Origin of the sequence: Planktothrix tepida PCC 9214 (assembly GCF_900009145.1) — a bacterium.
GTDB lineage: Bacteria > Cyanobacteriota > Cyanobacteriia > Cyanobacteriales > Microcoleaceae > Planktothrix > Planktothrix tepida.
On sequence record NZ_LN889800.1, the window covers coordinates 1 to 57,671 of the forward strand.

General features: G+C 38.4%; 43 protein-coding genes and 1 riboswitch (1 of these 44 running past the window's edge). Of the genes, 24 read left to right on the plus strand and 19 right to left on the minus strand.

Features of this window, described 5'->3' with window-relative positions; translation table 11 throughout:
• Window positions 1–250: 250 nt before the first annotated feature.
• Entirely contained in the window at window positions 251–682 is a 432-nt protein-coding gene (gene ccmS, locus PL9214_RS12475) for a beta-carboxysome assembly chaperone CcmS (protein WP_072719145.1), read from the minus strand.
• Between the two features lie 419 nt (window positions 683–1,101).
• Here ccmS and PL9214_RS30080 point away from each other — a divergent pair, with 419 nt between their 5' ends.
• The 5 genes from PL9214_RS30080 (at window position 1,102) to PL9214_RS12520 (ending at window position 10,083) form a co-directional block, all read left to right on the plus strand.
• Window positions 1,102–4,476, plus strand: coding sequence for a Calx-beta domain-containing protein (locus PL9214_RS30080; protein ID WP_083579992.1), 3,375 nt, complete (start codon window positions 1,102–1,104; stop codon window positions 4,474–4,476).
• Between the two features lie 148 nt (window positions 4,477–4,624).
• Entirely contained in the window at window positions 4,625–5,473 is an 849-nt protein-coding gene (locus PL9214_RS12505) for a M48 family metallopeptidase (protein ID WP_072719146.1), read from the plus strand.
• Between the two features lie 109 nt (window positions 5,474–5,582).
• Window positions 5,583–5,732, plus strand: a riboswitch (cyclic di-AMP (ydaO/yuaA leader).
• A 265-nt stretch (window positions 5,733–5,997) separates the two neighbouring features.
• Window positions 5,998–8,139, plus strand: a complete 2,142-nt coding sequence (locus tag PL9214_RS12510; protein ID WP_072719147.1) for a cation:proton antiporter — start codon at window positions 5,998–6,000, stop codon at window positions 8,137–8,139.
• A 26-nt stretch (window positions 8,140–8,165) separates the two neighbouring features.
• Window positions 8,166–8,657 (plus strand): hypothetical protein, encoded by a 492-nt coding sequence (locus tag PL9214_RS12515; protein WP_072719148.1) that lies wholly within the window; start codon window positions 8,166–8,168, stop codon window positions 8,655–8,657.
• 73 nt (window positions 8,658–8,730) lie between these two features.
• Window positions 8,731–10,083: an ArsB/NhaD family transporter gene (locus PL9214_RS12520; protein WP_072719149.1), complete on the plus strand. Its 1,353-nt coding sequence runs from the start codon at window positions 8,731–8,733 to the stop codon at window positions 10,081–10,083.
• On the opposite strand, the gene PL9214_RS12525 is transcribed toward PL9214_RS12520, so the two are convergent.
• Complete coding sequence (locus PL9214_RS12525) at window positions 10,080–12,104, minus strand: adenylate/guanylate cyclase domain-containing protein (RefSeq protein WP_072719150.1); 2,025 nt, start codon at window positions 12,102–12,104, stop codon at window positions 10,080–10,082. The genes PL9214_RS12520 and PL9214_RS12525 overlap by 4 nt on opposite strands.
• A gap of 341 nt (window positions 12,105–12,445) precedes the next feature.
• Here PL9214_RS12525 and PL9214_RS12530 point away from each other — a divergent pair, with 341 nt between their 5' ends.
• Window positions 12,446–13,663 carry a transporter substrate-binding domain-containing protein gene (locus tag PL9214_RS12530; protein WP_083579993.1) on the plus strand — a complete coding sequence of 406 codons (1,218 nt, stop codon included), beginning with the start codon at window positions 12,446–12,448 and terminating at the stop codon, window positions 13,661–13,663.
• A 39-nt stretch (window positions 13,664–13,702) separates the two neighbouring features.
• Complete coding sequence (locus PL9214_RS12535) at window positions 13,703–15,043, plus strand: dicarboxylate/amino acid:cation symporter (protein WP_072719151.1); 1,341 nt, start codon at window positions 13,703–13,705, stop codon at window positions 15,041–15,043.
• Here the strand turns inward: PL9214_RS12535 and PL9214_RS12540 are convergent.
• Window positions 15,033–16,253 (minus strand): threonine synthase, encoded by a 1,221-nt coding sequence (locus tag PL9214_RS12540; protein ID WP_222425234.1) that lies wholly within the window; start codon window positions 16,251–16,253, stop codon window positions 15,033–15,035. The genes PL9214_RS12535 and PL9214_RS12540 overlap by 11 nt on opposite strands.
• 557 nt (window positions 16,254–16,810) lie before the next feature.
• Between PL9214_RS12540 and PL9214_RS12545 the strand changes: the two genes are divergently transcribed.
• The gene (locus PL9214_RS12545) at window positions 16,811–17,689 is read left to right on the plus strand and encodes a choice-of-anchor L family PEP-CTERM protein (RefSeq protein WP_083579994.1); all 879 of its coding nucleotides are present in this window, start codon (window positions 16,811–16,813) and stop codon (window positions 17,687–17,689) included.
• A 344-nt stretch (window positions 17,690–18,033) separates the two neighbouring features.
• Here the strand turns inward: PL9214_RS12545 and pckA are convergent, their stop codons facing one another.
• Window positions 18,034–19,761 (minus strand): phosphoenolpyruvate carboxykinase (ATP), encoded by a 1,728-nt coding sequence (gene pckA / locus PL9214_RS12550; protein ID WP_072719153.1) that lies wholly within the window; start codon window positions 19,759–19,761, stop codon window positions 18,034–18,036.
• Window positions 19,762–20,377: 616 nt separating this feature from the next.
• Here pckA and PL9214_RS12555 point away from each other — a divergent pair.
• A complete protein-coding gene (locus tag PL9214_RS12555) occupies window positions 20,378–21,802 on the plus strand; it encodes an NADP-dependent isocitrate dehydrogenase (protein WP_072719154.1) in 1,425 nt (474 codons plus the stop codon).
• A 113-nt stretch (window positions 21,803–21,915) separates the two neighbouring features.
• Here PL9214_RS12555 and PL9214_RS12560 read toward each other — a convergent pair whose 3' ends face one another.
• The 5 genes from PL9214_RS12560 to rnhA form a co-directional block, all read right to left on the minus strand.
• Window positions 21,916–22,500, minus strand: coding sequence for a hypothetical protein (locus PL9214_RS12560; RefSeq protein WP_139295049.1), 585 nt, complete (start codon window positions 22,498–22,500; stop codon window positions 21,916–21,918).
• Complete coding sequence (locus tag PL9214_RS12565) at window positions 22,469–23,338, minus strand: hypothetical protein (RefSeq protein ID WP_072719156.1); 870 nt, start codon at window positions 23,336–23,338, stop codon at window positions 22,469–22,471. The genes PL9214_RS12560 and PL9214_RS12565 overlap by 32 nt, the downstream gene beginning before the upstream one ends.
• Before the next feature lie 7 nt (window positions 23,339–23,345).
• Window positions 23,346–23,966: a nucleotide-binding protein gene (locus tag PL9214_RS12570; RefSeq protein ID WP_072719157.1), complete on the minus strand. Its 621-nt coding sequence runs from the start codon at window positions 23,964–23,966 to the stop codon at window positions 23,346–23,348.
• Between the two features lie 93 nt (window positions 23,967–24,059).
• Complete coding sequence (locus tag PL9214_RS12575) at window positions 24,060–24,602, minus strand: Uma2 family endonuclease (RefSeq protein WP_072719196.1); 543 nt, start codon at window positions 24,600–24,602, stop codon at window positions 24,060–24,062.
• 99 nt (window positions 24,603–24,701) lie between these two features.
• The gene (gene rnhA, locus PL9214_RS12580) at window positions 24,702–25,184 is read right to left on the minus strand and encodes a ribonuclease HI (RefSeq protein WP_072719158.1); all 483 of its coding nucleotides are present in this window, start codon (window positions 25,182–25,184) and stop codon (window positions 24,702–24,704) included.
• Between the two features lie 90 nt (window positions 25,185–25,274).
• Between rnhA and PL9214_RS12585 the strand changes: the two genes are divergently transcribed.
• Window positions 25,275–25,874 (plus strand): chorismate lyase, encoded by a 600-nt coding sequence (locus tag PL9214_RS12585; protein ID WP_245824241.1) that lies wholly within the window; start codon window positions 25,275–25,277, stop codon window positions 25,872–25,874.
• A 122-nt stretch (window positions 25,875–25,996) separates the two neighbouring features.
• Here PL9214_RS12585 and PL9214_RS12590 read toward each other — a convergent pair whose 3' ends face one another.
• Window positions 25,997–27,712: an EAL domain-containing protein gene (locus tag PL9214_RS12590; protein WP_083579996.1), complete on the minus strand. Its 1,716-nt coding sequence runs from the start codon at window positions 27,710–27,712 to the stop codon at window positions 25,997–25,999.
• Between the two features lie 363 nt (window positions 27,713–28,075).
• On the opposite strand from PL9214_RS12590, the gene PL9214_RS12595 reads away from it, so the two are divergent.
• Window positions 28,076–28,330, plus strand: a complete 255-nt coding sequence (locus PL9214_RS12595; RefSeq protein ID WP_072719161.1) for a hypothetical protein — start codon at window positions 28,076–28,078, stop codon at window positions 28,328–28,330.
• Entirely contained in the window at window positions 28,330–28,497 is a 168-nt protein-coding gene (locus PL9214_RS12600) for a type II toxin-antitoxin system PemK/MazF family toxin (protein WP_072719162.1), read from the plus strand. The genes PL9214_RS12595 and PL9214_RS12600 overlap by 1 nt, the downstream gene beginning before the upstream one ends.
• A 92-nt stretch (window positions 28,498–28,589) precedes the next feature.
• Here the strand turns inward: PL9214_RS12600 and ilvD are convergent, their stop codons facing one another.
• A complete protein-coding gene (gene ilvD / locus PL9214_RS12605; RefSeq protein ID WP_072719163.1) occupies window positions 28,590–30,275 on the minus strand; it encodes a dihydroxy-acid dehydratase in 1,686 nt (561 codons plus the stop codon).
• 168 nt (window positions 30,276–30,443) lie between these two features.
• Between ilvD and PL9214_RS12610 the strand changes: the two genes are divergently transcribed.
• A complete protein-coding gene (locus PL9214_RS12610) occupies window positions 30,444–31,139 on the plus strand; it encodes a TIGR04283 family arsenosugar biosynthesis glycosyltransferase (RefSeq protein WP_072719164.1) in 696 nt (231 codons plus the stop codon).
• A gap of 135 nt (window positions 31,140–31,274) precedes the next feature.
• On the opposite strand, the gene PL9214_RS12615 is transcribed toward PL9214_RS12610, so the two are convergent.
• The gene (locus PL9214_RS12615; protein ID WP_083579997.1) at window positions 31,275–33,635 is read right to left on the minus strand and encodes a CHAT domain-containing protein; all 2,361 of its coding nucleotides are present in this window, start codon (window positions 33,633–33,635) and stop codon (window positions 31,275–31,277) included.
• A 51-nt stretch (window positions 33,636–33,686) separates the two neighbouring features.
• Here PL9214_RS12615 and PL9214_RS12620 point away from each other — a divergent pair, with 51 nt between their 5' ends.
• From PL9214_RS12620 to PL9214_RS12635, 4 genes are all read left to right on the plus strand, one after another.
• On the plus strand, window positions 33,687–34,334 hold the full coding sequence (locus PL9214_RS12620) for a hypothetical protein (protein ID WP_072719165.1): 648 nt from the start codon (window positions 33,687–33,689) through the stop codon (window positions 34,332–34,334).
• Between the two features lie 48 nt (window positions 34,335–34,382).
• Window positions 34,383–35,330 (plus strand): DUF1822 family protein, encoded by a 948-nt coding sequence (locus PL9214_RS12625; protein ID WP_072719166.1) that lies wholly within the window; start codon window positions 34,383–34,385, stop codon window positions 35,328–35,330.
• A gap of 71 nt (window positions 35,331–35,401) precedes the next feature.
• Window positions 35,402–37,678, plus strand: coding sequence for a CHASE2 domain-containing protein (locus PL9214_RS12630; RefSeq protein WP_072719167.1), 2,277 nt, complete (start codon window positions 35,402–35,404; stop codon window positions 37,676–37,678).
• Between the two features lie 211 nt (window positions 37,679–37,889).
• Window positions 37,890–38,627: a DUF928 domain-containing protein gene (locus PL9214_RS12635; RefSeq protein WP_072719168.1), complete on the plus strand. Its 738-nt coding sequence runs from the start codon at window positions 37,890–37,892 to the stop codon at window positions 38,625–38,627.
• A gap of 122 nt (window positions 38,628–38,749) precedes the next feature.
• Here the strand turns inward: PL9214_RS12635 and PL9214_RS12640 are convergent, their stop codons facing one another.
• From PL9214_RS12640 to PL9214_RS12650, 3 genes are all read right to left on the minus strand, one after another.
• A complete protein-coding gene (locus tag PL9214_RS12640) occupies window positions 38,750–42,277 on the minus strand; it encodes an AAA-like domain-containing protein (protein ID WP_072719169.1) in 3,528 nt (1,175 codons plus the stop codon).
• A gap of 72 nt (window positions 42,278–42,349) precedes the next feature.
• On the minus strand, window positions 42,350–44,524 hold the full coding sequence (locus PL9214_RS12645) for an AAA-like domain-containing protein (protein ID WP_072719170.1): 2,175 nt from the start codon (window positions 44,522–44,524) through the stop codon (window positions 42,350–42,352).
• Between the two features lie 27 nt (window positions 44,525–44,551).
• On the minus strand, window positions 44,552–45,838 hold the full coding sequence (locus PL9214_RS12650) for a WD40 repeat domain-containing protein (protein WP_072719171.1): 1,287 nt from the start codon (window positions 45,836–45,838) through the stop codon (window positions 44,552–44,554).
• Window positions 45,839–45,901: 63 nt separating this feature from the next.
• Between PL9214_RS12650 and PL9214_RS12655 the strand changes: the two genes are divergently transcribed.
• Window positions 45,902–46,822, plus strand: a complete 921-nt coding sequence (locus PL9214_RS12655) for an IS5/IS1182 family transposase (RefSeq protein WP_072717485.1) — start codon at window positions 45,902–45,904, stop codon at window positions 46,820–46,822.
• Between the two features lie 99 nt (window positions 46,823–46,921).
• Here PL9214_RS12655 and PL9214_RS12660 read toward each other — a convergent pair whose 3' ends face one another.
• Complete coding sequence (locus tag PL9214_RS12660) at window positions 46,922–49,201, minus strand: AAA-like domain-containing protein (protein WP_072719172.1); 2,280 nt, start codon at window positions 49,199–49,201, stop codon at window positions 46,922–46,924.
• Window positions 49,202–49,310: 109 nt separating this feature from the next.
• Here PL9214_RS12660 and PL9214_RS12665 point away from each other — a divergent pair, with 109 nt between their 5' ends.
• The 3 genes from PL9214_RS12665 (at window position 49,311) to PL9214_RS12675 (ending at window position 52,970) form a co-directional block, all read left to right on the plus strand.
• Window positions 49,311–50,750 (plus strand): glycoside hydrolase 100 family protein, encoded by a 1,440-nt coding sequence (locus PL9214_RS12665; RefSeq protein WP_072719173.1) that lies wholly within the window; start codon window positions 49,311–49,313, stop codon window positions 50,748–50,750.
• Between the two features lie 156 nt (window positions 50,751–50,906).
• Entirely contained in the window at window positions 50,907–51,257 is a 351-nt protein-coding gene (locus PL9214_RS31970; RefSeq protein WP_072719174.1) for a hypothetical protein, read from the plus strand.
• A 120-nt stretch (window positions 51,258–51,377) separates the two neighbouring features.
• Window positions 51,378–52,970 (plus strand): bifunctional metallophosphatase/5'-nucleotidase, encoded by a 1,593-nt coding sequence (locus PL9214_RS12675; RefSeq protein ID WP_072719175.1) that lies wholly within the window; start codon window positions 51,378–51,380, stop codon window positions 52,968–52,970.
• Between the two features lie 79 nt (window positions 52,971–53,049).
• On the opposite strand, the gene PL9214_RS12680 is transcribed toward PL9214_RS12675, so the two are convergent.
• Entirely contained in the window at window positions 53,050–53,811 is a 762-nt protein-coding gene (locus tag PL9214_RS12680) for a DevA family ABC transporter ATP-binding protein (RefSeq protein WP_072719176.1), read from the minus strand.
• A 15-nt stretch (window positions 53,812–53,826) separates the two neighbouring features.
• Between PL9214_RS12680 and PL9214_RS12685 the strand changes: the two genes are divergently transcribed.
• The 3 genes from PL9214_RS12685 (at window position 53,827) to PL9214_RS12695 (ending at window position 55,272) form a co-directional block, all read left to right on the plus strand.
• Window positions 53,827–54,453: a GNAT family N-acetyltransferase gene (locus tag PL9214_RS12685; protein WP_083579998.1), complete on the plus strand. Its 627-nt coding sequence runs from the start codon at window positions 53,827–53,829 to the stop codon at window positions 54,451–54,453.
• A gap of 169 nt (window positions 54,454–54,622) precedes the next feature.
• Window positions 54,623–54,850 (plus strand): hypothetical protein, encoded by a 228-nt coding sequence (locus PL9214_RS12690; protein WP_072719177.1) that lies wholly within the window; start codon window positions 54,623–54,625, stop codon window positions 54,848–54,850.
• A gap of 2 nt (window positions 54,851–54,852) precedes the next feature.
• Window positions 54,853–55,272, plus strand: coding sequence for a PIN domain-containing protein (locus tag PL9214_RS12695; RefSeq protein WP_072719178.1), 420 nt, complete (start codon window positions 54,853–54,855; stop codon window positions 55,270–55,272).
• A gap of 56 nt (window positions 55,273–55,328) precedes the next feature.
• On the opposite strand, the gene devC is transcribed toward PL9214_RS12695, so the two are convergent.
• Together devC and PL9214_RS12705 are read right to left on the minus strand one after the other, a co-directional pair.
• Complete coding sequence (gene devC, locus PL9214_RS12700) at window positions 55,329–56,504, minus strand: ABC transporter permease DevC (RefSeq protein ID WP_072719179.1); 1,176 nt, start codon at window positions 56,502–56,504, stop codon at window positions 55,329–55,331.
• A gap of 262 nt (window positions 56,505–56,766) precedes the next feature.
• Window positions 56,767–57,671, minus strand: partial view of an ABC exporter membrane fusion protein gene (locus PL9214_RS12705; protein ID WP_072719199.1) — the 3' portion only. Its footprint extends 397 nt past the window's final position; 905 of the gene's 1,302 nt are visible here — the last part of the coding sequence; its start codon lies beyond the right edge, outside the window — the gene reads right to left on this strand; its stop codon occupies window positions 56,767–56,769.

A 57,671-nucleotide genomic window follows, 5' to 3' on the forward strand; every position in this document is an offset into this window, starting at 1 on the left:
ACTAATTGAGAAATAGTTTACAGTGGATCAAGGTTTCCAGGGTTTAGTTGTGCAAGTTATTTATTTTTCATTCCATAGCTTAAATGTGGAATTTCCGGTGGCTGAAGTCTATCGTCGTATTAATTTTGAAATTAAACCGTAGAAACCATTTATAAGCGAAAATAGCAGTTTAAATTAATAAAAATTAGACGATTATTTTTAATATCTGGGGTAAAAGAAAGAAGAAACACACCAAAAACCCGATTAATTTCTACAATTTTATCATTTGATTCATAGAATCTTCTAACTCTTTTAATAATGTATCAACATCTTTTCCAATCTGTTCAAAACAATCAGGGGGAGTGGGATTAGATTCAAAATAAATTAATTTGACACGATCAAAACCAATTCCTATCAAAATCACTTCTTTTTCCGGTTGATATCCATCTACAATTCCTAAGAGTTCTTGCAAACGATTTTCAACACTTACATTGAGTTGTTCAATAGCAGATTTCGGACAAGGAACAAAATGGGGGGTGGGTTTGAGATCAATTCCTAGGGTATCGGGTTGTTCACCCCACTGTAAACGCAAACCCCAAGCTAAAGCTGCTAATTCCGGGCGATGAGCTTCCACAAACCGATCTAACTGACTTTGCCAACTTGGTTTTTCTAAACTGGATTGATTGCTATCAAGTTTAATCATTGTTTTACGACTGACTTTCACTAAGATTATATTTTATCAGTTATCAGTCACCAGTTATCAGTTATCAGTCATCAGTAGCAAGTTTTGAGACAAAGGGTTAATAAAATCAGTATTTTTGAGGAATAGGCAATGCAATTGATAACTCAGTATCCTTAAAAATACGGTTAGCTCAAAAAATGATGTATATTAAATCACGTTTAAAACCTAATTATTATCTTAAAGTATAATTTAATTTGTGTAACTTTTGATCGCAACAACTCATCTTTAAACTTTTGTAGATCCCTCTCTAGCTGAGGATTTAACGGATTTTTACTTATTTATATTCTTAATCAAGTTGAATTAAATATTTTCCTGATTAATAGGATGAATCTCGAATAAATGGTATAGGCATTCTGAGTCTTTGAGAGGAAAATTCGATTATGAGTCTTGACACTTTTAATTCAGGAAATTTACTCTTCAGTCCGTTTTTGGTTAGTGTTCCCGATCCTCAACCCTTATCTTCTTCGTTAGGGTTTAATCTTCCTCTGGGAAGAAATTCAACTCCTGAAATAAATTCTTTACCCACCGCTAATGCTGATTTAATTATGGGTACAATCTTTCAGGATAATATTTTTGCTTTGGGTGGAAATGATACGGTTTATGGTTTAGAAGGGAATGATATTTTAGGAGGAAATCAACAAGCCGATCAAATTTTTGGTAATCAAGGAAATGATAGCCTTTATGGTGGTCAAGATAGCGATACTTTAGCAGGGGGTCAAGATTCTGATCTAATTTTTGGTGATCAAGGAGATGATCTTTTATTGGGTGATCGCGGTGCAGATACATTATTTGGAAATCAGGATAACGATAGAATTTATGGGGGAAAAGAGAATGATTTCGTTACGGGTGGAGATGGTAATGATCAATTATTCGGTGATTTAGGAGATGATATTCTTTATGGAGATTTGGGTGCAGATATGGTAACAGGTGGAGAGGGAAATGATCGATTTTATATGGGTAAAACGATGGGAGGATTTACGATAACTGAGGCTGATATTGTTGAAGATTTTACGTTCAATCAAGATTCTATTGGATTATTAGAAAATTTGACCTTTAGTGATTTGAATATTACTCAGGGAACTGGAAACTATGCAAATGATACGATTATTCAAGATAAAAATTCTAATGAATATTTGGCAATTCTCAAAAATGTAAATAGCAATAGTCTCAGTTCGGATGATTTTATTTTTAACGGTTCTGATCCTACACGATCACCAACCCCTGACCCAACCCCAATACCTACACCCTCACCAACTCCATCACCGACTCCAATACCAACACCGAGTCCCACACCTGACCCCACACCTGTACCCACACCCTCACCAACTCCATCACCGACTCCAATACCAACGCCGAGTCCCACCCCTGACCCCACCCCTGTACCTACACCCTCACCAACGCCATCACCAACCCCAATACCAACGCCGAGTCCCACCCCTGACCCCACCCCTGTACCCACACCCTCACCAGCACCTCTGAGTGTCTTAGGGTTTAGTGCGGCTAACTTTAGTGTTAATGAAAATGGCACACCTCAAGTCGATGTGAGTGTAACTCGGACAGGAAATAGTGTGGGAAATGTGGGAGTTACAGTTAACCTTAATAATGGTACAGCAACCGCACCCGATGACTATAATAATAGCCCCATTTCTGTTAGCTTTGCTGATGGAGATATAACACCTAAAATTGTTACCATTCCTATTGTTGATGATGCTGTAGTTGAAGGAGATGAAACGATTGCTTTAAGTTTGGGTAATCAGATTGGAAATGCTATATTAGGAACTCAATCGATTGCAACCTTAACAATTTTAGACAATGATGTCTTAACAAACCCTGGAACCTTAGCGTTTAGTATTGGCAACATTGATATTAATGAAAATGCGGGAACTGCTACCGTTACTGTTAATAGAACGGTTGGAACCGATGGAATTGTTGGGATTAATTATACCACAAGTGATGGAAATGCGATCCCCGGAAATGACTATACTGCAACATCAGGAACATTAACCTTTGCTGCGGGACAAACTAATCAAACTTTTACGGTGAATATCCTTGATGATACTTTAGTCGAAGGCAATGAAACCTTTAATTTAAGTTTGAGTAATATTACCGGAGGAGCAATATTAGGAACGCCAGCCACTTCTACGGTTACAATTGTAGAAAATGATATTGCAAATTCGGGTATTATTTCCTTTAGTCGTGCAAATTTTAGTGTGAATGAAAATGGCACACCTATTAACAGAATTACGATTAACCGCACGGGAGGAAGTAGCGGATTAGTGACAGCACAAATTACCCCAACGGATGGAACTGCAACGGCTGCTTCAGATTATAACAATACTCCCTTAACGGTGACATTTGCTGATGGAGATATCGCTTCAAAAACAATTACAATTCCGGTGATTGATGATACAGCTTTTGAACCGACAGAAACTATTAATTTAGGCTTAACTCTAACCGCAGGAACAGCAACATTAGGAACCCAAAACACAGCTACCTTACAAATTGTTGATAATGATCCCAGCGATAATCTCCTCTTAAATAGTGCAACTTATTTGGGAACAACGGGAAGTGATAGTGCAGCATCAGTAGAAATTTCGCCCGTTGATAATAATATTATTGTGGCGGGTAATTTTAACGGGGTGGGAGAAATTCAACGCTTACAAAATGGCAATACTTCCCCCTTATCAACTACCCCATTAGGTGGTCTTGTTAATGATTTAGATGTGGATCGAGATAGTGGGGAAATTGTCGCCGTTGGGGATTTTGGAATTAAAGTTTATAATCCTACTGCTAATACGGTTTTATGGCAACAACCCGGCAGTTTTAATCGAGTAGCGATCGCAAATGATGGCACAGTTGCCACCTTAAATAATAGTACCGATACCGTAACATTATGGAGTCCAACGGGAACCTTATTAACGAGTGCGACCTTAACAGGAACTAATGTTAATCCGGCGGATATTGCGATTGATCCTACCACAAAACAAGTCTTTGTTACGGGATATAATCAAGTTAGCAGTATCTTACAAACTCCCTTTTTACGAGGGTTTGATTCTTCCTTGAATTTATTATGGAAAACCTGGAACTTTACTGCGGCTGAAGTCACCGGACAAAATTTAGGTGCAGATACACGGGGAGAACGCATTACTATTGGTCAAGATGGTGGACTTTATTTCCTAGGAAGAACCGACGGCGGAAATAATGTTTTTCAACGCAATGGTCAAAATATTACCCAACCTTTAACCACTCTGGTTAATGTAGATTCTTTTAATAATTTCTCCGGTGCAGGTGCAGGCTCTTTCACATTCCATAGCAAAATTAATCCCAATACGGGAACAATAGATCAAGGTCAATTTATTGTCACCCGAACTAACACAGGAGCAAATAGTTTTACCCCGAATTCCATCACGGCTGATGAATTTGGTAACGTATATATAGGCGGATCTTCTGCATTTCAATTGCAAAATCGTCCGACTAAAACCATTAATAGTCAACCCGTTGGTGCTTATACCTTGGGAGAAATGGCAGTATTAGGATTATCCTCCGATTATACCGTCCGAAAATTCTGGACTCCCTTAACCCAAACAAGTGATGCAGATGGCGCTAAAGGAACTATAAATGGTTTTACCGTTGCGAAGGGTCAAGCGGTGATTGTTGGGACGGTAACACAACCCTCTGTTCCCACAACAACTAATGCTATTAATCCTAATCCATTAGGGGGAAATGATGCTTATTTAGCTACTTGGTCAGTTTAGCTCAGAAACCGGGTTTCTTCATAAAATTTGATGGAGACTCACAGATAACGGTTAGAAACCCGGTTTCTATAATCTGCGTCTATGAGCTTAAGCCTACTCCCACTTTTATTTTCTACCTCTAACCTGTGAATTCTCACACACACTCACTATGTTAAAACGCTTTGCAATGACCCGATCTTTGCGCCATCGTTGGTTGTATCCTTTGATTTCAATAACCGTTACCCTCAGTATTTTATTAAGTTCAACGGTTGCTAGTTGGGCAATTCCGTTACCAGAGTTAATTTTTAGGGGAGTTCAAATTATCCAATTATCGAATTTATCAGCCCGTCAAGAAGTAGCAATTGGAGAGCAAATTAATGAAGAATTACTCACCAAGCAAGTTAAATTATTTCGGAACCCAGAAGCTCAAAACTATATTAATCAAATTGGTCAACGTTTAGCCCAAGCCAGCGATCGCCCCAATCTTCCCTATACATTTCAAGTGATTGAGGATCGTAATATCAATGCTTTTGCCACAATGGGGGGGTTTGTTTATATTCATACTGGGTTAATTGCCGCCGCCGATAATGAAGCGGAATTAGCCAGTGTCATAGCCCATGAAATCGGACATATTGGGGGTCGTCATGCGATTAAACAAATGCGCCAAGCTGCTGTTGCTGCGGGGGTAGCGACCGTCGCCGGAGTAGATCGAAATAAATTAGTTCAAATTGGGGTAGAACTGGCTTTAAACCGTCCTAAAAGTCGTGAAGCTGAATATGAAGCTGATCGCATGGGTTTAGCAACTTTAATTCGTGCAGGTTATGCTCCACGAGGAGCCGTTGATTTTATGGCAAAATTATTAAAAAGTGGGTCTCCTCCAACGATTATCAGCACTCATCCCGCTACCCGCGATCGCATTTCTGCCATGCAACAACTGTTAGATCCAAGTATTATTAATTCTGGGGATGGATTAGATAGCAATTCCTATCGCGCCACGGTTGAACGGATTTTATCTTAACTTCATCGAATTAATTGAACCCTTAGTGCCTTGAATGTAGAGTTCAGGGCATTTTTGATCAGTAGGAATAGACAAAATTCAATTAATATGGTATGGTGACTTTTTAAGTAGAGTCAGTCAGCCTAATCCACTCTTTTTTAATGGAGTTGGAACGGGGGAACCATTTTTAGGGGCTTATCTTGATTGTTTACTATTGTCGAGAAGGACATCTCTCAGTCCTAGCCCGTCAGCTAACCCCGTCGGCTGTGAGAGAAGACTGTTGAGTGGCAAAATTTTTGTCATCGCCTTCACCAGGATTCTAAAAAACGAGGCTCTGTTATTTAATAACATTCAACCTATGAGTGTTGAATCGTGAGGTAAGACACACTTTCCAAGGTGTACGATAGTCATGCAGATGGCTGAGTGTTGAGGTTTACCGATTTTGGGGAATCAAAGCATAAATCGGTTATCCACAAATTTAACGAGTGCGGGGGTTAATCCTTAATCCCTGTTAACTTTCTTTTTGTTCCAATTTGAGGCTGACTATGCACCCTGCAATTTTAGTTCTTTTGCAAGTCTTAATAGTGATTGGGTTATCTCGATTAATGGGGTTAGCTTGTCGCGCCATTAAACAACCCTTAGTCATTGGAGAAATTATTGCCGGAATTATGCTAGGGCCATCTTTATTAGGGTTAATAGCCCCTGATGCGATGGCGGCTTTATTTCCGGCTGAAACCTTATCCTACTTAAATGTTTTATCAGAAATTGGACTGATTTTCTTCATGTTTTTAATTGGGTTAGAACTAAACCCTAAATATTTAAGTGGACAGATAGAAACGGCAGTTTTAGTTTCTCATGTTAGTATTATTGTTCCTTTTTCATTAGGCATTTCTTCGGCGTTAATTCTGTATCCGATTGTTTCTAACGATAGTGTTTCATTTACAGCCTTTGCTTTATTTTTAGGTTCAGCATTATCGATTACTGCCTTTCCCGTTCTAGCTCGAATTATTACAGAAAATAATTTACAAGGAACCCGTTTAGGAACCTTAGCATTAACTTGTGCCGCCGTAGATGATGTCACCGCCTGGTGTTTATTAGCCTTAGCGATCGCCGTTACCCGAACCAATAGTATATCCGGGGCATTTCCTACCATTATGGCCTCAATTCTTTATATTACTTTAATGGCAACAGGTGGACGCTGGCTCTTACAAAAACTCTCCATTCATTATAAACGCCGAGGACGACTCACTCAATGGGTTTTAGCTTGGATTTATATGGGAGTGGTAGCATCGGCATTAATTACAGAACTGATTGGAATTCACTTAATTTTTGGGGCTTTTTTAGTCGGTGCAGTCATGCCAAAAGATCCGGGTTTAATCCGAGAAATCGCCGAAAAAACAGAAGATTTTGTTCTAATTTTCTTACTCCCGATTTTCTTCGCTTACAGTGGATTACGCACAGAAATTGGCTTACTCAATCGTCCTGAATTATGGTTATTATGCGGGTTAGTGATTGTGGTTGCCATTACAGGAAAATATGTGGGAACTTATGTCGCAGCCCGAGTGAGTGGCATTAATAAACGAGAAGCTTCTGCTTTAGGTTGGTTAATGAATACGAGGGGATTAACTGAACTGATTGTTTTAAATATTGGTTTAAGTTTTGGGGTAATTTCACCCTTGCTATTCACCATGTTAGTGATTATGGCTTTAGTGACAACCTTTATGACCTCACCGTTATTAGAAAGAACCTATCCTAAAGAATTAATTAAACTGGATTTGATTCAACCTGAACCTCAAGCCATTAGTCCTCAACCCATCAATCCATCCTATCGAGTTTTGGTTCCCGTTGCCAATCCCAACACTCAAAAAGGATTATTACAATTAGCCTTAGCCATTGCTGGAAAACCTCCTGCGGTCGTTCATCCGTTAAGTTTAGTAGAACTAGAAGAAGATTATTTATTTCAAAGCACCCCCGATGAAGCAAATCGTTTGATTTCTGAACAACAAAAACGCTTAGAAGAATTAATTGAAAGTTTAGAACCCCCGGAACTCAGACAAGGAGTTTATCCTATTATTCGCATTGCCCATGATGTCGCTAAAGAAACGGGAGAAATTGCCCTAGCCGATCAAGCTAATTTAATTTTAGTGGGTTGGCATCGTCCTGCCTTTAGTGACAATCGTTTAGGAGGAAGAGTCGGTAAAATTTTGAATACCTCCCCGGCGGATGTTGCCGTATTTGTAAACAAAGAGCAGCCCCAACTTCAGTCTTTATTAGTAGCCTATGCGTCTAATATTCATGATGATTTAGGGTTAACCTTAGCTCTGAGAATGCTATTTAATGACCCCAATCGTCAGTTAAAGATTTTAGTAATACTCAGCGAACCTGGAGAAGAATTAAGTTATGAATTACGAAATACAATTGATTCCTTACCGACCCCAATTCAAGCCCGTGTACAACTGGTTCGAGCCGAAGAGACTTATCCCATTCAAGCGGTGATTGAAGCTTCAAGAACCGTAGATTTAACCATTGTAGGAACCAGTCGGACTTGGGGAATTGAACGGCAAACTTTAGGACGTTATACCGATCAATTAGCTCAAGATTGTCATTCATCATTACTAATTACTCGGAGCTATTCTCAAGTGACATCACACATCACATCTTTATTACAACAACCCATCAATACCTAACCTAAAATTTAACTTTGATCAATATTATGCACCAACATTTTCACGCCAAATCCTTAGCATTTTATGGGGCTATGACTGCTGCGGTCTTTCTACTTTTTCAAGCTGTCACAGCCTATGGAGAAAAGCAATTAAAAGCACCCGTTAGTCTTGGGGGTGACTATACCATCGAACTAGAAAACCCTCCTCAATGTTTAAAAAATCGAGATCTAGTTTTAAAAATAGAGCAATCAGGAATTTATGTTTTTGCAAATTTAGGGTTAAAAAATGCTGAACATAATCGAGATAAAATTCAATTACAGGGCAACCTTAAGGATCATAAAATGAACATATCAGGAACTTTAAATCCATTCTTTGTTTGTGCAAATGATTCCTTAAATTCTTTGAATATATTGACTTTAGAAGGTATATTTAAAGAAAAAGAAATTACAGGTAAACTCGATACTCCAACTTTATCAAATCCTATTAATTTTAAAGCTGAGTTAAATCTTGTTTCCCCATCAAAAAAACAAGCTCATTAATCCTATCAACAGGAGGTAATTTGTTTAAAATTATGAGTAATCTGCTGGTAAAATCTCTATTTATTTAAAACAAATGTTATCACTAGAAACACTGGATTCTTTAATTGCTGGAAGTATTTTTGTCGGAGTTATTATTCTGATCATGGGAGAGTGGTTACACCTCACCATTGCAGCATTTTTAGGATCTCTCCTCCTGATCTTTTTCCACGTCATGAGTTTAACTGAAGCTGTTCACTATATTAGTCGTAGTTATGCAACTTTAGCTTTGTTTTTTGGCGTGATGATTTTAGTTAGAGCCTTTGAACCCACTAAAATTTTTGAGTATTTAGCGGTTAAAATGATTTGGTTAGCCAAGGGAGAAGGGAAACGATTACTATTAGGAATAGTAGCGTTAACTACCCCCATTTGTGCTATGTTACCCAACGCCACAACGGTAATGTTATTAGCACCTTTAATTCCTCCCATTGCTCAGGATGTAGGCATTGATTTTGTCCCTTTATTAATTTTAATGGTTTTCATTGCCAATAGTTCAGGATTATTAACCTTAGTGGGAGATCCAGCCACATTTATTGTCGGAGATTCGATTAATATTAGCTTCGTAGATTATCTACAACGCTTGAGTATTGGAGGAGCATTAGCAGTTGTTAGCGTGGTGATTTTATTGCCTATTTTATTTCGTAAAACCTGGAATACTAAATTTGAACATTTAGAAGATTTACCCCATCCGCAAATTAATCATCCTCGAACTTTAGCAATGGGGGGATTAATTATGGCTTTTGTTTTAACCTTTTTTGTCATTGGAGAAACCCTACCCGTTCCCATTTCTCCGGCGGCGGTGGCGTTATTAGGAGCCGCTTTAGCCTTAATGTTAGCCCATCACAGTAAAATTGATACGGTTAATCATATTTTGCGGGATTTAGACTGGAGTACCTTAATTTTCTTCATGTCAATTTTTGTCTTAATTGGAGGATTAGAAAAAACAGGAGTCATTAACAGTTTATCAGGACTTCTAGCAATTATTTTAGGAAAAAATATCGCTCTGGGTTCAATTTTACTATTATTAACAGTAGGAATTATTTCTAGTGTTGTGCCAAATATTCCCTTAGTTGTGGCGATGGTTCCTTTGTTAAAGCAATATTTAGTTAATGTGGGATTTGTGGGCGCAGAAGTGCTTGACCCTGCTTTTAACGGACAGTTTCCCCCGGAAGTATTACCACTATTTTATGCAATGATGTATGGAGCAACATTAGGAGGAAATGGCACATTAGTGGGGGCTTCTTCTAATATTGTTGCGGCGGGAATTTCTGAACAACATGGACGAACCATTTCGTTTAAAACCTTTCTTCGGTATGGGATTCCGGTAATGGTTGTCCAATTGCTAATGGCGATTTTATATGTTACGGTTGTGTTTCTAATTAAAGGTTAATTCATGATTTCTGTAGGAATGGGAGGAGAAACTTCTACTTTTTTCCACTCTAAAACCGCATAAACTTCTACAGGTTGTTTACGACCTTTAACTTTGACTTCCCCTAAACTTTTCAAAATAATATCTTGATGAGTTTCTATAGCAGCAGCCGTTGATTCATTAATTAAAATATTATATTCAGGATATTCTTTAGTTAAGGTTTCCAAACGTGCCGCCACATTCACCGCATCGCCAATCACCGTATATAATAACCGTTCTAAAGAGCCAATTTGTCCCGCAACCACTTCTCCACTACTAATGCCAATTCCCGCATGAATGGGTACTTCCCCCCGTTGAATGCGCCGTTGATTCAATTCTCCCAAACGTTCACGCATGGTTAATGCAGCGGCCACTGACCGCCATTCTGTTTCTGCTGGGGATAAGGGTGCTCCAAAAATTACCACAATTGCATCGCCAATAAAATTATTTACATATCCTCCCCAAGGACGAATAGCTGCGGTCATTTCCGTTAAATATTCATTGAGAAATGCTACAACTTCCTGCGGTTTCATTTCTTCCGATAGGGTAGAAAAATTGCGAATATCACTAAATAAAACCGATACCCAACAGAGTTCTCCTCCTAATTGTAATTGACCTTGTAATAATTTTTCTCGCACTTCTGGCGAAACCACACGGCCAAAAATATCCCGTTCTCGTTCTCGTTCTCGCAGTCCCACAATCATCTTATTAATCGCCTGGGCTAACACTTCTAATTCTTGACAGGTTTGAATCTCCAGTTTTGCCACTTCTAAATCCCCATTTTCAACGCGATAGGTTACTTTCTGAATCTGTTTAATCGGTTTAACAAAAAATCGATCACTGACAACAATTCCTAAAGCCGTCGTTCCAATAATTAATGTGGTGATAAACACCAATAAAATTTTATTGTTTCTTTTAATTTGATCCATATATTTATCTTCAGGAATAACTGTTCCCACCAACCAATCTAATTTATTCATGGGAGTCAATGATATATAATAAAATTTGTGGGTTTGGGGATCTTCGTAACCCCACTGTTGAGGGTATCTAACCATTTTTAAGTCAATTCCCCGTTTTTCTATAGTTTTGACAGCAAGCTGAAAAGCAGGATTTTTAGAGTATTTTAATAGCTTGAGTTGAGGTTGATCTTGACCTTTAATTTGAATGGGATTATGTTCATTGGGATCAGTAGAAGCAATCATTTCCCCTTTAGAGTTAATGACGAAAACATCAATATTTCTACGTCCTTTTTGTTGTTCCTTTAAACGTTGAGAAATTTGTTTGAGTTCAAAACCGACACCAATAATTCCTAACAATTCATCTCCTTGATAAAGGGTGACATTAGAATCAATCCCTGGTGTATTGGTTGAACGATAAACATAAACTGTCCAAGCCGCTTGACCCGGTGTTTTCAAAGCATCTTGATACCAAGGGCGATGAGGAGCATACCAATTCGGTTCTTCAATTTGAGTTGTTCCTATAAATTGGAGATCTTTTCCTATTAATTGATAACTATCCGTAGTTTTTACTGCTAATTTTTCATCGGGATACCATTGACGAAAATGAAGTTTTAATAAGTCTTGAGGATCTAGTTTAGACCGATCATTTCCTACAGATAAACGTTGTGCGCCAACATAATTACCATTAGGATAGGCAAACTGAACAAAACTAAAATTTGGATTAGATTGCAAAACACTGAGAAAAAATTTATCTCGTTGTTGTGGATCATTAATATCAATTAAATTTCGAGTAATGGTACTCCCGATTAAATCTTGTGTATAGGATACATCTTGAAATAAATCGGCAAATTCTTTAGAGGTTGATAGGGCAATTTCTTCATTAATTTGAGTCACAATCTGATCGATATTTTTTTTAGAAGTAAAGTACCAGGAAAAATAAACAATTGCTGTAGTAAAACTGATCATTAACAGAATAAAACCTGTAAGCAGAGTTGTTAAACTGATGCTGGTTTCGATTCCCTGATTTTTGTGAATTCCTTTCATGATGATCTGGCGATAGGATAGGGTGGATTAAAAAAATTCCATTCCTAGTATGTTGACTAGATTGGGATGATGGATCAAGTTACGGTGTTCTAACGGAAGAGTTTGAATGTAGATGCAGGAGTTGGTGGGGCTCTGTAAAATATAGTACCTAATTCATGAATGTGTGTAACCCTAAAATAAGTTTAATGAATCGATACTGATCAAGTAAGGTCGCCTTAGAAGTTAAGATATAGTTTAGAGGCATCAAATTCAACCTAGGGAAATTTCTTCATAGGTATCCTTCTATACTAACAATGAGATATTTCAGGGGTGCTATATCGATACCAGGAGGGTGATTATCATTGAAAGCTCGATTCCATAAAATATTTAAAGGGAAAATTCTTAATGTTTTCTTCATCATAGTGGTAGGAATTGGGATTTTGTTTCCATCCCTAACTTCATTCTCTCAAACTCATCAAGCTCCAGCCACAATCCGGGAAACAACAACGTTAGTAACCGTCCCCTCTTCATCCCCCAATAATCCGGCTGCAAAACCCCCTGAATCAAATCCAGAACTCAGTTTAGGAACCTACGGAACTGCGGTTAAACAATTGCAAAAGCAACTCAAGCAAAATGGTTATTTTACAGGGCCAATTGATGGGATTTACGATCAAACAACTGAATTAGCTGTCTATAATTTTCAAATTAGTATGGGATTATTGGCGGATGGGGTTGTAGGTCAAGAAACATTAAAATCTCTCAATAATTCTTCTCTATTGACTGCCTGGACTCCTGTATCAACTCCTCTAAATTCTTCCTCTAATCTTCCTCCCGATATTCAAGGAATTTTGGATCGAGGGATACTGGTTGTTGCGGTTTTAGGAACGGATAACCCGCCCTTTTTTAGCGAGAATTCCCAGGGTAAATTAACCGGATTAGATATTGATTTAGGTCAAGCCATTGCCACAGAATTAGGGGTTAAAGTTAAATTTGATCGGTCGGCAAAAGTTTTTAATGAAGTTGTAGATTTAGTGTATCAGCACAAAGCCGATATTGGCATCTCGAAATTAAGTATTAGTATGGCAAGGGCTAAAAAAGTGCTGTTTTCTTCTCCTTATGTCAGTATGCGTCAAGGATTGTTGGTGAATCGTTTAGAATTAGCGAAGAAAGCTCAAAATAAACGTCCTGAAGAAGTTATTCAAAATTTAGATGGAAAATTGGGAGTGATTAAGGGAACTCAATATGCGCTATTTTTTGCCAAAACTCGGTTTCCCCAGGCTCAAGTCGTTGAATTTGAAACTTGGGATGACGTTGTAGAAGCGGTGAAAAAAGGAGAAGTCCTAGCTGCTTATCGAGATGAATTAGAAGTGAAAAAAATTGTACTCGCTCAACCTGATTCAGCTTTAGATATTCAAACCGTCGCTCTCACGGATACTAAGGATGCACTGGCGATGGTTATTCCCTGGGATTATGACCATTTCCTAGCGTTTGTCAATACTTATCTGGATCTCAATAACTTAAACTATACTGTTGAACAGTTAATTAATAAATATCCAGATATTTTTAAGCAGGAATCCTAAATTCGAGGAATTAATAATGGGACACAGGAGAGTCTACCCATGAAGTTATCAAAAAAAAAGAGTTTGAGATCTCAGGTTATTAATATTTTAAAGAATCCTTGGCTCCTGCTAATTAGCATTATTTTTTCCATTGCCACAGGATTGTTAAAACCGTCCCTGGCTTTTCAACTTGAACCCATTGGTCAGATGTATTTAAGCTTGCTTAAAATGTGTGTTTTGCCGATTTTAATTTCAGCAATTACAATGAGTATTGGGCGACTTATGGCTTCTAATAATGCGACAAAATCCATCAAACGCATTATGATTATCTTTCCGGTGTTAATGGTATTCATTGCCGTAACTGCAATATTAGTTGCTGGAATCACAAAACCGGGAACAGGTTTAAGTACAACAACCCTACAAAACCTGGGAATATTAGTGAATAAATCAGGAATTGATTTAGAAGTCGCATTAAATCAACCTTTACCTCCCTTAAAAAATCAGCCTGGATTAGGGAGTTTTGTGATCAGTATGATTCCCGATAATATTTTTGATGCCCTGAGTAAAGGGGATACATTAAAGGTTTTATTTTTCTCGATTATTTTTGGGATTTCTTTGGGAATGGTTCAAGATAGCACCTCTGCATCTCAGGCTTTTTTAGATGGTTTAGAAATTATTTATCGCACCTTTAATAAATGGATTAGTTGGTTAACCTTGCTGCTGCCGTTTGGTTTATATGGTTTACTATCGGCTCAAATTGCTCACACCGGATTAAACGTTGTGTTTGCCATGGTGAATTTTATTGCGGTGGCTGTTTTTACCTATTTATTAATTTATGCCGTGAGTACCATTTTGATTTGGGTGCGATCTCGATGTCCATTAAGTTATGTCTTCTCCATGGCTCAAGAACCCACAATTTTAGCCTTAGCAACCACAAATGCTTTAGCGTGTTTACCCTCAATGATTTCTACCATGAGTCAGGGTTTAAAATTTTCTCTACAAACCACAAACTTAGTTGTTCCTTTGGGGATCACGGTCGGTCGTTTTGGTCAAGTGGTTTATTTCACTTTGGCGAGTATCTTTGTTGCCCAACTGTATCAAATTTCGATTGGTGTATCGGGGTTAGCCATTATCATTGTCGGTTCGATTTTTGCTGGAATGGCCAGTTCAGGGGCGACCGGAATTGTGACCTTAACGACCCTGAATGTTGTTCTTAGACCTTTGGGATTACCCTTAGAAGCCGCCTTAGTTTTATTTATTGCCATTGACCCGATTATGGATCCCTTTCGGACATTATGTACGGTACATACGGGAATGGCAGCGACGGCTTTAATTGCGGATCAAGATCCTAATTTTTTTAGCTTAGAATCAGAATCTCAACAAGATTTGATTACCACTTAAACTGGGTTGACGCTTCTGGTGCAAATTCCTCGGTTAAAATCTGTTCTTCAACCGGATAGGTATGACCCGAACAGTTAATCACCACTCGTTCTTGAGGTTGGATGATTCCCCGTTGAGCCAGTTTGATTAACCCAGCAAAAGCAACAGCCGTGGCAGGTTCCACAGAAATTCCTTCGGTTTGGGCTAACAGTCGAGTCACGGTATAGGCTTCAGCATCCGTTGCTTGTTCCATCGCTCCCCCATATTTCTGCATTAAATCATAAAGCCAGCTATAGGCAAAACCCGGATTTCCTGTTGCTAAGGTGGCGATCGCCGTTTTTGGGTCTGTAACCGGAATGGCTTCCCGTTCACCTTTTTCAAAAGCTTGTACCATCGGGTTACAACCGGAGGATTGAATCATTCCCAAACGGGGCACTTTATCGACCATTCCTAACGCCATCATTTCCTCAAAACCTTTAACCACTCCAATGGGCCCCATGGCTCCACTCACCCCCTGAATAAACCAGTCTGGGGCTTGTCCGTGCAGTTGTTCGCCTAACTCCAGGGCCATTGTTTTCATGCTTTCCCCACTGGTAAAGCTTTTCAAGCCACTATCTAAAAAAATCCCCTGATTTTGGGCAAATTCCGCAGCGACTTGTTTGGTTTGATCATAGGTTCCAGGGACTTTAACGACTTCTGCACCATATAATTGAATTTCTCGGATTTTTTCATCGGGGGTTAAACCTGACAGAAACGCCCAAAGTTTAATTCCCGCCCTAGCTGCATAAGCTGAATAGGAAATAGCCACATTTCCGGTTGAGGCTAAAACCATTTCTTTAATTCCCTGTTCCTTCATCACCGAAATGGTCACGGAAGCTTGTCGATCTTTAAAGGAACCTGTAGGGTTTTGACGTTCATCCTTAATATAAAGATAATCTAAACCGATTAACTTTCCGAAGCGTTGGGCCTGAATTAAGGGTGTCCAACCTTCTCCTAGGGTGACAATATGATTGGAATCAAATAAAGGTAAAAGTTCGTGATAGCGCCACAAACTGGGGTAACGAGTGGAAAGTTTGTCTTTCCAATGACAATGAACTAACTCTTCAAGATCATACTCGGCTTGAAGAATGGTTCCACCACACAGAGGACAGACAATGGATGCTTTTTGATAAGCGGTAATCTGAGAACAATGGGTGCATTTCAAATGAATTTCTTTGGATTTTAAAAACATTCTTATTCCTTTGCACATAAAATTTAACCAAACTTACAATTAAGTTTCGACTGACAACAAAACTTAACAGGAAACCATTGACCCTGATTCACAATATTCTCTACTTTCAATTGTTACATTACGATTTGAGGGCTGTCAAAAAAACAAGTTTTATTGCCTCAATTGTGCAGCCGTCATGTTCTGGTTGACTATGAGTCCAATACCAACGCTATAACCTCCAACTCAGCAACTGGGTCGTGCTGTCTACTAGCATTACAGAAGAGGGATAGGTACGTTTGTAAAGTTAGTCTAAGATTCACCCGGCAATTTTTGCCGAATTTAGTCCTATATTTCGATCAGATATTTAAAGTTCTCGTAAAGTTGCTGAAGAGCTATTGACAGTGAAGAGAATGCTTGCTTAACATTAAGAGGCAACAAGACAAGAAACTGTTAATAAGTTCCAGAAAATTATCATCAGTTTATCTGAAAATTACTTAGCCAACATCACTGATTTGGTTGATGTTGGTACTTGATCGATTTGACTGATAAATCTGATTTAGATTAACCAGAGGGAAAAAATGAAACGATTCCAAAAAATTTCTACCGTTATTACTGCTATTGCCGCTCTCGGTATGATTGAAGCACCAGCATCAGCTTTTACCGTGACTCAAAATAATAATACTTCTGCTTTGCTGAATGCCCTTTTAGGAAACACCAATGGTTTAAGTAATTTTTCCACCAGTATCACCGGAAACGCCGATGCTTTTGGCTTGTTCCAAAATGATCCATTTGGGTTGAAATCTGGGATTGTGATGAGCACTGGGAGAGTAGTAGACTTACCCGGAGTGAACAGCAGCAGCGTATATAACCCTGATTTAAGCACAAATTTTGGGCTATTCGGTGATACTCCTGGTAGTTATGACTTGGCTAAATTTGATATCAGCTTTCACGCTGACAGCACCGTAAACAAGATATATTTCGAGTATGTCTTCGGTTCAGAAGAGTTTGTCGAGTATGGGGGAACCAGTTTCAATGATTCTTTTGAATTATTGCTTAACGGTGTAAACCTAGCGCAATTAAGTAACGGTCAAACTGTTACTATCAACAACCTTGTTAGTAACCCTAGTGGGCCGTTTCACCCAGACTATATCAACAATCCTGCTGGCCCAGGTACGGTAACAAAACTGGATGGCTACACGAAAAAGCTAACTTTTGAAGGTTTGCTAAAGCAGAACGACACAAATACTTTAAGCATCAAAATTAAAGATCTCGCTGATGGGATTTATGATTCAGGGGTATTGCTTAAAGGTGGTTCTCTCGGAACCGTCAAACCACCTAAAGATGTTCCTGAACCCGGAACAATTATCGGCTTAGTCTTTGCGGCAGGAATAGCTGGTGTGGCTCGGCGTCTTCCATCGGGGCGGTTACACAGAACAGATAAATCTTCCAATTCTTGATAAATTTCGTTCCCTCGTCTTCTGAGAGAGTCTGAATAAAGTCTGAATAAGTCTGATTGACAATCCCCCGTCAAGCCGGCGCGCTCGACGGGGGATTGTTGTTTCACAGAAGAATGCAATAAGAGTGCAAGCACGATAGCGTTACGCAATCTTAGAATAAATAGGGAACAGCTTAACTAGGAACAGTAAGCAGTGAAAGGGTTTAAGGACTAAAAACTGTCCTTAGTGTATAGCGTTAGGCTATAAGTTAGGGTAGTAAAAACCCCCTGGATACAGTCAGGGGGTAAAATTAGATCAAAGATTAATTTAGGCGTGTAGAGTTAAAGCTCTAACTAGGGCTTAACTTAGTTAAGATTCGGTTGAGCTTCCAGAACACTTTCAGGAACCCCTTCAAATTTCTTGAAGTTGTCCACAAATAACTGCGCTAATTGTTTGGCTTGTTTTTGATAGGCTTGGGGATTCTTCCAGGTTTGTACCGGATCTAAAATTTCAGAAGGAATTCCTGGGATATTTTCGGGTACTAACACTTTGAAAATCGGATGGGGATAGAACTTGGCGTTGTCTAAGGTTCCATTGACTGCCGCCGAGACCATAGCGCGAGTATAGGAGATCGGAACCCGTTGTCCGACTCCGTAGGCGCCACCCGACCATCCGGTATTGACTAAATAGACGTTGGTTTCGGGGTGTTCTTCTAATCGTTTCCCTAATAATTTGGCATAGACTGACGCAGCCAAGGGTAAGAAGCATTTGCCAAATCCGGCGGAAAAGGTGGCTTCTGGGTCTTTAATTCCCCGTTCTGTTCCGGCGACTTTACTGGTATAACCGGACATGAAGTGATACATGGCCTGTTCTTTCGTGAGTTTGGCAATGGGAGGTAGCACACCAAAGGCATCTGCTGTTAAGAAAATAATTGTTTTTGGATGGCGACCAATCCCTGGAATCACTGCATTAGGAATATACTCGATGGGATAGGCAACGCGGGTATTTTCCGTTAAGCTGCCATCATCATAATCAGGAACACGGGTGTCATGGTCTAAAACCACGTTTTCCATTAAAGACCCAAACCGAATCGCATCCCAAATTTGCGGTTCCTGTTCCCGACGCAGTTTAATGGTTTTGGCATAACAACCGCCTTCAAAGTTAAACACCCCATGATCTGACCAACCATGTTCATCATCTCCAATTAAATAGCGTTCGGGGTCAGCCGAGAGGGTGGTTTTTCCGGTTCCCGATAAACCAAAGAATAGGGCGGTGTGTCCGTCTGCATCCATATTGGCGGCACAGTGCATGGGTAGCACATCGGCTTTAGTCATAAAGTAGTTCATCAGGGAGAACACGGATTTTTTGATTTCTCCGGCATATTTTGATCCCCCAATGATCACCATTTTTTTCGATAAATTCAGGACGATAAACGCTTCACTATTAATGCCATCATCTTCAGGATCGGCGTGTAACCCTGGAACGGCAATTACGGTAAAATCAGTGTGATGGGTTTTGAGTTGTTCGGCGGTGGGGCGAATAAACAATTGTTGGGCAAATAAACTTTGAGAGGCTCGTTCTGTAATGACTCGTACACCATATTGATAGTGAGGATCAGCACCCACATAGCCATCAAAAATGTATAAATCCCGTCCTTGAACATAAGACCGAACCCGACGATACAGACGATCAAAATTGAATTCCGGGATAGGAACATTCATTTTGCTCCAGTGAATTTCATCCCGGCTTTCGGGTTCATCGACAATGAATTTATCATGGGGTGAACGTCCGGTATATTTTCCGGTTTTGACACATAGAGATCCATTGGCTGCGAGAATGCCTTCAGCACGAGCTATGGAATGTTCAACTAAGGTAGGAATGGGTAAGTTGCGATAAACATGACCTAGGTTTCTGAGTCCTAATTCTTCTAATCCATAATGGGGTAATTCTAATAAATTTGGGTGTTCTGAATATTTTTTAGTCGTATTATTTGTGGGAAAAGCACCTTCCTGCTCGGCTAATCGATTATTAATTAAAGTTGAAGAAGACACATCTTGATAGACATTGTGATTAACGGTATTTGTGGTTTCCATTGTTTCTAGTCTCCAATAAATAAGAGGTTGATAGGAAATTTTCTAGGATTGTGGAACAGGCATCCTGCCTGTTAATAAAAATGAAGAAGGGTGAAAAATTGAAGAATCACTGAACTTACAAACTCGATTATGACTGAGTTAGTGATGTTCAAATCATGTGTATCATTTTAGTTTTCAGGTTGCTAGTTTAACCGTTGCTATTCCCGATTTGGGAGCGTTGACTTCTGAATATTCAGTTAGGACGAGTTTGATATTTGATCTTTAACTTAACCCTTGTTGACAGTTGCCTTGAGTTCGTGAAAAAAATAATTCAGTTCCATGAACTTTCGCTACTCATCATCATACACAGTTTTCCCTGGCAGAACATTAACTTTCTTTAAAAGTTTCTTGTATTTTTTTTGCAATTCCTTAAGAAATAATGCAAGATGCAGGTTTTGCAATTAAATTTTCTATGAGTATGCAAATGTCAGTATTTCCTGATACAAATTAGAAACAAAATACCACTTAATCCTAATCCTACCCCAAAAAACTAAAATTTTTCAGGTAGTCCTGGGGGTTTATGTAAAAAATCATGACAAAATAAGGTGCATCGTTATCTACATCTCAAGTCAAGAATATGTACGAAAAGATTACTCCACCCACCACAGGCGAGAAAGTCACCTTCAAAAACGGCGAACCCATTGTTCCTGATAATCCAATTATTCCCTTCATTCGCGGAGATGGCACCGGAATTGACCTCTGGCCGGCTACAGAAAAAGTTCTGAATGCGGCTGTTGCTAAAGCCTACGGCGGCAAACGTCAAATTAGCTGGTTTAAAGTCTACGCTGGGGACGAAGCCTGCGAACTCTACGGTACTTATCAATATTTACCCGAAGACACCACCACCGCCATCAGGGAATATGGAGTGGCAATTAAAGGGCCATTAACCACGCCCATCGGTGGCGGCATTCGCTCTTTGAATGTGGCCTTACGGCAAATTCATGATCTATATGCCTGTGTTCGTCCCTGTAAATATTACACCGGAACTCCTTCTCCTCATAAAACCCCTGAAAAATTAGATGTGATTATCTATCGGGAAAATACCGAGGATATTTATTTAGGAATTGAATGGCGTCAGGGAACGGAAATCGCCGAAAAATTAATTAATATTCTCAATACCGAATTAATTCCGGCGACTCCTGAACATGGGAAAAAACAAATTCGCCTCGATTCTGGAATTGGGATTAAACCGATTAGTAAAACGGGTTCTCAACGGTTAGTTCGTCGTGCCATTTATCAGGCTTTGCGTCTGCCTAAAAATAAACAAATGGTGACGTTGGTGCATAAAGGTAATATTATGAAATACACCGAAGGGGCTTTCCGAGATTGGGGTTATGAATTAGCAACAACGGAATTCCGCAACGAATGTATTACAGAACGGGAATCTTGGATTTTAGGAAATAAAGAGAAAAATCCTGATCTGTCTTTAGAAAACAATGCTCGTCAAATTGAACCCGGTTATGATGCCTTAACACCGGAAAAACAAGCTGAAATTTGTAAAGAAGTAGAAGGGGTTCTCAATGCTATTTGGGAAACGCATGGTAATGGGAAATGGAAGGAGAAAATTATGGTCAATGACCGTATTGCTGATAGTATTTTCCAACAAATTCAAACCCGTCCTGATGAATATTCTATTCTGGCTACGATGAATTTAAACGGGGATTATTTATCGGATGCAGCGGCTGCAATGGTCGGAGGTTTAGGTATGGGGCCAGGGGCAAATATTGGCGATGAATGTGCGATTTTTGAAGCCACTCATGGCACAGCACCTAAACACGCAGGTTTAGATCGAGTTAACCCGGGTTCTTTGATTTTATCGGGGGTGATGATGTTAGAATATATGGGGTGGCAAGAAGCGGCAGACTTAATTAAAAAAGGGTTAAGTGGTGCGATCGCAAATCAAGAAGTCACCTATGATTTAGCCCGATTAATGGAGCCTCCCGTTGAACCGTTGAAATGTTCAGAATTTGCCGATGCAATTATTAAACATTTCGATGATTAATGAAGGATTAAATCCTTAAGATATCCAATATTGATGGGTGTTGTAAAACTTTTACGCACAGTGTTTTTACAACACCCATAAATGGGTAAAAAAGTATTACTTTATCAAGGAATTTAGATATTAGAAGTAATATATTCTCGGAGGCTAACTCGAAGTTGTTCTACAAGATCACCAACCACAAATTTGATCTCCTTACAGGATATATTTCCACTTAATAAATCTTCTAATAAAATATGGCATAAATCCATATCATTATTATTGTGTCGTTGCAACTCAGATTCAGCATCTGGGCAAAGCCCACTTGCAGTAACAATCACACCCGCAAACATTCCTTCACGCCTTAAGTTTTCTACAAAAGCGTTAATTGTATCCCTTTCAAAGCTGTCTCGCTCAATCTTAATATTAAAACCTGCTTGAGCTTCAACCAACTCAAATTCGCTTTTAGCAATGCTGACCGGGAATTGTGTACCATCAGGTTTCCGTTTCAACTTTTCTGTAATCACACGTTGTCTGATGAGAATTGGAATTCTTCCATCTATACCTCCGTCACCAGTACCACGCCGACGAGGTAATCCTGTAGCTTGTGGAGTTGGGTCGCCTCCTAAAGCACGAACAATTCGGTTTCCAATCTCCCTTTTTTCGGTTGGATTACGAGAAATTAAATTTTCAACTAGCTTTCTTTGTAGTTTTCCCATCATTATTACCTAGCGGTTTTTTTAATAAATTAATACACAAACGAAATACTGTGTTAATAGCATCTTCTACAGTAGCCAGAGGCCCTAGAGCGTTTTCAGGGTAGATTTTGGAGTATAAAATTTTCACCATCCATTGAGGAATATCAGTCTGTTGCAAATTGTTTTCAGTCTGACTTTGAGATGATTGAGATACTATGTTTAGTAGTTGGCTAATAGATGTTTTATCGAAGTGATCAATAATGCTTGGCTCAATATTTATGTAATGCCCTGAAGTCATAGCAAATGCAGTTTCAATTAACTTTACTGAGGATTCGGTACATAGATAGCTCCTTAATTGATTTAATAAGTCTTGATCTAATCGTTCAGCATAGAATCTTATAGTTACATGAGTTAAATTCCCTGAAGATTCTTGAATTTTGTTGTTAAGAGTCTTAGTTACATTTTTGAATATAACATTAATAGCATCTTCTACAGTCACAAAATTTTGATGATTCGTAGAGTAGATTTCGGTGCTGCCTACAATTAGCACTATCCATCGAGGAACATCAACTTTTTGTAATTCTTTTTCAGTTTCACTTTGAGATCTCTTAGATATGATCCCTTCGAGTTTTTGAGCAGGCTTATATTTGATTTGGCTAATAATGGCTTTATCAATATCCATGTAATACCCACAAGCTAAAGCCAATGCAGTTTCAATTAACTTTTCTGATGCTTTCGTGCATAAATAGATACCTAATTGGTTTAATAAGTCTTGATCTAACTGTTGAGTAGAGAATCGTATAGTTATATTGTCTAAGTGATTTTGTACATTGTTGCTTAGAGTTTCAGTTAGCTTTGACATAATTTTTTTAAATCCCAAGCTCAGAGAGAACAGAACCCAAAGTTTTTGAGAAAACTTCATCAGATGTAAAATCGAACGGAGATAAATTTACAAATGGCAACCATTGATTTGACAAAAATTCATCAATAGAAGCAGCCTCAACTTGTTTATATACTTGGTGGTAAAGTTGTTCATAATTATCATTATGATGACGATTATTTACTACAATTCTTGCCCTTGGAACTAAGTTAGTCAGAAGACCAAAATTTAAAAGGGATGCAGTTTCCTCTACTATATCTTCTACCCCAACCGAATCATCAGGTACAATTGGAATGATCAATCTCCAACCTCGTTGTGTTACAATAGTAGCAGGAACTTTATAGTAGTCATCAGTATCAGCAACTAGAAAATCGTAATCTGATGCTCCTGAGAAAGAATCGGGTAAAGTCTCTGTTTCTGGAATATCGATTTTATTGGTACTGTTATTGAAGTAACTGGTAGATTCCAAAAACCTTGCCATGCGGCCTCTCCCTGCAAGATCTAAAGCCCAAACACGTTTGTTTTGCTGGGCAAGTAGTAGAGCAATATTCGTTGCTACTGTTGTTTTTCCTACTCCACCCTTAGTTGCATTGACGACTATCTTGATCACTGTACTGTATTCCTCTGGTAATGTAATCCATTTCTGGATTAGGCTAGTAATAAACGTACCTTAAGTTTGTAAACAAGAAATATTATAGCTCAATTAACCAAATAATTGATTAATTTCAAGACTAAATCCTAATAAAATAATTTGTGTATTAACAATATCGCCAGCTTTAAACGCTAAGGTTTGATTTTCTGTAATAATTAAAACTCGTTTATTTTCAGGAAAAACTAACCAAACTTCCTGACAACCGGACTCTAAATATTCACTGGCTTTAGCAAATAAATCCTCCGCCGCATCACTGGGAGACACAATTTCAGCGAGGAGGGGAGGACTTTGGGGTAAGGTGGGAAACTCCCCAAATTGTGTTAGTAATTCCGGTGTGAGATAGGACACATCAGGACGGCGACCTTGTTTTAAGGTACGACAGGGAAGCTCTGTATAAGCATCTCCTCCTTGTCCTGATTCAACTGCGTAATTTCCCCAATAACGACCTAACCGACATTGAATCTGGCTATGTTTAATTGTCATTCCGGTTGTCTCCACCAATTGTCCATCCACCCACTCTTGATGATCGGGAGGATTTGCCATAAAATCTTCTAGGGAAAAGGTTTCTGTTTCTGTGACAGTAGCGATCGCCATATTCATTCATTCGCCTTGGCAGAACTGACAAATATTATTATATCAAATCGGGATATAAATTTATCCTATCTTGATCTAATTCAATCTAAATTAACGGGATTAATTCTCTTGTGAATAACCCAAATCCGGGAGTAAATCGGGTTGTTGGGAAGCGTTAACTGCCAAGCGATCGCAACATTCATTTTCTTCATCTCCAGCATGACCTTTCACCCAGAGAAATTGAACTTGATGCTGTTGAGAAATATTGAGTAATCTTTCCCACAAATCGGGATTTTTAGCAGATTCTTTTGGATTACGTTTCCAACCATTTTGTTGCCATTTCTTCGCCCATCCTTTGCACATTGCATCCACTAAATAGCGAGAATCCGTATATAAATTAACAGCACAAGGAAACTTTAAAGCTTCTAATCCGACAATTGCCGCCATTAATTCCATGCGATTATTTGTGGTAAGTTGATAACCCCCCGATAATTCCTTGCGATGGGGGCCATACATTAACACGACGCCATATCCTCCTGGCCCTGGATTGCCACTACAGGCTCCATCGGTATAAATTGTAACTTCTTTTAAATTGTCGTTCATAATCTCATCGTTGAAACCTGACACCTGACATCCGTTGCGCTATCATAAACAACAGACGTTAAGTTTTGTTGCATACCCTTGACTGCCAGTATTAGAAGACTCGAACCCGTTACTCAACCAACTGCTTGGCATCGTCTTCGGTGTCGATGGCAGGGGGATGAAGCTATTGTTAAACAAGGACTACCCCACAGTCAACTGTCTCCCCCTTGGCAAATTTTACTCTTAGGAGATGGTTCTCCGACTCGACATTTACAACTGTTAACCGGGGAACCCACAGAGGTTGATGTGATTGATATGTCAGCCATTGGCATCAGTACGGATAATGCCCCAGAGCAGATTTTAGCCGTTCCTGGCCCCCGTGTGCGCCGTCAAGTGTGGTTAAGAACCGCATCAGGACAACGGTTAGCTTACGCAACTTCTTGGTGGGAAGCCAGTCATGTTGATGAATATTTACAAAATCGGTCGTTACCCATCTGGGCAAGTTTAGCACGATTACGGACGGAACTGTATCGGGATGTGCAGGGAATTTATTATGGCGATAGCAAAGCCTTAGAATTAGCCTTTGGCGAATCAGGGCCATTTTGGGGACGTCATTATTTATTTTGGCATCATGGCAAACCGTTAACTTTAATTTATGAAGTTTTTTCCCCTTATTTAACTCAATATTTAGGACAGACAGGAAACTGTTAATTGTTGGCTATTTACTGTTTACTGTTGACAGAAGAATAGATCTGTGGAACAGGCATCTTGCCTGTTAATTTTGGTTTCAAAAGTTAATAATTCCCTCCTCTGGATTTGCTCTCTATCCCCGTCTATTTCAGCTTAGAATAATCCCAATAAAACTCACAAAATTCTTCAAAAGGGAGAGGAGGACTAATAAAATACCCTTGAATGAAATCACAACCTTGTTGCGCTAAAAAATCTTGTTCTAATTGAGTTTCGACTCCTTCAGCAATCACTTTAAAATTAAGCTGACGAGCGAGGCGAATAATCGCAGAAACGATAGCAGAATTTTTATTATTTTGAGTAATATTTTTAATAAAACAACGATCAATTTTTAAAATATCAAATAAGAAATTTTGAATATAACTTAAAGAAGCATAACCTGTTCCAAAATCATCAATAGCAATTTCAATTCCTAATTCCTGTAACTGTTTAAATTTTTCTAAAGTTAAATTAATATTATGAACCAGGACGCTTTCTGTTAATTCTAATTTTAATCGTTGAGGTTCTAAGCCTGTTTGATCTAATATTGATCTCACATCTAATACGAAATTCTCATCTTCAAGCTGTTGAGCGGAAATATTAATCGCAATTTCAATCGGAGGAAGTCCAGCATTTTTCCAAGCAACAGCTTCAGTACAGGCAGTTCGTAAGACCCATTTACCCAAAGGTATAATCAAACCTGTATTTTCAGCAATGGGAATGAATTCCGCCGGCGAAATATTTCCCTTTTGAGGAGATATCCACCGAATTAATGCTTCCGCACCCACAATTTCCCTCGTTTTTAAATCAGCTTGAGGTTGATAGTAAAGACTAAATTCATTATTTTCTAAGGCTTTAGCTAATTCTAAATCTTGTTTGGTGAGTAAGATAATTCGACATTCTTCTAATTGCATGACTTTTCGTTCTAATATTTCTAAAATTCCATACAATTCTAAAGGGTCTAAGACCTGAACTAAATTACTCTCAGTTATAATTCCTTGTAATTCTCCTTGTTCACCCACGACAGCTAATCGTCTGATTTTATGTTTTTGTAAAATTTGCTGTGCTGTTGATAAAGTTTCTATGGATTTAACTGAAAATAAAGGAAAACTCATGACTGTCTCGGCGGTGAGATTTTGTAAAGTCAGTTCTAAAGCTTGCAGTTGTAAAATATCTCGTTCTGTGACAATTCCGACCGGATATAAAAGCCCTTCTTGTTCGACAACAACAACAATACAACTAATATTATATTGAGCTAAAATTTGGGCAACTTCTCGAACTGGGGTAAAGGGATAAACCGTCATGACATGACGAGTCATGACTTCTGAAACTTGACGAAACCTTAAAAAATGGTGATAATTTAAAACTTGTCGCAAGCTCGTTAAGGTGACTAAACCTAAAACTTTTTTCTGTTGATTAAGAATGGGTAAGTGGCGAATTTGAAAGCGACGCATCATATTATAAGCCACAAAGACATCCGTAAATTCTTCATGGTTTAAAGTAATTACGGGTTTTACCATCACTTCTTTAACCGTTGTTTGAGAAAGATTTTCCCCTTTAACTGCTAATTTAACCGTATCTCGTTCTGTTAAAATTCCTACTAATTCTTCATTTTCCATCACCAATACACATCCAGGAGAGTGAGAAGGAAGAGTTGAATTTTCAACCAAATTAGGGGCTTCTGAGAGTAAGCATTGTTGTTTATTGCTTTGATTCATTGCCATGAGTGCCTGTAACAGAGGTGTATCGGGTGTCACGACAGCACAAGCAGGAATAATCGCATTTTGGAGATTAATCATTTCATCTAGCATTTTGAAACTCATGGAATTTGGTGGACTTTATGATAAGAAGGGAAAATTCATTATTCGTATTATGACTCTATTTTTTGCTTTTTAAAAGTAATCTAACTTGATTGAGGTCAATGATATCACCCCAGACCGAATCATTAAGGTATCTTTTTGAAAGAGGCTTTGGGAAATTTAGCTAGAAAACCCGTCGATAAGTTAACTATATTGCATAAGTCTTAGCTAGAATAGAGGGTTAAAGCCCAACAACAGGTGTTGAGTTACGATCTTCGCAGCTTACCATAGGTATCGTTTTTTCCTCTAAAATAAAAATGGGTTATAATTGATCTATAGGATCTAAAATCTATCAAGTTTGTTTAAAATCTTAGTTAGGTTGGTTTGATGATCACAAAAACACCTGATGTTGTCCAATCCCAACTGTTGAAAGTCTTATCCCAATTATCCTTATCTAAGCAAGAGGAAGTGTTGAAATATGCACTTTTATTACATAAAAAACAACAATTTCAGGATTGGGATAGTATTTCTGATCAAGAAGCTGCGGATATAAAAGCTGAGTTTGCTGATCAAGATTTAGCTTATTCAGAAGGGATTTTAAGCGATTATTTGTATCAGCTTCACCAAGAGGATGTTAAGTGATGCGGGGAGATGTTTATTTAGCTGATTTGAATCCAAGTCGCGGTTCAGAACAAGCAGGTATTCGACCCGTTATTGTTGTTCAAAGAAATACGCTTGACCGCTTTACTACAACTGTAGCAGCATTAGAATATACATTACAACTTGATGAATATGAAGATCAAGAATAAAGTAAATTTTGGAGTCAGTCATTAAAAATTAAACTTTTTTTATGAGGCGTGAACGCCTTATCATGAGGGTTTCACGCCTGGTTATAAGAGAATTAACCTAAGTTTAAATCCGTCACAGCCCCCACACTACTAGATGAAACTAATTTTGCATATTTGGCTAAAACTCCTTTCGTATAACGAGGTTTTGGAGCTTGCCAAGTTTGACGACGTTGGGCTAATTCTTCATCGGAAATATTAACTTGCAGTAACCGTTGATGGGCATCAATTGTGATGCTATCTCCCTCTTGAACTAAACCAATATTACCGCCAACTGCCGCTTCTGGAGCAACGTGACCGACCACCATTCCGTAGGTTCCTCCAGAGAAACGACCATCAGTAATTAATCCGACTTTATCGCCTAAACCCGCCCCAATAATTGCCGAAGTTGGTGCTAACATTTCCCGCATTCCTGGCCCGCCTTTCGGCCCTTCATAACGGATAACAATGATATCGCCAGCGTTAATTTTTCCGGCTAAAATTGCATCCAAACATTCTTCTTCGGATTCAAAAACCCGTGCTGGGCCAGTAATCACAGGATTTTTAACGCCTGTAATTTTAGCAACGGAACCTTCTGTGGCTAAATTGCCTTTTAAAATGGCTAAATGTCCTTGAGCATACATGGGATTATTCCAAGGACGAATTACATCTTGGTCGGGGCTAGGTTCGGAGGGAACATCAGCTAATTGTTCGGCTACAGTTTTCCCTGTTATTGTTAAGGCATCGCCATGAATTAAGCCTTTTTCTAATAGCATTTTCATGACTAACGGAATACCACCCGCTTTATGTAAATCTGTGGCGACATAACGACCACTGGGTTTTAAATCACATAAAACCGGAACTTTAGCGCGAATTTCTTCAAAATCATCAATGGTTAATTCAACCCCAATGGCATTGGCAATGGCTAATAAATGTAAAACTGAATTGGTTGAACCGCCGACAGCCATAATTACAGCGATCGCATTTTCAAAGGCTTTTCTTGTTAGAATTTGACGAGGAAGAATGCGATTTTTAATAGCATCTCGTAACACATAAGCCGACTTTTCTGTACTTTCGGCTTTTTCCTCATCTTCTGCCGCCATTGTAGAGGAATACATTAAACTCATTCCCATCGCTTCAATAGCGGAAGACATGGTATTTGCGGTGTACATTCCCCCACAGGAACCCGCCCCTGGACAGGCGCGACGTTCCACTTCAATTAATTCTGTATCATCAATTTTTCCAGCACTATATTGTCCGACGGCTTCAAAGGCGCTAACAACGGTTAAATCTTTACCATTATAATGTCCGGGTTTAATCGTTCCACCATATACAAATATAGCCGGAATATTCATACGAGCAATCGCAATCATTGCCCCCGGCATATTTTTATCACAACCGCCAATTGCTAAAACTGCATCCATACTTTGGGCGTTACAAGCGGTTTCAATTGAATCAGCAATAACCTCTCGTGAAACTAAGGAATATTTCATTCCTTCAGTCCCCATAGAAATGCCATCACTAACGGTAATTGTTCCGAACATTTGTGGCATCGCTCCCGCTTGTTTGAGGGCGGCTTCTGCGCGTAATGCTAGGGTATTAATCCCCATATTGCAGGGGGTAATGGTGCTGTAACCATTCGCAATTCCAACGATGGGTTTGGTAAAATCTTGATCTCCAAATCCCACCGCCCGTAACATAGCACGGTTGGGAGTGCGTTGAGTTCCTTGGGTAATAGTTTGACTTCTAAAGTTATCGGACATGGATAGTTCCTCGGACTTGTGGGTTGTGCTCCAACGGTTCAACGACGTTTTTTTGTAGCGTTGTTCCTCGCTGTAAACCCGTTTTTGATGTCGTTATTATTATCTCAGAAAACGTGATAAATTATCAAGGATTTTATGAATTGACCTAATTGGCTGAGTAATCCATTGATGAATTTTAATCCAGCGATAGCAAAAATTTCAATTATTATTCCGGTTTTAAATGAAGCCGAAAATATTGAGTCGGTGATTTCTGGGATTCAAAATGCAGAAAATATAGAGATGATTATTGTGGATGGAGGAAGCCAGGATAATACGGTAGAGATTGCCCAAGGTTTGGGGGTGAAAGTCATTGTGACCCAACGGGGACGAGCACTACAAATGAATGCAGGAGCAAAGATAGCAACGGGGGAGATTTTATTATTTTTACATGGGGATACTCAATTACCTTTGGGGTTTGAACAGGACGTTAGAAAGATTTGGGTTAATTCTAACATAATTGCGGGAGCATTTCAATTAAAAATTAATGCTCCTGAATTCAGTTTAAGGGTAATTGAAAAAACGGTATTCTGGCGTTCAAAATATTTACAAATGCCCTACGGAGATCAAGCTATTTTTATTAAAGCTTCTACTTTTTGGGAAGTTGGGGGATTTCCTGAACAACCGATTATGGAGGATTTTGAGTTAATTCGTCGTTTAAATCGTTTAGGAAAAATTGAGATTTTATCGAGTTCTGTGATGACTTCAGGAAGACGATGGCAAAAGTTAGGAGTGTTCAAAACGACGTTAATTAATCAATTAGTTGTGATTGGATATTATTGGGGAATTTCCCCGATAAAATTATCTCAATGGTATCGTAAATTGTAGAAAATTTCAAACAGATTTCCCCTAGTTCCCTGGTTCTACCAGGGATAACATTTTCTGAGGCTCCGCCTCTAGTTAACAGCAGGCGGAGCCTGCAAATAAGCATTGCTAGGTTGAACCTAGCAACGAGAAAAGGGGTTATCCTATTAATATAAAAGCACCCCAGTTTTTAGGATTAGGATGGGTTTTAATCATTTTTAACATCGCTTGACGTAAGGCTTGGGCGTAATCTGGATTTTGCTGGAATTCTTGATAAAAGGTTTGCATCAATTCCATTGTTCGTTGATCATCAACACTCCATAACGTGACTATTAAATTTTTAACACCTGCGGTTATTAAAGCACGGGATAATCCTAGGACTCCATCGCTGGTAATCTTTCCAGAGGCGGTATTACAGGCACTTAATACTAATAGATTAGCGTTGAGTTTTAAATTCATAATTTCTGCGGTTGTTAGTAAGCCATCAGCTTGATTTGAAGGAGAAAGTGCGATCGCACCCGGAAGCCCTGATCCTGTAAAATCATCGAATAAGCCATGAGTTGCTAAGTGAATTAATTGAGCATCTTTCATTAAATTAATAACAGCAGTTTCTGTCGCTTTTTCTCCAATTAAGGGTTGAGTTTTGAGGAGATTAGCAATCACTTTTGCTTCATTTTCAGAAGCAGGAAGAGACCGAATATTGACTGGCATTTTTGGGTTTCCAACGACTAAAGCCGATTTTAAACTGTGTTGAAAGGTCGGATATTGACGGGTTAATTGTAAAGCTTGAATGGAGGGATTTATTCTAATTGTATGGGATTCAATTAAATACCGACCGTTAGCATCATTTAATGCTGCAAATGGAACTAATAATAGTTCTTGATGGGGAATAAAAATCACCTGTTCTTCTGGAGTCTTTGGAAGTAAATCTGCAATGGGTTCAATGATAATTTGGTATAAATCCTGTAATTTTTTATGAGTAATATCTCTCTCAGGAATATTAGAAACTTCTGTATCAATTCCAGTTAAAGCATTATTAATTCGTTGGTCTTGGTTTCCTTGGGATATAAAAGTTAATAAATTATCTCCTAACTGTGGAAATTGTGTTAAATCAACGGAACGAAAATCAATTTTTCCGGTGGGTGAGATTACCCAAATTAATAACTCAGAATTTTTACCCTTTTCGTCAACTACTATCGAATATTCGACTAAGGTTGATTGTTGTTCTTGAGCAATTTGTTTAATTTGATTAATATTGGGAGGAGTAACATCAATTTTTTTGATGTCTTCGGGATCTAAATTTTTAGCTAATAATTCTACAAAGGCTCTGGATCTTCCCCGTTCAGAAATTTCTAATGCTTTTTCAATTTGATTTTGACTTATTAAAACTTGCTGTAAAATACTATAGGTATTGGCAAATCTTTCAAATAAAGCAATTTTATTTTCATCATTTAACCCCGGACGTAGGGTTTCAAATTGATGAATGGCAGTATAAAGGGTTTCTGTGGCTTGGGGAAGTTTACCAGATTGAAATTGAGCAACTCCTAGATTATTTAAAGTTATCGTTATCCCTAATTTCTCTCCGATTTGTGTTCTAACTTCTAACGCTTTTTGATAGAAATTAATTGCCGATTCATATTGTTGTTGAAGTCGATAAACTGTTCCCATATTATTGAACGCTTGTCCGATGAGTGATAAATCCTCCACTTGGGTTGCTAACTCTAACCCTTGTTGATAGAATTCTAAGGCTTTCGGATATTGTTCTAAACGGTCATAAACGGCAGCTAAATTAACTAAATTTTGAGCAATTCCTTGCTGATCTCCAAGTTTTTGAGAGATGGCTAATGCTTTTTCAAAAATAGGCTTTGCTGGCTCATATTGACGCTGATAAACATAATTAGACGCAATATTATTCAATAGAATAGCTTCTTCACGAGGTTGCTTTAATTGTTGAAAAATAGATAAAGAATCTTCAAAAGAAGAGTGAGCTTTTTGATATTGCCCTAAATTTTGGTAAACTCCCCCTAAATTATTTAAAATATAACCTTGGGATTGGGTTTCACCTAAGTTTTTCACAATCTTTAAAGCGGTTTCAAAATATTCTATTGCTTGGGGATAATTCCCTTGTACACTATAAACTTGAGCAATATTAGTAAGACTTTGAGCGATCGCAGATTGATCGTTTAAATGTTGACGAATTTTTAAGGCTTTTTCCCCATACTCTAAGGCAGTTTCATACTGACCTTGATTACGATATACTAATCCAATATCATTTAAAATTCCGGCTTCACTGAGTTGATCTCCTAATACTTGAAACTGACTTAATGCTTGTTTTAATGTTGTTAAAGCTTGGGTGAAGTTTCCTTGATCAATATATTGATTCGCTTGTTCATAGAGTTTCATCGCTTCCTGCGGGGTAGGAAGGGCTAAGGCTGAATTGGGTTTGTTGATCCCCAGAGAAGATGTAAAGGAAAGTAACAATGTCCCATAAAACCAAAAAAAGAAAGTTCGGCGTCGCATACTTGTTTATAATTAATTCTGACCTCAAAATTAATCCTAGTCTAATTTGAGATGTCTTTAACAAAATTTGAGAAAAATTTGCAGCAACTTATTGCTCAAACTTGCCAATTTCCTCCGAAAACCGTAGAACGTCAGCGAGGTTTAACCCAGATTTATCGGGTCATTCAAAAATCAGGTAAACTTTGGCAGGAAAATACATCTTATTATGCAGACGCATGGCAAAAAACCTGGTTATTTTTTTGTTTAAATTTATGTGAATCTGTTACAGGAAAATGCTATAATTCTGAATTAAGTAGTGTTATTACTTGGCTGAATAACCATCTAAAATGGGTTTTACATAATGAGAAAAGTAAAATCCAAGAACAAGCTAATCGGATGATATCGAATGAAATTTTAGTTGAAAATCAATTCATTAATATTTTAGAGACTCTCAAAGCTCCTGAAGATGTTCCACCGATGTTAGAAACGGTGCGAAAATGGGCAGAAAGTGATGTTACCGGGGAGTTACGCAACCATCATATTCGAGGGCGAAAGGATGTTACTTGTCAACTGCTCATTTTACGACGTTTACCCCCGGAAACAAATTGGAAAGACTTATCTCAAGAATTGGGTTTACCCGTCTCTACTCTCAGCAGTTTTTATGAACGAAATTGTACAAAATATTTGCGTAAATTTGGCGAGGCTGAGGGATATCTATAACAAGAGGAAATTTAGGAGTCATCATTAAAAATTTGGAGCCTTTAATTTATGGTTAATCATCGTTTTCATCTTAACAATCAAACCTTACCGATGTTGATTCCGCAAACCGCCCACGAACAAGCACGACAGTTTGCCCGACAACATCCAACTCCTGCTAAACGAGAGCAAGTTTATTTTAATACCTTAGCGGTTTGGGTGGTGAATACTTATTTACAATGGATGGAAATTTCGACTGAACTTAATACCAGTGATAGTTGGAATCCGATTTGTCAATTAGGAGGCAATATTGCGGATTTACAACTCACGGAAAAGGGTCGTTTAGAATGTCGTCCTGTACGAGAACAAGAGCAAAGTTGTTTTGTTCCGGCGGAAGTCTGGACAAATCGCATCGGTTATGTGGCTATCAGAATTTTTGATTCTTTAAAAGAAGCGGAAATTTTAGGATTTGTTAAACAGGTCAATCAAGAACAAATTCCTTTAGCACAATTTCGACCTTTTGAAGATTTTTTTTCGGATTTAAACCCATTACAACAATTAGAATTTCCGATTAAACCTGCCCAGTTAAGTTTGTGGTTAGCTGATGTTTTTGAAGCAGGATGGCAATTGATTTCATCCGATCTTACCGATGAACAACAGGCGTTTGCTATGCGGAGTTTATCGGGAGATCGAGAGGAAATAACTCAAGCGGCAAAATTAATCGATTTAGGAGTACAATTAGGACAGATAACGGTTGTTTTATTAGTCGCTTTTAATATAGAATCCGATGGCAGATTTGCGGTGAGAGTTCGACTGTATCCGATGGAAAATCAATTGTATTTACCACCTGGGGTTCGGTTAATTTTGCTAGGAGAATCCCAAGAGGTAATGCAGGAAGTTCCATCTCGTTTACAGGATAATTATATTCAACTTCCTCGGTTTAAGGGACAACCTGGAGAAGGATTTCAAATCCAGGTAGTGTTCGGTGAAGTTGCTATCACTGAGGCGTTTGAAATTTAAACTTGTAGAGATGTTGTGTACAATGTTTCTACAAATTATACTTGAATTAAGACTGTAAAATTAGAGATAGAATGACCGATAAAATTGTATTGTTAAACTTAGGGTTAGGGGATTTAATCGCAGGTTTTCCTGGGGTAACGGTCATGGTTTTGGACTCAGGAAATCCCTATCCGATGAAGTTTAATGGTAGTTTACCGAGTAGTTCGGAATTAATGGCTATCGCCCGTCGTTGGCAATTAATGTATCAAAGTCTCTATCAAAGTTTAGCGTTTCGTCCGAGAATTGAATTAGAAACAGAAGATATTACTCAGGTTTCTCAAGTAGAATTTGGGGATATTTGTCAGCAATATAAAAGCTATTTCAATAATTGGTTAAATTCTCCTGAGTTTAGAAAAATTGATCAAAAATTACGTTCGATTTTACATCCTTCCGATAGCATTCAATTAATCTTAGAAACCGATAATATTCCTGTTCGCCGTTTACCTTGGCATCAGTGGCAATTTCTCCAAGATTATCCTCAAACCGAATTCGCTTTAAGCACCCCAGAATATCATCAACAATTTTCTTCAAATTCAATTAAAACTCACCTAAGAATTTTAGCGATTTTGGGAGATAGTCGAGGTATTGATGTGAATACGGATCGTCAATTATTGACGACATTACCCGATGTAGAAACAGTATTTTTAGTTGAACCTTCTCGTGAACAATTGGACGAACAGTTATGGAATCAACAGGGATGGGATATTCTATTTTTTGCCGGACATAGTTGTAGTCTTGACCCCGAAGAAACGGGAGAATTTGTAATTAATCCTCAAGAGCGAGTCGCTGTTAGAGACTTAATACCGGGGTTTAAAAAAGCCATTGAGAGAGGGTTAACTTTAGCGATTTTTAACTCCTGTGATGGGTTAGGAATTGCAACGGAACTCACCCAATTAAATATTCCTCAAATGATTGTAATGCGAGAACCAGTTGCGGATGCTGTCGCCCATCATTTTCTTAAATTTTTTCTGCAAAAATTGATATCGGGAGACTCTTTTTATTTGTCAGTTCGAGAAGCTAGGGAACGATTATATATTCTGGAAAATCAGTTTCCTTGTGCGAGTTGGTTGCCTGTTATTTGTCAAAATCCGGCGGTTTTACCCTTAAAATTTAAACCTCAAATTCCTCAGAAGAAAGCTCTGTTTAAAAATAAATTAAAATCTTTATCTTCTTTTCCTATAGCTGTTAATTTATCGATTATAATCTTAATTATAGGGTTTCGATTTTTAGGAGGGTTTGAATTTTGGGAATTACACGCTTATGATCAATTAATGCGATCGCGTCCTCCTGAACAACCGGACAAACGATTATTATTAGTAACAATTACCGAAAATGATATTCAAAATTTAAACGGAGAATCGCCACTTACCGATCAAAAATTGAGCCAAGTTTTAAAAAGCTTACAACGTCATCAACCAAGAGTTATTGGGTTAAATGTTTATCGAGATCGTCCTAAACCCCCAGGTAGTAAAGATTTTACTCAATTCCTAATGGATAACCCAAAGCAAGTCATGGTCATTTGTCAAGGAAAAAGTAATAATTCAGATGGAACTCAACCCCCCTCAAAGGCTAGTCCTAATCAGATAGGATTTAGTGATATTCAAATTGATTCTGATGGGGTATTACGTCGTCAAATTATGTTTATGCCTCCTCCTGAAAATTGTAAGACAGACTATGGATTTAGTACCCGTGTCGCATTCAATTATCTTGAGGGGGAAGGGATTAAACCGGAGCGGATTGACAATACAAATATAGTTATTTTAAATAATACCTTTTTTAAACCCTTAATCCGAGTCGGATTTTATGTTGAAAATAATATAAAAATGTTTCAAATTTTATTAAATTATCGTAACTCCGTTAAACTAGCAAAATCCGTAAGCTTAACAGAGGTTTTAAATCAAGAAGTAGACCCTAATTTAATTAAAGATAAAATCGTTTTGATTGGTACAATTGCATCTTCTTACGTTGTACAATCTAGGCCTACTCCCTATAGTAAGAAACCTGTTCCTGGGTTATTTTTACAAGCAGAAATGGTGAGTCAAATTATATCGGCTGTATTAGATGGACGTGCGTTAATGACGGTTTGGCCTATCAGTATTGAACTCCTCTGGATTAGTTTGTGGTCATTGTTGGGTGGGGGGTTAGCTTGGATTGTTCGAGATCAAGTTGGGTTGTTGGTGATTGGGGGAAGTGCTACAGGTGTGCTGTATGGGGTGTGTTGGTTGTTTTTAGTTCAGGGAGTTTGGGTTCCTTTGGTAACACCCGGTTTAGGGTTAGTATTATCAGCGTTGTTAATCCGACTGAAATAGTGAGGTCTATAATCGAAGAATCTCTCCCCTTTACAACCTATAAATCTTGTATTACAATAAATTTTTGTAGTATTTGCATAAAGTTTACGGTAACTAGCAATAGATAAGTAACCCAGAAACCGGGTTTCTCAATAAACCTCTGTTACTCAAATCAAACTAAAATCAGAAACCCGGTTTCTTGATGTTTTTGTATTAAAAATAGTATTCATTTATGAATCTAACTCAATTGACAGTGTTCGCCTTTCTTTCAATTCATTTATTGTCTATTTTTGCTGATTTTAACTTAGTAACTCCACAAGTAAATGCCTCAAATTCCCAGCAAGTAGCAACGGAATTTACACCTCCTGATTCAAAAGGAGATGACAACCGAGAAGGTTCGGGAAGTCGAACAGGATGTCCAGCCGTAACGAAACCATTAACGGCTATAATTCCTAATAGTAAAATAGATTTAACGTTATCCGCCTACCCGACATTTTGGGTTTATGTTCCCTATCAATCGAATGGTGAATCTCAAGCTGAATTTATTCTTTTAGATGATCAGGAAGAAGCGATTTTCAAAGAAAAAATAACCCTTTCAGGAACCCCTGGAATCATTAAGTTTAAACTCCCTCAAAATGTTCCTGGTTTAGAAGTGGGTAAAACCTATTCTTGGCAATTTGCCTTTATTTGTAATCCCAAAATTAGGGCAGAAGATGATTATGTGCAAGGAGCCATTCAACGGGTTGCACCCACAGTAGCCTTAATCAATCAGTTAGAACAATCCACAACTCCTTTAGAACAAATAGAGGTTTATGCCCAAAATCAATTCTGGTATGAAACTCTAACCATGTTAGGATCAATGCGACAGCAAAAACTCCAAGATCCTCAAATTTTAGAGGAATGGAAGGAGTTGTTAACCTCGATAGGATTAGAAAATTTGGCAGAAGAACCGATTATATCTCAAGATTAGAGCTTTCTAAATCCTCCTTAAAAGCTAAGGGGGATTAGATATTTTTAATCCAGAGAGTTAGGGGAATCTAAGACACCAGAAAATTATATCGAGAAAGGATATAAAAGTTAAGACTCTAAAGTTTAATGTTTAATTTGTTTGCATAAAGAGCGATCGCTTTCCTTAACATCAATATTGGTTTGTAAATAATCCTTGACCCAATCACAAGCATACTGTAATAAATCTACGTTCAAAGCACGCTCCATATTCCATAAAATCACACTATTATCATCACTAGCTGAAGCCAGGGTTTTACCATCTTGACTGAAAGCAATAGAGCGAATTCCAGAAGCATAACCTTCTAGGGTAACTAATAACGTGCCATCGAGTTTCCAAATTTTAACGGTGTTATCAACACTGCTAGTCGCAATGGTTTGACCCAGACCTAACGGCAAGCTAACGCCAGCAGGATTGAAAGCAATTCCCCAAACGGCAGCGTTATGAGCGCTGAGAGTTTTTAATAAAGTACCATCGAGTTTCCAAAGTTTAACCGTATGATCTGCACTGCCTGTGGCTAATATCTGACCGTCGGGGCTAAAAGCCAGAATCCAAATTACCACAGGATGACTTTTGATAGTTTTTAATAAAGTACCTTGGCGATTCCAAATTTTCACCGTACCCTCGCCCGTACCAGCAACAATCATCTGACTATCAGGGCTAATCGCAACACTCCAAAACCCACTATTCCCACTCTTGAGCGTTTTTAATAAACTACCGTTCGCCGTCCAAAGTTTAATCGTTTTATCCAAACTCCCAGAGACAATCATCTGACCATCAGGACTAAAAGCCAGCCCAAAAATCATCGCCCGATGCCCTGTGAGTGTTTTCCGTAAAACCCCGTCTCGACTCCAGAGTTTAATCGTGCCATCTGAACCGCTAGTGGCGAGGGTTTGACCATTGGGACTGAAAACGACTCTCAGCACCGCAGATTGATGACCAGAGAGGGTTTTGAGGAGGATTCCCTCTCGATTCCACAAGTTCACGGTTTTGTCCCAACTGGCGGAAGCAATCACCGAATTATCAGGACTGAACGCGACACCCCAAACCGAAGCAGTATGTTTAGAAAGGATTCTCAAAAATGGGCTGTTGATTTTCCAAAGTTTAACAATACTATCACCAGAGCCAGAAGCAATTACCAAACTATTCGGGCTGAAAGCCATTGCCCACAACGTCGCTTCATTTCCCTTAAGAGTCGTTAGTAAAGAACCATTATGATCCCAAATTTTAAGGGTTTTATCCCAACTGGCAGAACCAATCATCTCACCATCAGGGCTAAATTTTACCGTCCAAACCGTAGCTTCATGACCGCGAAGTGTGTTGAGTACAATTCCGTCCAGATTCCAAAGTTTAATCGTGTTGTCTGCACTTCCTGAAACAATCCTTTGACCATCGGGACTGAAAGCCACGGTCATGACCGACGCATTATGACCGCGAAAGGTGTTGACTAACATTCCGTCCAGATTCCAGAGTTTAATCGTGTTGTCTGTACTTCCCGAAACAATCCTTTGACCATCGGGACTAAACGTAACTGCCAAGACCGCCTGACCATGAGCCGAGAACGTTTTGAGCAGAGTTCCGTCCACAGCCCAAAGTTTAACCGTACCATCCAAACTCGCTGAGGCAATCTTTTGACCATCGGGGCTAAAAGCTACGTTCGTAATTGCAGCTTGATGTCCCTGAAAGGTTTTCAACAAAATGCCGTCTTGATTCCAGAGTTTGAGGATAGTATCATCACTTCCAGAAGCCAAGATTGAACTATCAGGACTAAATTTGACTGACCACACTATCGCTTGATCTGCTTTAATATTCTTCCACAAACTGCCATCTGGATGCCAAAGTTTAATCGTGCCATCGGAACTTGCGGAGGCAATAAATTGACCATTGGGACTAAAATTAACGTCTAAAATCCCAGATTTATGTCCTGACAAACGGTTATATTCTTCGACTCCATAAACGGCTCGTCTCAGGGCTGAATTAACTTGATTTTTGGTGGTGATATCTACATTTTCTAGCTGTTTGAGTTTTTGTTGGGATCGAATGGCTTCCAGCAGAGCATCAAACTTTTGATTAGAGGCAAAAAGTCCTTTAGAAGAGGATGCAAGGGCTTGAATTTCGCTGATTTTAGCACGGGTTGCGCTGATTGTGGCAAGCTGATATTGTTGGTAAACTGCTATACTTAATATACCGACGAGGACTAAGGCAAAACTGACTAAAAACAGCAAAATCTTTTGGTGCTCGGTACTTTTTTTTTCCTGAATGAGCCTTTTCTGTTGTTCGACTAATTGGGCTTCAATGGCTTTGGATCTTTCTGCTTCTAAAGCTAATTGTACTTCTTGGCGATCGCAGTCTTGACTGGCTGCTAAAAATTGATAATCTAAATCGCTTAAACTTTTTCCTAAAGCCCAGTGTTGGGCATCTTTTAACGCCTGTCCTCTTAATAAACGAGATTCATCTTGTTGACCCGACGCTATCCAAGCATCAAAGGTTTGGGAATAGGGGCGGAGTTTGGCTAACTGTTGTTGTACCCACCCTAAATTAAACACGTCTTGATAAATTAAGTTTCTGACTTTTAAATATCCTTGAGATTTAATGATTAAACCTGATAAAAATAATTCGATTTGTTCTCGACTATCATTCGCTTCAATTTCGGTTTCTTGTAAAATTCTTTGATAAATTCCTAACAGTCTTCCCGCGTTTTTTAAGTTATGAATTAGCCGATCTCGGATGGTTCTGAGGTGTTCCGGTTCGTCTTGGGATTCCCATTTTTCAATCATTTGTGATCGCACTATTTTTTTGATCCAGAGCGTCGAGCTATTTTGAACCCTACAATCTGACTTTTGAGGGTGATTTAATAATAAATTTAATAATTTTTGAGTTAAAAACGGCTGTCCATTTGTCCAGTTTAACACCTCTTGCAGAATCACTTGAGGCTGTTCAAAAACTCCGAATAATCCTTCGGCTAACGGAGCAGCTTCTTCTAAGGTAAACCCGGTTAAATGAATGGCAGTTCCAATGTTAAATGGGGTACGGGTTTTATCCGCAATTAAATCTGAGGGAGTCGCTACACCAAATAAGGCAAAGGTTAAACGTTTATATTCGCAGTTAACCGCCCGTTGATTATAGCAAGCTCGAATTAAAGCAAAAAAGTCATCAATCGGAAAATTTAGACTCAGAAGATTATCAATTTCATCAATAAAAATACAGAGATTTTGTTCAGGAAATTGCTCAATTAATAAAAATTTAAAAAATTCATTTAATTTTTGAACTAAAGAAATCCCCTCTTGTTCTTGCCACCAGGTTTTAAAATTCAGTTTACCAAAACATCCTAATCCCCGTAATAAATCCATCATAATGCCTTTATACCATTGTAGTGGCGTGGTGTCTTGACTACCAATTTGGGTCAGATCAATCACAGCACAACAATATCCTTCGGTTTCAAGTTGATGTTTAGTTCTGACCATTAAAGAAGATTTGCCCATTTGTCGGGAATTAAACACATAGCAAAATTCTCCGGCTTTGAGAGCGTGATACAGTTCGTGATCGCAGGAACGGACAACATAAGTAGGGTCATTATTATGTAAACTTCCGCCGACTTGATATTGAGTTAACATTCCGTATTTTAGGGCAATAAATTACGTTCACTGGTTTTATTTTATAAGAATTCGTCCTGAAATAAAAATCGGCTATGGACATAACAAGCGATCGCTTTCCTCAACTTCAATATTTGTTCGTAAATAATCCCTAACCCAATCACAAGCATATTCTAATTCATTAACGTGAAGAATCTTGTTGATATCCCACAAAATTACGGTATGATCATCACTTCCAGAAATCAAGAATTTACCGTCCGCAGTAAACGCTACAGCTACAGCTGTTCCTTGATGTCCCGGTAAAATTTTTAGTAATTTTCCTTCTACATTCCAGAGTATCACCTGATGATTTAGACTTCCTGCGGCGATGATTTGACCGTCAGGACTAAAGGCAATTTTCGTTAAATCCTTACTATCGGTGTCAATGGTTTTAACTAATATTCCATCTATTTTCCACAGTTTCAAAGTGCGATCTTGACAGGTTGAAGCGATAAGATTTCCTTGGGGATTAAAGGCAACTCCCTCACAGCCCGACTTTTGCTGTGTCAGCGTTTTTGCTAACGTACCATCAGCGTGCCAAAGTTTTACCGTACCATCTTGGCTGGCTGAGGCAAGAAGTTGACTATCAGCACTAAAGGCTAATCCCCAAATTCTCTCTTTATGGGCGTTAATACTATGCAGGAGTTTGCCTTCTAAATTCCAAATTTTGATCGTTTTATCATCTCCTCCCGAAGCAATCATTTTGCCATCAGGCGAGATCGCCAGACCATAAATTGCTCCTTGATGTCCTTTAAAGGTTCGTAACAGTTTAACCGGAGATTGATCGCGATTGCTGACATCCCAAAGTTGCACTGTATAGTTAATACTTCCTGTCACCATTAAACGACTATCTGGACTGAAAACCACAGCGCGAAAACTAGACTGGGGTTGCTCAACGGTTTGCCACAATCTGCCATCGGTGTGCCATAGTTTTAGAGTATTATCTTCACTGACCGTTGCGAATAATTGACCATCCGAACTGCTGGCAAGATTCCCAATGGTATCTTTATGATCATAAAGGGGTTTTAACAAATGTTGATTGCGTTTCCAAAGCTTGACAGTGCTATCAAAACTCGCGGAAGCAATCCAAGCCTCAAAGGTTTGAGAATAGGGGCGCAGTTGGGTTAATTGCTGGTGTACCCACTCTAAATTAAAGACTTCTTGATAAATTAAGTTTCTGACTTTTAAATATCCCTGGTGGTTGATGATTAAACCGGATAATAAAAGTTCACTATGTTCAAGACTATCATTTGTTTTTATTTCCAGTCCTTGTAGAAGAGTTTGATAAATTCCTAACAGCCTTCCAGCGTTTTTATAATTATAAATTAGGCGATCTCGGATAGTTCTTAAATGTTCGGGTTCGTCTTGAGACTCCCATTTTTCAATAATTTGTGATCGCACGATTTTTTTAATCCAGAGAGTCGGGCTACTTTCCGCAATCAAATCTGGCTTTTGGTGATAATTTGAAATTAATAATTTTAATAATTTCTGTGTTAAAAAAGGTTGCCCATTTGTCCAAATTAAGATTTCTTGGAGAATCACTTCCGGCTGTTCAAAAACTCCGATTAATCCTTGAGCTAACGGGGCAGTTTCTTCTAAGGTAAATCCTGTTAAATCAATGGCTGTGCCAATATTAAACGGGGTTCGGGTTTTATCTGCGATTAAATCCGAGGGAGTCGCCACACCAAATAAGGCAAAGGTTAAGCGTTTATAGGCAGGATTTACCGCTCGTTTATTATAACAGGAGCGAATTAAAGCAAAAAAGTCATCTATGGGAAAGTTCAGACTTAAAAGACTATCAATTTCATCAATAAAGATACAGAGATTTTGTTCAGGAAATTGCTCAATTAATAAAATCTTAAAAAGTTCACTTAATTTTTGAACTAAAGAAATCCCCTCTTGTTCTTGCCACCAAGCCTTAAAATTGAATTTACCAAAACATCCAAATCCCCGTAATAAATCTAGCCCAATCCCTTTATACCATTGTAGCGGCGTGGTGTCTTGGATACCGATTTGAGTCATATCAATAACCGTACAACAATATCCTTCGGCTTCGAGTTGATGTTTGGTTCTGACTAATAAGGAGGATTTGCCCATTTGTCGGGAATTAAATACATAGCAAAATTCTCCGGCTTTCAAGGCATTATAGAGTTGATGGTCACTGGAACGAACCACATAGGTTGGGTTTTTATTATGTAAACTTCCACCGACTTGATATTGAGTTAACATTTGGGGATTTTATATTCTTAATTTAATTTAAGGGCATAAAGAGTGTTCGCGTAGCGTTCCGTTTGGTCTATCGCGCTCTTCAACTTCTAAATTTGTTCGTAAATAATCCCTAACCCAATCACAAGCATACTCTAATTCATTAACGTGAAGAATCTTTTTGATATCCCACAAAATCACCGTGCGATCATCGCCTCCAGAAATCAAGAATTTACCATCCGCAGTAAAAGCCAGAGCCATTACCCATCCTTGATTTCCGGGCAAAGACTTGAGTAATTTTCCTTCTAAACTCCATAATTCCACCTGACTATCAAGACTTCCTATGGCGATAATTTGACCGTCAGGACTAAAAGTAATTTCCGTTAAATTCTCCCTCTCTGTTTGAATCGTTTTCAGTAATGTTCCATCTAGTTTCCACAGTTTCAGGTTGCGATCTTGACAGACAGAAGCGATAAAGTTTCCTTGAGGACTAAAGGCAACTCCCCAACAAGCCGCCTTTGAATGAGTTAAAGTTTTCACGGGTTTACCATCAGCTTGCCAAAGTTTCACAGTACCATCTTGACTGCTAGAAACCAGGAGTTGACCGTCCCGACTAAAGGCTAATCCTCCGATTCTTTCCTTGTGAGCCTGAATATTATGCAAAAGTTTGCCATCTAAATTCCAAATTTTAATCGTTCGATCATCTCCTCCCGTAGCGATGATTTTGCTATTGGGAGCGATCGCAAGGGCAAAAACAGTAGCCTGATGTCCTTTAAAGGTTCGCAACAGTTTAACCGGAGATTGATCTCGATTACTGACATCCCAAAGTTGCACTGTATAATTATTGCTCCCTGTCACCATGAAACGACTATCTGGACTGAAAATGACAGCGCGAAAACTAGATTGGGGTTGTTCAACGGTTTGCCACAATTTGCCATCCGTGTGCCATAGTTTCAGAGTATTATCTTCACTAACGGTCGCAAATAACTTGCCATCAGGACTGGTGGCAATATCCCAAATGGTATCTTTATGCTCGTAAAGGGGTTTTAACAGATGTTGATTGCGTTTCCAAAGTTTGACAGTGCGATCAACACTTGCGGAAGCCACCATCAAACCATCAGAACTCATTGCAATATCTCGAATGGCTGAATCATGTTGCTTTAAGTCTTTAATAAAAGTTCCATCAATGTGCCAAAGTTTAACCTGATTATCTTTACCACCCGTAGCAATATATTCACCCCGACAATCAACCCCGATAACAGCTTCATTGCTGATCAAAGTTTTCACTAAAGTTCCGTCGGTTTTCCAGATTTTAGCGGTGCGATCACTACTAGACATCTCCAAAATAGAAAAAAGGAGGGGTAAAAAGATGATAAAATTAAATTTTACCCCGGATTAGAGATGAGTAAATTAAGAGACTATCTGGACAAGAATCCCCAGCAAGCAAAAAGGCTATTAGGGATGGAATATGAACAGATGATAGAACTCATTCAAGCTGCGGAGTTATTAGAAGAAGAAAAACGACAGGAAAAAGAAAAAACTAAAATCAGGTTGATTAAAGCAGGTGGGGGTCGTCGGCAGAAATTATCTGTGGAGGAACAAATCTTACTGACTCTAATTTATCTGCATCAAATGCCGACATTTCAAATGTTAGGGTTACAGTTTGAAGTCAGTGAATCAACAGCGAATGATATTTTCCATAACTGGATAAAAATCTTGAGAGAATTACTACCAGCGAGTTTGCTAGAGCAAGTAAAAAAAAACGAGAGTGATTGGGAGTGGGTAGAAAAAATTCTGGTGGAATTTGAGTTAGTAGTAGATAGCTATGAACAGCCCAGGGAAAGACCAACAGACAATGAAGAGCAGAAAAAATATTACTCAGGAAAGAAAAAGACACATACCTTTAAAAATCAAGTCATTGTCATGCCAAATGGAAAAGAAATAGTGGATGTAGCTGTGGGTTATACCGGAGCAACAAGTGATCTGAAATTGTGGAGAGAAAGAAGCCAGGAATTGGGGAATAATCAAAAATACAGAGGGGATAAAGCTTATGTAGGAGAAACAGCAATTAATACACCGTATAAGAAACCGAGGAATCAAGAGATGTCGGCGGAAAAGCGAGAAGAAAATCGGTTAAAAGCCCAACAAAGGATTGTAGTTGAACATTTAATAAGACTGATAAAAATTTATCGAGTTGCTTCAGAAAGATTTCGGTTAAAGAGGCAAAATTATGAAGCAGTAATCTTGACAGTATGTGGATTAATAAGATGGCGAATAGGAGCGATTGTATTACCATCTAAGAATTGCCCAGAATTCTTTTGAGAAATAATTGTATATCAGAGATAAAATTCATTAGTTATTATTAATGTGACTGAAAAAGCCTATGAATCCGTTACTTTTGGAGAAGCCGGCACAGGAGTGCTAGAGATTCCAAAAGTAGCGATAGAGGGCATTTGGAGATTTTCGGAGATGTCTACTTCCTGAAACTAATAAATTTCCTTGGGAACAAAACGCCACATCCCAAACCGCATTCTGATGTCCTTTTAGGGTGTGAAGTAACTGACCGTCAAGACTCCAAAGCTTTACGGTATTATCCAGGGATGCAGAAGCAATCAGTTTACCATCGGAACTAAATGCTACATTCCAAACGGGTAGTTGATGTCCTGGAAATGTGTGCAATAATCTAGCATCAAGATCCCATAATTTGATCGTTTTATCTGTACTTGCAGAAGCAATCCGTTTACCATCTGGACTAAACGCTACTCCCCAGACTGGGGTTTGATGGGCTGGAAAAGATTTAACTAAACTCCCATCAACTCGCCAAAGTTGAACTGTCCCATCTAAACTTCCTGAAACAATCTGTTGACTATCAGGACTGAAAGCTACGCGAGTCACTGCTGTAGAATGGTTTAAGGTGTTCAGCAATTTGCCATCTCGCTGCCAAATTTTAACCGTATTATCCATACTGGCAGTGGCAATCAATTGATCGTTAGGACTAATCGCCACACCCAGCAAAACACCTTTATGGCCGATTAAACGGTTAAATTCGTTGGTTCCATAAACGGTTTTTCTTAAGGCAATTTCTACATTTTCTTTGGTTTGACCATCGACATTTCCTAAACTCTCTAATCTGCGTTTGGCTTTAATGGCATCAATCATCGCGTCTAATTGGTGATTAGAAGCAAATAAACCTTTGGAAGAGGATACTAAGGCTTTAATTTCGCTAATCCGGGCTTCTCTATTACTAATCCGAGCTTTTTTATATTGTTTAAATGCAAAGAATCCTAAGCCAGAAGAGAGCAAAAATGCTAGACTAATCGCTCCTAATAATAATCGCTGTAATCGAGCATTTTTTTGTTCTTCAATAAACTGCGCTTCAATTGCTTTAGCTCGTTCTAGTTCTAATTTTTGTTGGCTTTCTTGATAATCAATATTTTGGGATGCACTGAGAAAATTATAATCTAAATCGCTTAAACTTTTTCCGTGTGACCAAAGTTGAGCATCTTTTAAGGCTTGTCCTCTTAATAAACGAGATTCATCTTGTTGACCCGACGCAATCCAAGCGTCAAAGGTTTGAGAATAGGGGCGGAGTTTCGCTAATTGTTGTTGTACCCACTCTAAATTAAACACTTCTTGATAAATTAAGTTTCTAACTTTTAAATATCCCTGATGTTTAATCATTAAACCGGATAAGAATAATTCAATTTGTTCCCGATTATCATTGGTTTCAATGTCTTTCCCTTGCAGAATCGTTTGGTAAATTCCTAACAATCTGCCTGCGTTTTTGGGGTTATGAATTAGCCGATCTCGGATGGTTCTTAAATGTTCGGGTTCGTCTTGAGATTCCCATTTTTCAATAATTTGCGATCGCACGATTTTTTTGATCCAAAGATTCAAACTATTTTCAGCTATAAAATCGAGATTTTGCTCGTAATTTAACAGTAATAATTTGAATAACTTTTGGGTTAAAAAAGGTTGCCCGTTTGTCCAGTTTAACACCTCTTGGAGAATCACTTTAGGCTGTTCAAGAACTTGGATTAATCCTTCAGCTAACGGAGTCGCTTCTTCTAAGGTAAATCCTGTTAAATCAATGGCGGTTCCAATATTAAATGGGGTACGGGTTTTATTCGCAATTAAATCTGAGGGAGTCGCTACACCAAATAAGGCAAAGGTTAAACGTTTATATTCAGAGTTAACCGCCCGTTGATTATAGCAAGCTCGAATTAAAGCAAAAAAGTCATCAATAGCGAAATTTAGACTCAGAAGACTATCAATTTCATCAATAAAAATACAGAGATTTTGTTCAGGAAATTGCTCAATTAATAAGATTTCTAAAAATTTACTTAATTTTTGAACTAAAGAAATCCCCTCTTGTTCTTGCCACCAGGTTTTAAAATTCAGTTTGCCAAAACATCTAAATCCCCGCAATAAATCCATCATAATGCCTTTATACCATTGTAGTGGCGTGGTGTCTTGGCTGACAATTTGGGTCATATCGACAACAGCACAACAATATCCTTCGGTTTCAAGTTGATGTTTGGTTCTAACTAATAAGGAGGATTTGCCCATTTGTCGGGAATTAAAAATATAGCAAAATTCTCCGGCTTTTAAGGCGTGATACAGTTGGTGATCGCAGGCACGCACAACATAGGTCGGATCATTATTATGTAAACTACCACCGACTTGATATTCAGTTAGCATTAGGGGATTTTTTATAGATCATCTATAGCCATTTTTAATAATCTTATCAAATTGGTTCTACTGTTGATAAAATAGTTTTAGTCTTAATGAAGATTTGCCCTTTTCCCCTATGAATCAGAGTTTAATAGCAGAAGCCGAAGCTTGCTTTCAACAATCCATTCGATTTTATAACGGTAAACCAGTCGGAACCGTTGCAGCGACTGAAAAGGTGTTAGTCGAAGAACAACTTAATTATAATGAATGTTTTATTCGAGATTTTTTTCCCTGCGGGTTGGCTTTTTTAATGCAGGGAAAACGAGACATTGTTAAAAATTTTTTAGAAGTTACTTTAGGTTTACAATTAGATTGGGAAAGCCCAATTAAAGGAGAAGGATTATTTGCAGAAGTGCGCCAAGCTCTTTTGACTCAAGACCCTCAAAATGAGGAATGGGTTAGACCCGGACAAGGGTTAATGCCTGCTAGTTTTTTAGTGGTTAATCAACAGGAAATTAAAGCTGATTTTGGTCAACGTGCTATTGGTCGAGTGACTCCCGTTGATTCAGGATTATGGTGGATTTTTTTATTGAAAATTTATGAAAAAGCCTGTGATCAAGCTAACGTTCCCGAAGAAAAAATTGCCCATCGTCCTGAATTCCAACGGGGAATGAAATTATTATTAGATTTATGTTTAGCGAAACGCTTTGATATGACCCCTACCATGTTAGTTCCTGAAGGAGCATTTATGATTGATCGACGCATGGGGGTTTACGGTCATCCTATCGAGATTCAAGCTTTATTTTATATTGCTTTAAAAGTAGGATTAGAATTATTAAATCCTGAAGATATTCAACTTTTAGACTTGGAAAATAGATGTCATCGATTAATCAAGTATATTCGACATCACTATTGGTTAGATCCGGGTTTATTACGTCGAGTTTATCGTTATCAAACTGAAGAATTTGGAGAAACGGCATTAAATAAATTTAATATTTATGCGAATACGGTTCCCGGTTGGGTTTTACGATGGTTAGATCGCAAAGGCGGCTATTTAGTTGGAAATGTTGGAGTCGGTTGGATCGATTTTCGGTTCTTTACTCAGGGGAATTTATTATCAATAATTAGTTCTTTAACTACTCCAAAACAATCCCAAGCCATTTTGACTTTAATTGAGCAACAATGGTTAAGTTTAATTGGAGAAATGCCGATGAAAATTTGTTATCCTGCTGTCAGTGGTCGAGATTGGGAAATTATTACCGGATGTGATCCCAAAAATGTTCCTTGGTCATATCATAACGGCGGAAATTGGCCGGTTTTAATGTGGTCATTAGCAGCAGCATCAGTCAAAATGGGTCAGGCGGAAATTGCGACCCATGCGATTACAATTGCTGAAAAAAATTTAATGAAGGATGAATGGCCAGAATATTATGATGATGAAGATGGAAATATTATTGGTCGTCAAGCAAGACTCTATCAAACTTGGACAATTTCCGGCTATTTAGTGGCTCAATATTTACTCCAAAATCCTCAATATTTAGACCTAATTTCATTTTCAGCTTCACCTGATGATTAATAGAAATTCTATTTTGAATTTCCAGATCAATTAGACGAATGCAAACTGATCCGCTATGATAGACCCAACCTTACAAACTTACAGATTGGAAAGGTCACAGCCATAACAGACTCGAAACCCCCAACTGTTCGTTTCACTTCCGTTTAGGACTGAATTATGAAAGCACAAACCTATGATCGCATTAAAACTTTAGTGGATATTCCCGCAGATTTTGGAAAATCCCTGATTCCAAAAGGCACAATTGGAACGGTTATTGAATGTTATGAACGACCCAAAGAAGGGTATGCGGTTGACCTAACAATTTTGAGTGAAACTGGAGAACCGGGTTTTGAATATGAAAGTGTAATCCTATATCCTGATCAATTTTCAGTTGTGATTGATACACCAGAAATGGGGGCTTTTATTTCTGCTTTTGGGGATATTAGTTATGAAGTTCCTCAAGTCGTTCATGAGCAATCTAATTCCTCAGAATCTCCCGAAAATCAGGCAAATCAAGAGTTATCTTAAACGGTAATTCGAGAAACCGGGTTTCTCAACTTCTCCTATTAATATCACCTTCTGAATACCAGTCAGGAACCCGGTTTAGGCATTAAAAATCCAGAGAAATAATCAAGGAAAACTTACCCTATGAAACGGACATTAAAATTTGGTTTAAGTTTATTTTTAATCGGGCTAATTTTAGCGATCGCCCCCCAAAGCTTAGGATTATTTAACCCAGAATTTAACCTCAGAATTCTCCATACCAATGATCATCATGCTCATTTAGACGCGATTTCGACAAAGGAAACACAACTGGGGGGAATTGCTCAACGGAAAACCTTAATTGATCAATTAAAATCGGAAAATCCTAGAGAAACACTGCTCTTAGATGCAGGTGATATTTTTCAAGGAACCTTATATTTTAATCAATATTTGGGTCAAGCAGATTTATCCTTTTATAATCAGATGAATTATCAAGCTGGCACCCTGGGAAACCATGAATTTGATCGCGGACAAGGCATTTTAGCTGATTTTATTAAAAAAGCGAAATTTCCCCTTGTTTCTGCTAATCTAAAAGTTGCCGATTATTCCCCTTTAAAAAATTTAGTTAAACCTTGGATAATTCTATCCGTTAATGGAGAAAAAATCGGAATTTTTGGCTTAACCGTAGAAGAAACCGCTAAACTTTCAAGTCCAGGGGAAGGCGTGAGCTTTACTAATACGATGGAAGCGACAAAAAAAGCTGTTGCAGAATTAAAGCAGCAAGGGATTAATAAAATTATTGGTTTAACTCATATTGGGTTTGAATCTGATTTGAATTTAGCCAGAAATATCGATGATATTGATATTATTATTGGCGGACATAGCCATACCCCTCTCGGTTCTATGCCGAATGCAACACAACCCTATCCTGTTGTTACTAACACACCCAATGGTAAAACTGTTTTAGTTGTTACAGATTGGGAATGGGGGAAATATTTAGGGGATTTAAAAGTTAAATTTAATCGCCAAGGAGACGTTATTTCGTGGCAAGGTTCACCTCATGCTATTGATAATACAATTCCACCGGATGCCAGTTTTGCTAAACAATTAGAAGCCTTTTCAACGCCTTTAGAAATTTTACGTCAAACCATTATCGGCAAAACCGATGTTCTTTTAGATGGAAGTCGAGATAAAATTCGTACCCAAGAAACAAATTTAGGCAATTTAATTGCTGATGCCATTTTAAATAAATTCCGACCCGATGGTGCACAAATCGCCATTGTAAATGGCGGTGGAATTCGTTCTAGTATTCCGCCGGGACAGATTAGTGTTAGTCAAGTGATTGAAGTGCTTCCCTTTGGTAATACTATTGGTCGTTTAGATTTAACCGGAGAACAAATTAAACAAGCCTTAGAACATGGTGTGAGTCAGGTTGAATTAGGAGAAGGGAGATTTCCCCAAGTCGCAGGATTACGGTTTATTTATGACCCCAAAGCGCCCGTTGGTTCTCGCGTTCTGTCTATTTTTGTTGTTGATCAAACTGGACAAGAAAAACCCCTGAATTTAACTACAACCTATCGAGTTATTACCAATAGTTTTATGCTGAATGGGGGAGATGGTTATGAAGTTATGAAAGCTGGAAAAAATTCTGTCGATACGGGATTTTTGTTTCTGGATGTAGTCATTGATTATATTAAGCAACAATCTAATATTAATGTGAAATCCGGCGATCGCATTATGGTCAAACAATCCCTGTAGGAGAGTAATAGTAGGGGAATATGAACGATTGTTTCTTGTTCCCTATCTCCACTCTTATCCTCATTCAGTCAACCCTAATTTAAGATTGAGTATTTGATTTTAACTTATTATTGGGTGTTAATTCAGAATTAGTCACTAATGCGCCATCTTCCATGTGAAGAATGCGATCAGCAACATCCAAAATTCGATTATCATGGGTAACAATTAAGATAGTACAACCCTGTTCTTTGGCTAAGGTTTGCATTAAATTAACTACATCTCTTCCCGAATGACTATCAAGAGCAGCCGTAGGTTCATCGGCTAAAACTATCGGGGGATGACTGACTAATGCACGAGCGATCGCAACTCGTTGTTTTTGTCCTCCAGAAAGATTATCAGGATAATAATTTAAGCGATTTCCTAACCCCACTTTTTCTAACATTGCAGTGGCTTTTTGCTGCATTTGGTAACGAGAGAATGCTCCTTGAACTTCTAACCCCATTTGCACATTCTGTAAGGCGGTTAAGCTCCCATGTAAATTATGAGCTTGGAAAATATAACCTGTATTTCGTCTAGCTTTAACTAATTCTCCTGCACTAGCACCTAAAAGTTCTCGTCCTAATATATTTAAACTTCCAGACTGTACAGAACGTAAGGCTCCAATTAAGGTTAATAATGTGGTTTTTCCTGAACCAGAGGGGCCAGTCATAATCACAATTTCACCAATGGTAATTTCTAAGTTAATATCAAATAAGACTTGTTTTTGTAATTGCCCTTTTCCAAAATAATGATCTAAATTTTGAATCGAGATCGCTGGATTACGTTTTGTGGACTCTTGAATATCTTGGATTTGAGTTTGCATGGAGTTAACCTAAAAATGGATATTTTTTTAGAAACGAAACGGTTAATGTTACGACAGTTTACCGAACTGGATGCAGATTTTTTATGGAATTTAGATAACGACCCCAGGGTGATGAAATATATTAATGGCGGACATCCCACACCCAAAGAAGTCATTCAGACTCAAACATTACCGAGATTTATAGGATATTATAGCAGATATCCTTTTTTTGGGGTTTGGGCTGTCATTGAAAAAGCAACCGGAGAGTTGATCGGTTGGGTACATTTTTTTCCAGCCATTGATCATCCTTTTGCAGTAGCATTAAATCTAGTACAACCCGATGAAATTGCGTTAGGATATCGATTAGTTTATCAAAGCTGGGGGAAAGGCTACGCAACGGAAGCTTGTCAAATTTTAATCGATAAAGGGTTTTCAGAATGGGGCGTAAAACGAGTTATTGCTTGGGCATTAGTGGCTAATCAAGGTTCAATTCGAGTCATGGAAAAACTAGGATTAACTTTAGAAAAACAGTTTAGATTTAGTGAACATCAACTCCCTTATTCGAGTTTTGAAGAACGTCAAGCGGTTAAATATAGTCGAGGTAGATATCCCTCTTCTGTCAGTTTCCGAAAAACCTTGCATTTTTTGAATCCTAGAGCCTAGACAGAGCAAGTGATCGCGTTATTTTNACCGAAATATTCTCAGAAACGTTGTTTCTGCGATAACTTTTGTATTTTAACAAAGATGTGTTCAGAAACCCCGTTCAAAATTACACAATAACGGTTTTTATAATCTATAATAGATATTATCAAATCTAGCTGGAATAAAACTAATGTCAAATCAAAGCCTATACAGTATTAGTCTGGAAAATCAAGATATTATTATTAAATTGAATCGCGAGATGGTAAATTTGGAGTTATTAACTCAATTTTTAGAATATCTTGAGTTAGAATCAATTCGTAATCGTAGTCAACTGACAGCAGAACAAATAACTAACCTGAGTCAAGAAGTTAATCAAGAAGTTTGGGCTAACTTAACGTCTAAGTCTTGGGTTAGTTAATTATGTTAACTCAAAAGCCAATTATTGTTGATACCAATATCTTGTTTTCTGCATTACTGAGGGAAAATTCTCGTTTCAATGAATTATTGGTAACTTCAGAGTATACGTTTTTTGTTTGCGAACTTGTATTTGTAGAACTATTTAAGCGCAAGGAAAAAATTATTCAACTTAGTCATTTAACCGAAGAAGAAATTATTCAAATTTATTATATTTTGCTAAAACGTCTTCATCTGTATAAAGAAGATTTAATTAATTTAGAATATCGTAGACTAGCTTACGAACTATGCCAAGGTGTTGATGTGAGTGATACCCCTCATGTAGCATTAACGCTGCAATTGAATGGATTATTATGGACTGGAGATAAAAAATTAAAACTAGGCTTAAAAAACAAAGGATTTGAACAATTTTTTGAACTCCAATAAAAGATCAACCCCGTTCTTTTACTCCTCATTCACAACGAGACACTTAGAAGTAAGAATCAAAAGATATCAGCCGGATCGGCGGCTTGTAATTTACGAGTGGCGATCGCACCGGATAACATACACATAATAATCGTTAATACTAACACTTGAATTGCTCGAAATAAGGTCATATATAACGGTAAATTTGTAGCTTGTCGGGTTAACCGATATAACCCTAAAGAAATCGTAGCACCGGGGATAAAACCTAATATTGCTAAAATAATCGCTTCTTCAAATACAATTCCTAATAAATAGGCATTTCTAAATCCCATTGCTTTAAAAGTAGCATATTCGGGGGTATGGTCAGCAACATCTGTCGCCAAAACTTGATAAACAATAATCACCCCAACCACAAACCCCATTGCTGTCCCTAAACTAAACACAAATCCAATGGCGGTATTTTTTGACCAATAATCCTTTTCAAAGGCTAAAAATTGTTCATTGGTTAAAACTCTTACATCTTTGGGTAAATAATTTTGTAAATCTGTTGCGACTTTTTGGACATCATAACCCGGTTCAACTTTAACCAGTCCAGCACTAATTCCGCCCGGTTTTCTCCGGGGAAATAATCGTAAAAAATTGCGATCGCTCGTTATTAATGTACCATCCGCCGCAAAGGAAGCCCCCACTTTAAATAATCCCGCAATTTTAAGGGTGCGTTTTTCTAATTCCGTACTGACAATTTTACCTTGATCAACTTTTTCAATGACTTCTTTATAATCCCCCCTTGAAGACCGATCAAATAAAACCTGATCAGGGAGTTTAATCACGTCTAAATTTTGTTGAACTTCGGGTAAATTAAAAGCCGACTGACGGGGATCAAATCCGATGACTAAAATCGCTGTTTTTTTACCTGTTTTGGGAGTTTTCCAATCGGAAAAATTAACATATAAAGAGTCTGCGGATTTCACCCCCGGAACATCCATTGCTTGATATAAACGCCGCCGGGGTAAGGTTGATAAATTAACTAAATTTCTGGCTTGGGGACTAATAATAAAAATATCCGCATCTAAATGGTTATGCAAGCGAGTATTACTATCATATAATGCCGTTTGAAACCCCAATTGCATAAAAATCAAAACATCCGCAAAGGCAATTCCTGATAACGCCACTAACATTCGAGCTTTATCATGACTTAATTGCAACCATCCTAACGGTGTTCTATTTGTTAATCGTTGTATAAATCCAATCATAATTTCAGTTATCAGTTATCAGTTATCAGTTATCAGTTATCAGTTGTCAGTTGTCAGTTGTCAGTTGTCAGTTGTCAGTTGTGAGTGTATAGTTGATATAGCAATCTTAAATCAGCTTGACTTTGTTATTGCTTAAGCTTGGATAGTCATTAACCTGATAGGTTTCTTCCAACAATCTTACAGGGATTATTATAGTTAATGATTGTAAATTCTGGATAGCAAACTTAAAACTATACACTGATAACTGATAACTGATAACTGATTACTGATTAATGGTGACTTTTACTTGTAAATTCGTTAAACTCTCGGCTTTTTTGCTAGAAGTTTCATGTAATTTAACGCGAACTTCTATCACTCTGGCATCAATATTTGTCGTCGGATCAATATCTAAAGCACTTTGTTTTTTGACCCTTAACCCCACTTCTTCAACCGTTCCTTTTAACGCTTGGGGTAACGCATCCGCCGTAATAGTTGCGGTTTGTCCGGGGCGAACTTTAGGAATATCGCTATCATAAATTTCTGCAACGGCATACATTTGTTGGGTTTGTCCCAATTCCAGAATGCCTTCATTAGAAATCAGTTCTCCGGCGTGGGTATTCACCTCGATCACCCGTCCAGCTTGGGGCGATCGCACATAAGCTTGTTCTAAGTTCGCTTCAGCTTGTTTAACAGCAGCTTGGGCCTTGGTTAACTCACTTTTGGCTAACTGGACATCCACCGGACGAACTTCTGCAACGGCGGTTAACGTCGCCTCCGCTTCAGCAATTTGTCGGTCTACGGTGGCGATAGTGCGGCTGAGGTTCGCTTGGGCTTCTCGAATTTGTTCTTGACGGCTGGTAACGGTTTCGTTGAGGTTGGCTTGGGCTTCCTGTAAGCGTTTGAGACTGGTTTCAGCTTGCAAACATTGACTATCCCGATCTTGGGCAGATACAGCCCCATCAGCATATAAGGTTTCGTAGCGTTGACAGTTGGTTTCAGCGTTGTTGAGTTCCGCTTGAATACGGTCGAGGGTGGCTTCTTGGGCACTGCGTTCTCCCCGGAGTTGGGCTTCTAAGGTGGCAATGGCAGCTTTTTGGGTCATGATTTGCCCTTCTAACTCCGCTTGGTTGCCCTGAAATCGGGCTTTTTGGGCTTCAATATCTCCTTGTTTTGCCCCGGCTTGAACTT

What these genes read in the sequence shown, in the direction of transcription:
- PL9214_RS12685 (WP_083579998.1), top strand. Translation starts at nt 53,827, where the DNA reads ATGGATATTTTTTTAGAAACGAAACGGTTAATGTTACGACAGTTTACC.
- PL9214_RS12640 (WP_072719169.1), bottom strand. Translation starts at nt 42,277, where the DNA reads ATGTTAACTCAATATCAAGTCGGCGGAAGTTTACATAATAATGACCCT.
- PL9214_RS12625 (WP_072719166.1), top strand. Translation starts at nt 34,383, where the DNA reads ATGGTTAATCATCGTTTTCATCTTAACAATCAAACCTTACCGATGTTG.
- PL9214_RS12665 (WP_072719173.1), top strand. Translation starts at nt 49,311, where the DNA reads ATGAATCAGAGTTTAATAGCAGAAGCCGAAGCTTGCTTTCAACAATCC.
- ccmS (WP_072719145.1), bottom strand. Translation starts at nt 682, where the DNA reads ATGATTAAACTTGATAGCAATCAATCCAGTTTAGAAAAACCAAGTTGG.
- PL9214_RS12655 (WP_072717485.1), top strand. Translation starts at nt 45,902, where the DNA reads ATGAGTAAATTAAGAGACTATCTGGACAAGAATCCCCAGCAAGCAAAA.
- PL9214_RS12520 (WP_072719149.1), top strand. Translation starts at nt 8,731, where the DNA reads ATGTTATCACTAGAAACACTGGATTCTTTAATTGCTGGAAGTATTTTT.
- ilvD (WP_072719163.1), bottom strand. Translation starts at nt 30,275, where the DNA reads ATGTCCGATAACTTTAGAAGTCAAACTATTACCCAAGGAACTCAACGC.
- pckA (WP_072719153.1), bottom strand. Translation starts at nt 19,761, where the DNA reads ATGGAAACCACAAATACCGTTAATCACAATGTCTATCAAGATGTGTCT.
- PL9214_RS12540 (WP_222425234.1), bottom strand. Translation starts at nt 16,253, where the DNA reads ATGTTTTTAAAATCCAAAGAAATTCATTTGAAATGCACCCATTGTTCT.
- devC (WP_072719179.1), bottom strand. Translation starts at nt 56,504, where the DNA reads ATGATTGGATTTATACAACGATTAACAAATAGAACACCGTTAGGATGG.
- PL9214_RS12525 (WP_072719150.1), bottom strand. Translation starts at nt 12,104, where the DNA reads ATGAAAGGAATTCACAAAAATCAGGGAATCGAAACCAGCATCAGTTTA.
- PL9214_RS12595 (WP_072719161.1), top strand. Translation starts at nt 28,076, where the DNA reads ATGATCACAAAAACACCTGATGTTGTCCAATCCCAACTGTTGAAAGTC.
- PL9214_RS12545 (WP_083579994.1), top strand. Translation starts at nt 16,811, where the DNA reads ATGAAACGATTCCAAAAAATTTCTACCGTTATTACTGCTATTGCCGCT.
- PL9214_RS12600 (WP_072719162.1), top strand. Translation starts at nt 28,330, where the DNA reads ATGCGGGGAGATGTTTATTTAGCTGATTTGAATCCAAGTCGCGGTTCA.
- PL9214_RS12645 (WP_072719170.1), bottom strand. Translation starts at nt 44,524, where the DNA reads ATGTTAACTCAATATCAAGTCGGTGGAAGTTTACATAATAAAAACCCA.
- PL9214_RS12535 (WP_072719151.1), top strand. Translation starts at nt 13,703, where the DNA reads ATGAAGTTATCAAAAAAAAAGAGTTTGAGATCTCAGGTTATTAATATT.
- PL9214_RS12615 (WP_083579997.1), bottom strand. Translation starts at nt 33,635, where the DNA reads ATGCGACGCCGAACTTTCTTTTTTTGGTTTTATGGGACATTGTTACTT.
- PL9214_RS12575 (WP_072719196.1), bottom strand. Translation starts at nt 24,602, where the DNA reads ATGGCGATCGCTACTGTCACAGAAACAGAAACCTTTTCCCTAGAAGAT.
- PL9214_RS30080 (WP_083579992.1), top strand. Translation starts at nt 1,102, where the DNA reads ATGAGTCTTGACACTTTTAATTCAGGAAATTTACTCTTCAGTCCGTTT.
- PL9214_RS12660 (WP_072719172.1), bottom strand. Translation starts at nt 49,201, where the DNA reads ATGCTAACTGAATATCAAGTCGGTGGTAGTTTACATAATAATGATCCG.
- PL9214_RS12565 (WP_072719156.1), bottom strand. Translation starts at nt 23,338, where the DNA reads ATGTCAAAGCTAACTGAAACTCTAAGCAACAATGTACAAAATCACTTA.
- PL9214_RS12675 (WP_072719175.1), top strand. Translation starts at nt 51,378, where the DNA reads ATGAAACGGACATTAAAATTTGGTTTAAGTTTATTTTTAATCGGGCTA.
- PL9214_RS12680 (WP_072719176.1), bottom strand. Translation starts at nt 53,811, where the DNA reads ATGCAAACTCAAATCCAAGATATTCAAGAGTCCACAAAACGTAATCCA.
- PL9214_RS12630 (WP_072719167.1), top strand. Translation starts at nt 35,402, where the DNA reads ATGACCGATAAAATTGTATTGTTAAACTTAGGGTTAGGGGATTTAATC.
- PL9214_RS12650 (WP_072719171.1), bottom strand. Translation starts at nt 45,838, where the DNA reads ATGTCTAGTAGTGATCGCACCGCTAAAATCTGGAAAACCGACGGAACT.
- PL9214_RS12695 (WP_072719178.1), top strand. Translation starts at nt 54,853, where the DNA reads ATGTTAACTCAAAAGCCAATTATTGTTGATACCAATATCTTGTTTTCT.
- rnhA (WP_072719158.1), bottom strand. Translation starts at nt 25,184, where the DNA reads ATGAACGACAATTTAAAAGAAGTTACAATTTATACCGATGGAGCCTGT.
- PL9214_RS12560 (WP_139295049.1), bottom strand. Translation starts at nt 22,500, where the DNA reads ATGATGGGAAAACTACAAAGAAAGCTAGTTGAAAATTTAATTTCTCGT.
- PL9214_RS12690 (WP_072719177.1), top strand. Translation starts at nt 54,623, where the DNA reads ATGTCAAATCAAAGCCTATACAGTATTAGTCTGGAAAATCAAGATATT.
- PL9214_RS12510 (WP_072719147.1), top strand. Translation starts at nt 5,998, where the DNA reads ATGCACCCTGCAATTTTAGTTCTTTTGCAAGTCTTAATAGTGATTGGG.
- PL9214_RS31970 (WP_072719174.1), top strand. Translation starts at nt 50,907, where the DNA reads ATGAAAGCACAAACCTATGATCGCATTAAAACTTTAGTGGATATTCCC.
- PL9214_RS12590 (WP_083579996.1), bottom strand. Translation starts at nt 27,712, where the DNA reads ATGAGTTTCAAAATGCTAGATGAAATGATTAATCTCCAAAATGCGATT.
- PL9214_RS12635 (WP_072719168.1), top strand. Translation starts at nt 37,890, where the DNA reads ATGAATCTAACTCAATTGACAGTGTTCGCCTTTCTTTCAATTCATTTA.
- PL9214_RS12515 (WP_072719148.1), top strand. Translation starts at nt 8,166, where the DNA reads ATGCACCAACATTTTCACGCCAAATCCTTAGCATTTTATGGGGCTATG.
- PL9214_RS12610 (WP_072719164.1), top strand. Translation starts at nt 30,444, where the DNA reads ATGAATTTTAATCCAGCGATAGCAAAAATTTCAATTATTATTCCGGTT.
- PL9214_RS12505 (WP_072719146.1), top strand. Translation starts at nt 4,625, where the DNA reads ATGTTAAAACGCTTTGCAATGACCCGATCTTTGCGCCATCGTTGGTTG.
- PL9214_RS12620 (WP_072719165.1), top strand. Translation starts at nt 33,687, where the DNA reads ATGTCTTTAACAAAATTTGAGAAAAATTTGCAGCAACTTATTGCTCAA.
- PL9214_RS12555 (WP_072719154.1), top strand. Translation starts at nt 20,378, where the DNA reads ATGTACGAAAAGATTACTCCACCCACCACAGGCGAGAAAGTCACCTTC.